We start from the raw sequence: 57,671 nt of genomic DNA on the forward strand, positions 1-57,671 counted from the left end.
TAACAAATAATGTATGTGGTTCTGTCATTTTGTTTATATCTGTTCAGACAAAGAAAGGGATGAGTGAGGACAGTACCCATAGAAAACCTTTGTTGTACCTCGGTGCTTAACGATACGCGAGCCGTAGGCGAAGCGTGAGTTTAGCATCCGCTAGGTACAACTAGGAGCGCGAGCGTGTTTTCTATGGGTAGCTGTCCCGCTCAGCCCATTTTTAATCTGAACAGAATCCACAAACCAACAAAACTCATCCGTTAATGTTCTAAAAGTCTCGTACCTTCACGACGATAAACTGAAATTTACCTGCGTTTGAGGTACCCCACACCGCACACGAATGCCGCCAGCACCGCAGACATAATATAAGACGCATGGCTGCCCAGCAAATCGGCCAGCACAACGCCCAGCCGCTGGTCATGGCACAGCATGCTGCCGGCAGTCCAGCCCAGGATGCCGGAGCCCAGATAAATCAGGATAGGCCACCTGTCCAGCAGCTTGCCAATCAGCTGGCTGCTGCCCACTACAATAGGAATACTGATAACCAGCCCGATCATCACCAGCAAAAAGCTCCCGGAAGCCGCACCGGCAACCGCCAGCACATTATCAATCCCCATGGCGGCATCCGCCACGATAATCGTCCTGACCGCCCCGCCGAAGGAGTCGGCAGCCTCCACATGCTCCTCATGCCCGGCAGGCTTCAACAGCTTGATGCCGATAGGAATCAACAGCAAGCCTCCCAGTGCCTGCAAATAAGGAATCGTCAGAATATACACCGCCAAAAGCGTCATGATAGTGCGCACCACCACGGCGCCCACCGTGCCAATCCAGATGGCTTTCTTCCGCATCTCATCCGGCAGCCTGTGGGATGCCATGGCAATCACCACCGCATTATCCCCTGCCAGCACAAGATCAAGAAGCACAATGGACATCAGCGCACCAAAAAACTCCACACTAAAAAGTTCCATGCAAAATCCTTTCCTTCAAACAAAAAACTCAATAACACCATGAAAAAATCACAGCATTTTTATTTTATAAAAGCTGGCTGAAATTTACATGTAACAGCCATAGCACAACAGCACAATAACATAATACCTCAATAATACAATGCCTCAATAGCACTACGAGGCCGCCAGCTTAGGACAGCAGCTTCCGTACCATGTCCACCGGAATGACCAGTGCCGCCAGAACGCCGCAGCACAGCCAGGTTTTCACTGTCAGGGGCTCCACGCTGAGCACCTCGCCCCCCAGCTCCACAAAGAGGAACTGCCCGGCAAAAATCAGCAGCGTCACCAGTAAAAATGTCTTATTTTTGCCGATATGCTGCAGCACATTCACGCTTTCCGTCCTGGCATTAAAGCCATTAAATGCTATTGCCATCATAAAAGTGGCAAAAACCGCCGACTTCATATAGGTAATGTCCACATCCCCGAAGAACTGATGCACAGAGGGCAGAAACAGTATCCCCAGGCAGATTGCCGTGATATACAGGGAGCAGGCCATTACCTGTCCCAGCATTTTCCGTGTCACGATGCTCTCCCTCCGTGGCACCGGTGCCTCCTGCATGTATTCCTTCAAGGCAGGCTCACCGCCAAAAGCAATAGCCGCCAGGGTGTCCATGGCCAGGTTTACCAGCAGCAGCTGAATTACCGTCAGCACAACATTTTCTCCCAGCAAAGGGCCGATAAAGCAGATCAGCACCGCCGCCACATTAACCGTCAGCTGGAAAATCAGGAATTTGCGGATGCTCTTGAACATGGAACGCCCGTAGAGGATTGCCTTCTCAATAGAGGAAAACCTGTCATCAAGGATGGTAATATCCCCTGCCTCCTTGGCAACCTCCGTACCGCTGCCCATGGCAAAGCCCACATCAGCCTTTTTCAATGCCGGTGAGTCATTGACGCCATCCCCGGTCATGCCCACCACATAATCCAGCTCCTGTGCCAGCCGCACCAGACGGCTTTTATCCGTAGGCAGTGCCCTTGCCACCACCCGGAGCCGTGGCAGCCTTTCCTTCAGCTCATCATCCGTCAGGCAATTCATGTCGGATGATGTAAGGACAAGCTCCCCTTCATCCTTCAGGAGACCTGCCTCCCTGGCTATAGCCATGGCAGTCTCCCGCTTGTCCCCGGTCACCATCACCACCTGGATACCGGCCTTCTGCACTTCCTCAATGGCAGCCACCGCTTCCTGCCTTAGATTGTCCCTGATACTGATGAGGCCCACCAGCACCAGCTCCTCCGGCATGACCAGCTCTCCGGCCTCATTGCGCCTTGTCCTGCCTGCCGCTACCGCCAGAAGGCGCATAGAACGCTTTGCCTGCTCATTGGCATACACCTGCAATTTATTCAAAGTTGGCAAAGGATGCAAATTGCCATTGGCATCATAATAGCTGTGGCAGCAGCTCATCAGCACCTCCGGCGCACCCTTGACATAGGTCAGCCCAGTGCCTTTTATCTCCACAGCGGCATACTTGTCGTGGGAATTAAAATACCGGCAATCCGCCGCCAGATGCTTATCGATTTGGCCTGCCAGTCCCTTCTCCGCCAGAAAACCCATGATGGCACGGTCAGTGCTGTTGCCGCCAATCACCTTGCCGCCACTGGCACTGGCACTGTTATTCAGCCCCAGCCCCAGCAGGAGATGGTGCAGATACTCCTTGCTTATGCCCTGGAAATCCCTCACGGCACATTCCTCATGCCCGTCCCCATCATCACAGGCACGGTACAGCACGCTGCCATCACCTGATGCCAGCTCCGCCACAGACAGCTTCCCTTCCGTAATCGTTCCCGTCTTGTCGCTGAACAGGATGCTCAGGCTGCCGGAGGTTTCCATGCCATTGATTTTCTTCACCAGCACGTTGTCCTTCTCCATCTTGAGGCTCTGGGCTGAAAGCAGCATGGAGGTCAGCATGGGCAGCCCCTCCGGCACGGCACAGACAATCACCGTTACCGCCACCGTCACCGCATCCATAATCAGGCGTATCCACTGAAAAAGCCCCTCCGGCAGCTGGCCTGTCACAAAAGTCTTCAGCAAAATCCCCAGCACGATAGCCACTGCCCCCACATAGCCGAAGGTGGAAATCTGATGGGCCAGCCTGCCCAGCTTCACCTGCAAAGGCGTCTTCCTGGTATTGGACTGAGCCTCCAAGGCCAGCTGCCCGAACAGGGTGTCATCCCCCACAACCTTGATTGCCAGATAGGTCTCACCGCTGCACACCACCGTGCCACGGTAAACATAGTGAGGGTTCAGCAAATCCAGCCTGTCATACGAAGCAGCCTCACCCTCCGGCACAGGCTTTTTCGTGATTTCCTCCGTCTCGCCATTCAGCACCGACTGGTCCAGCTTCGCCCGGCCCTTCACCAGCTCCCCGTCTGCCGGAATGCGGTCGCCTGCCTGCAGGAAAACAATATCGCCAGCCACCACATCATTGACAGGAATCTCCTGCAGGACGCCCTCACGCAGAACCTTGGTCACATCCTTGGCAGCCTCCTCCTCCCGCAGGGAAAGAGCCTTGCCCTCCTGCTGGCTTTCACTGATTGCCGCCACGCCATTGGCAAGCAAGATGGCAATCAGCACACCGGCTGCCTCGTACCACTCCGCCTGCCCCAAAAAGTACAGAACCGCCTGAATGACCAGTGCCGCCAGCAAAATCATGATCATCGGGTCACGGAAGCCATGCAGGACCTTTTTCCACAGAGGCTCCGGCATAATCTGCGTCAGGCTGTTATTGCCGTGCTGTGCCCTGCTCTCTATTACCTCTGCCTCTGTCAAGCCTCGTAATTCCATCTGTATCACTCCCTAGCTAACACACAAAAAAATACTTTTTCATTATACAACATTCCCCTCCACAAAAAAATAGCCATGCCGAAAATATTTACCAAGCACCCCGGAAGGTATTTTTGCGGACAACAAAAAAGCTCCGGCAAATGCCGAAGCCTCATGATATCAATATGGTGGAGACAAGGGGGTTCGAACCCCTGACCTCTTGACTGCCAGTCAAGCACTCTCCCAGCTGAGCTATGCCCCCACAGACAAGTAGTATTATAAACGAATCACACTACTATTGTCAAGCAATTTAAAATTAATCCCTGCTTTTTTTATCCGGCAATCAGCCTTCCTTCTCCCGGTTGACAGCCTGACGGGCCTCCATCTGCCTGATCAGCTGCACCGCCCCGATGCCCAGGCCCGTTGCCCTGGCAATGTCATCCACCTCAAAGCCCTGTGCCAGCATCTGACGTGCCTGCCTGGCAGCCGCCTCGGTATCCAGCCCCTTTTCCTCGTCGTAGGCATACCCCAGCTCATCTGCCGTCTCAGCTGCATAGCTGCTGCCGCTCACATAGCTGTCCAGATTGCCTGTCTGAATATCCACCGCCTGCTGCAGGGCATCAGACTGCTGGGCTGATTGCATAGCATTGGACTGGGCCTCATACTGAGCTTCCAGCTCCATGGAGGCCTCCCGTATCAGCTCCCAGGCACGCCTGTCCGACTCGCTCATAGACGGCATGCCGTAGCCGCCCGGCTCACGGACAGAGGCGGCTCCTGCCGAAGCATTCACATTTGCAGCAGATGCATCCGCTGCCGCCCTGACAGTCAGATAATCCACCCCCTGCCGCTCCGCACCGGACAGAGGCTGATAGGCCGCGCCGGCCTCCATGCCATGCATTCCCTGCGCACCCTGCAAGGCTTCCAGCTGACGGATTCTCTCCTGCAGAACCTCCGCCTTGTAGTCAGCCTCACGCAAAAGCCTTTCCAGCCGGTCAACATGCTCCGTCATGCGACTGATAATCTCATCTGCCGACTGCTCCAGCTCATAGCGGAGACGGCCTGTAGCCGCTTCCAGCACTTCCGGGTCATCCTCCGCCCTGCTCAGCTGATGCCTGGCAACCAGGACAATCACCGCCCCGGCAATAATAATAAATCCTAATATCTCTGTGGTCATCTATAACCCCACCTGCAAATCTACCGCCCATGGCAAGCCAACCCCCGGGGCTAGCAGCTGATGTCTATGCTGCGCCCCCGGAAGTGATCCACCGCCATAGGCGGCTCCTGAGTATCGGCTGTAACCCCCTGGGCCTCCATAATCTCCTTGGGGGACTTCTTCTTCCGGGCACCCCGTTCCCTGCCGCCCTGCTTCTTCTCAGGATTATCCTTAATCTTCTCGCCCTCGGCCTCATCCTTGGTACGCACCTGGCTCTGCTGCCTCTCAATCAGCTTTTTCTGCTGCAGTGCCTTGAAATCCTGCTGCATAGCTGCCTGCTGGTTCATATTGTGCTGTATTTCCCCCACATCATTGGCGTGAGGTACCATCATCCGCAAACTCATCGGTGCAAAATCCATAAGCCATCGCTCCTAAAAATACCACAAAATCAATAAGCACCAACCACGATAAAGTCATCCTTCACATACTGGGTACAATGAGTCTCCTTGACCTGTACATTCTTTATGATGGAATTAATGCTGAGCCTTACGCCCGGGTACATGGTATCCAGCACCCTTACCCTGCCGTTACGCATCTTCTGCAGCTCCGCATCAATCTCCCTCAGCCTGCGCTCGCACCGCTCCACCTGACCGGCAAGGGGGAACTGGGAGCGCACCAGGGCATTCAGCTGCTCCACCTTGGCAGGAGGCAGCTGGTTCATGTCAATCTTCTCCAGGGTGCTCAGGGTTTTATTCAGGGATTCCTGGCGCTTCTTGGCCTCGTTGTACTCCTTCAGCACGGCCTGATACTCCTTTTGGAGCATCGGGTTCACGCCCACGCTGACACGGGTAATGACATTGGCCTCATTACCGATGCACTTGGCACGGATTTCCTCACCGGCTGCCAAGTTGCCGCCGGTTATCTGCCCCTTGCCCTCATCCATCACCAGATGATGGCCTGCCCTGATGGTGGAATGCATGGCCACATCCTGAATATAGATATCGCCGCATGCCTCAATATCCGCATTTTCCGCAAAGGAGGCACGGAAATCCTCCAGAGCCTTGATGCGGCCCCGGTTCATGCCCTGCACGCCGCCCTTGACGAAAATATTGCGCCCTTCCACATCAGCACCGCTGACCATGCCCTTGATTTCAATATCACCTGCCGCCTTCACCACGAAACCGGCTTCCACATTGCCATTTACCACAATGGCACCATCAAAATCAATATTACCTGTGGCCATGCCCACATCGCCCTTGATTTCCAGGCGCGGATCCACATCGATCTTGCTGCCCTTGTCCACAATCTGGCCGTCCATATCGGCAACCACGAAATTCTCGTCCTTGACGATGGTGTTCTTGCCATTTGGCACCGGCTTCGGCTTGCCGTTCTTGGCATTTATCTTGTCACCATAGACATTGGTGCCCGGGATCCCCTTGGTATGGGGAATGCGTTCCGCCAGCACCTGCCCCTTCACAGCCCGCAGGAACATATTCAGGTTCTTGTAGTCCGCCCGGTCATGCTCATCCACCACCGGCACACCCTTTTCACCTATATTGAACTTCTTGTCAATGACGGCATCCTTGCCATTCTGAGGAGGCTCACCTTTGGCAATCACGGTAGGCCGCCTGGTTTCCATGGCTTCCTTTATGGCATCCGGCATAATGCCGAACTTCACATTGCGCAGGCGGATTGCATCCATAATCATCTCCAGGGTAGGCACAGATTCCCTGGAACCTATGTCAAAGCGCAGGGTAGCACTGAGCTTGTCCGGCGCCACCTCTACGATGGCTGCACCGTACACCACATGCTCCCTCACCGCCTCAGCAGCTTCCTCATCAAGCACAGCCCCTTCAAACTCCTTCGGCAAAATAAACTTCTTGCCCAAAAGCACAGGCTCGCCGCTATTCTCCTTCAGCGTGTCAGTCAGCAGCTTCAGGTCATAGTCATCCACACTGAAGTCCTTCAGCACCCGCCGCATATCTGACATTTCAAACATCAGGCCCTTTTCACTCTTGGGATATACGGTCAGAAAAACACCATCAGAGCAGAACTCAAACAGATACCCTTCTTCACTGCCGCCAACCTTTGCTATTATCTTATGATCATCCATGTACAGCCCTCCCTGATGCAGATACGGCGGCGTCCCTGCCACCCCTGCACCCGTTATCTTTACAATAACCGGACGCTTTTCATCTATCTCAAATATATCAGATGCCGTCTATATTTGCCAGAAAGCCCCTCAGCTTAAACATTGCCTTGGTATGCAGCTGGCAAATCCGCGCCTCTGATAAATGCATTATCAAGCTGATTTCCTTCATTGTCAACTCATCATAATAATAAAGGGAAACTACTAGCTTTTCCTTTTCCGTCAACTCATCCAGAGCCTTTGCCAAGGTTTCCCGTGTCTCAATATACTCCGCACTCCTGTGGGGATCCGTATCCACAGCTATGGCCGCCTCGGACTTCATGTATTCCCCCAGGGGAATAACCGTAGCCGCATTAATCTGCCGCTCGAGGTGGTGAACCTGCTCAATGCTCATTTCCAGCCGCTCAGCAAGCTCCTCATCGGTGGCAGACCTGCCCAGCCTGCCCTCCAGCTCCACCACTGCCGACTCATACCTGCGGATTTTCTGCCTCAGGGACACGGAAATCCAGTCCCTGGAGCGCAGCTCATCCTTCATGGCACCGCTTATCCTGATGCCTGCATAGGTCTCAAACTTATTCCCACGCTTGATGTCATATCTATCCACAGCATCCATCAAGCCGAAATAGCCGCTGATAATCAGATCATCCCTGTCAACATGAGATGGCAGACTCATAGCCAACCTGCCTGCGATAATATTCACCAGAGGCAGATAATGCTCCACCAGCCGGTTGCGAATTTCCATGCTGCGGTTTTCGCCATACAGGCTCCAAAGCTCATTTATCTCCTCAGCCGACTCCTTTTCCTGCTGCAAAACATCTCACCACCATTACATTGCTATCTGGTATCACCCTGCCCGCTGTCATCGCTGCCAACTACACGGCGCAGGGAATCCGCCTGCAAAGGCTCAAAGCCATTTCCAGGCTCCGCCGCCTCCTCTGCCGTACCTGCATGCTGCTGGCCACCGTCAGTCTCAGCCCTGCCATCAGCGGCATCTGCCGCCAGCTCCTCACCGGCAGCCTTCTCCTGCGCCGCAAGCTCAGCCATGGCCGCCTCTGTTTCATCAATCATATCCCGGTAGCCAAATCTTTCAAACAGAAAAACACCGATATATACCAGTACACCGGTGATTAAGAAACTGCACAGGGTGCGCCCTAAAACTACTGAGGCACGCGCCTCACTCATCAGCCCGGCAGCCATGGCCGTAAGTCCCGCCAAGGCTGCCAACCCCAATGACGCTGCCAATTTACACTTATCAATCATATTAAATTTCCTTATCGCCCTTATCTATAGTCTTAACCTTATAGACACCGGTGGACAAGTCTATCTGCACTGTGCGGCCGTAATTGCCGCCAGTATCCTCACCCACAATAGGAATTGACAGCTTCTTCAATATCTCCTTGGAAGCTGATGCATTGCGCAGGCCTACACGCATAATATCCGATGCGTTGGCAAAAGCAAACATCTGGGAACCCCCTGCCAGCTTTGCCACCAGCCTGGACTTCGCCGCTCCCATGCGGATGAGTTCCTCCAACATATCCGGAATCCCCGTATCTGCAAACTTCGCCCTGTTCTCATTAGCCCTGGACTGATTACTGTCCGGCAGCATGATATGCAGCAGCCCGCCTATCTTCGTCTGAGGGTCATACAGCGAGATGCCGATACAGGAACCCAGACCATAGCTTATTAAGGTATCTGGCGCACGGCCAACTTTGTAATCTGCCATGCCAACCTTGATTAATTCTGGCATATCACGACACTCCCACTGCTTGCAAAATTATGTCCAAAGAGCCAGGGTCCGGCACCAGGAAGAAATGTCCCTTGATACCGTCATCATCTGTCTTGAACTCAGTTTCAATAACTAAGGCATGGTCACCCATCTGACCAAGCTGAACCAACACAACACTGAGAATAGCACCAGCCATATCCATGGCCAGGGCCGGAATAGATGGCAGCAAGGAAATATTGGTAAAATTGAACAATGCATTCAGGTAAGCACCTGAAAGGATATTTCCTATCTCCATCAATGCGGATTCATCCATAAAATCCAGCTTCTGGGTATCACCGTGTGTTTTCCCCATCAGCATATCAACCAGATAAAAAGCACTTTCCTTCGGCAGCAGGAACAAAATATTGCTTGGTGCCTTGCCGTACACCCTCAGGAACACGCCCACAACCATCGTATCAGGGCCGCCCACCAGGTCCGGCACCTCATCCAACGGAACTATGGATACTCTCGGCACATCCATATCAATGCGGCGGCTTATGATCTGTGACAACGCGGTAGCAGAGTTTCCTGCACCTACATTGCCGATCTCCCGCAGCGCATCCATCTGCACCGGAGAAAGGTTTGCAACATCATCTGACATTTCCTTTATCCCACCAATCTATTTCATGAGGCGAGGATTACTCCTCGCCGCTCAAACCCATAATCTCGCTGATATTCAGCTGAATAATCAGTCGTCCATCCACCTTGCCGATGCCGGAGATAAACTTGGAGCTGGCATCGTTGCCAGCAGTAATAGCCCTCGTTGTATCAATGTCATCCGCGTTGATGGTACGCACCTCTGTCACAGCATCCACCAGCATGCCTACATACACCTCGTCATACTGCACGATGACGATACGGGTGTTGGCCGTATACGGAGTATCCTCCAGGCCAAGTCGCTTCTTCAGGTCAATCACCGGCAGCACACTGCCACGCAGGTTGACAACGCCCTTGATAAAATCAGGAGCAAATGGAACTCTGGTAATATCACTGAGGTTCTTTATCTCCTGAACATTCAAAATACTAAAGCCGTATTCCTCGTTTCTCAGCTTGAAGGCGACTACCTGTACCTCGCCGTCAGCCACTACCTGATCCTCTTTAGCCATCTTCCATACCTCCCTTGATTACATCAACGCGCTGACATCCAGAATCATGGCAACATGGCCATCACCCAGGATGGTAGCACCGGCCAGCATCTTCAGTCCGGACAGCAGCTTGCCCAGCGTCTTGATAACGATTTCCTGCTGACCAATCAGGTTGTCCACCACAATACCAATCTTATGATCCCCTACATGGACTACTACCACGAAGATATCATCCTCATCAGTAGCCTCCTTGCCCCTCGGCACGCTCAGTACCTCGTTCAGGCGGGTAATAGGGATAATCTGTCCCCTGATTACGATGACCTCCTTGTTCTGGACGGTCTTGATGTCATCAGGCGTAATATTGATGGTGCTGTCAATGGAGCCAAGAGGAATAGCGTACATCTCATCCTGCACCTTCACCAGCATAGCCTGGATGATAGCCAGGGTAAGAGGCAGCTTGATCTTGAATACGGAACCCTCGTCAATCTTGGTTTCAACATCCACATGGCCGCCCAGGGACTCAATCTTGCTGCGCACCACGTCCATGCCTACGCCACGGCCGGATACGTCCGTAATCTGCTCCGCAGTGGAGAAGCCCGGCAGGAAGATAAGCCTTACTGCATCAGCATCAGGCAGCGCATCCGCCTCATCACGGCTGATCATGCCCTTCTCCACAGCCTTGTTGCGGATCTTGTCAGCATTGATGCCGGATCCGTCATCAGTAACCATGATGACAACGTTGTTGCCCTCGTGGCGGGCAATCAGCCCTACCTCGCCGGTACGCGGCTTGCCCTTGGCCTCGCGCTCGTCAGGATGCTCCACGCCATGATCCAGGGAATTTCTCAACAGATGCATCAATGGATCGCCAATCTCGTCGATAACGGTACGGTCCAGCTCCGTGTCCTCGCCCTCGATAGTCAGGTTGATATCCTTGTTCAGCTCCTTGGCCAGGTCGCGGACCATGCGAGGGAAGCGGTTGAATACCTGGCTTACAGGCACCATGCGGACCTTCATTACTACGGACTGCAGGTCGGTAGTCACCCTGTCCATCTGCTCCAGCGTCTCTGTCAGCTCCGTCAGGCGATGAGTCATGCCGATCTGCTCCAGGCGGACCTTGTTGGTAACCAGCTCGCCCACCAGGTTCATCAGGGTATCCAGCTTCTCGATATCAACCCGGACGGACTGGCCTGCCACATGAGCCTTCTTATCATGCTTGGCGTTATTTGCCGGTGCCTTTGCTGCCGGCTTGGCGGCAGGAGCTGCTGCCTTAGGCGCTGCTGCAGGAGCCGCTGCCTGGGCTGCCGGCTTAGGTGCCGCAGCAGGTGCCGGTGCCTCCTTAGGAGCTTCCTCCAGGTTAATCTCCGTTACCTTCACGCCGCAGATCTCGGAGATAGCCGTCACGCCATCCTCCACCTTCTTGGCATCCGCATCCGTTACCAGGCACACATCAAAGCTGTGGTCAAACTTCTCCTGCTCCAGATCCTGTGCCGGCGGAATGGACTTAATGACATCCCCCAGCTCATCCAGCACGTTCATGACCATGTAGGAGCGGGCAGACTTCAAAAGGCAGGTATCAGCAATCTCCACATGCACCCAGTAAGGAATCAGGCCGCTGTTCTTTGCCTCCTTGATGACCAGCATATCGGTGTCATTCAGCTCGCAGCCCTCAGGCATGCCGGAAGCTGCCGCAGGTGCCGCTGCTGCCCCGCCGTCGGCTTCAGGCCCTTCCTGCTGGACGCTCTCCCCCTTGGCGATGGCATTCACCATGCGCACCAGGTCGGATACATCCACCAGGTCCTCGGACTCACCGTTGCCAATGTTCTCCACCATCTCCTGCAAGGAGTCAACGCACTTGAAGATAACATCTATAATCTCAGAGCTTACCTTCAGCTGTTCCTTCCTGAGCATATCCAGCAGGTTCTCCATGTCATGGGTAAGCTCGGCAGTCTTGGTGTAGCCCATGGTCGCTGACATGCCCTTCAAGGTATGAGCATTACGGAAAATCTCATTGAGCACAGATAAATCCTCAGGATCATTTTCCAGACTCAGCAGGCCATCATTCAGAGACTGCAAATGTTCCCGTGACTCATCCAAAAACATTTCCATGTACTGATTTGTTTCCATTTCTATTCCCCCTGATTGATTAATTCCTAACTCGCTTCATAATTGCATCCGCTACCTGTCCCACAGGCAGTATCTCGTCTGCAATGCCCGCCTCTACAACGGATTTCGGCATGCCGTACACAACGCAGGTCTCATCTGACTCAGCTATTACATAGCCGCCAGCCCTCTTGATCTTCTTCATACCTGCTGCACCATCACAGCCCATGCCTGTCAGAATAACCGAAACTATATCTCCCCCGTATTTTACCACGGAGTCAAACATTACATCCACTGCCGGCCTGTGGGACGCCAGCGGAGGATCTTGATTCAAGGAAATCTCCCTCTTGGAAGCATTTCCTGTCACCGTAAGGTGATAACCTCCCGGAGCAATATATACATGCCCCGGCAGGATAGGCTCCCCATCCTCTGCCTCCTTCACTGTTACCTGGGACATGCCATTCAGCCTCTCCGCCAGCGACTTGGTAAAGCCTGCCGGCATGTGCTGCACCACTACCATGCCGCAGGGCATATTGCCCGGCAGCTTCGGTATCACCTGCTGCAGCGCCCTTGGGCCACCTGTGGAGGTCCCCAGTGCCACCAGCTTCGTGCCGGAGCCTGAGCTGCTGTAGCTGCTGTAAACAGGCGCCGCCTTCTTCTTCAGCAGCGGATTATCCCGCTTTGCCATCATGCCGGTCAGCCCCTGCTTATGCTGCTGCACCGAGGCCGCCAGCTTCTCCTGAGCCGATTGCGGCTTTATAGAGGCAGCTGTCTGAGGCTGGGCTACATTGTAACCTTTCTTCTCAAATATATTAATTCGCCTTAAATTCCCAGCTTCCTGCTTTTTGGCAAAAATATTCTTATTTATTTTTGATTTATTTATTTTAGCCCCTGCCACGCTGCGGCATTTTTCGATAATCTCCGACTCTATGGCATCAATCTTGGAGATGGAACCACCGGTCTTGCACAGAAAATCCACCGCGCCCAGCTCCAGTGCCCTGATGGTCTCGTCAGCCCCCTTCTTGGTCAGGCTGCTGAACATCAGCACGGGCACAGGGCAGTCCTTCATGATAACCTCCAAGGCACTGAGCCCGTCCATCACCGGCATATTTATATCCAGCGTCAGAAGGTCAGGCCGTTCCTTCGCCACCAGCTTGACGGCTTCCCTGCCATCCCTGGCAGTCCCCACCACCTGGAAGCCAGGCGTCTTCTCAAACAGGTCTGACAACACCTTGCGCATAAATGCCGAATCATCTGCAACAACTACGCGAATCATGATACCGCCCCCTATTATTTCTTGCCAATCCCCTTTGCCAGGCTCTGCCTCTGTATATCAAAAATAAACTTCACCAGCCTATTCTGATGCTGCCTGCTCAAATCCAGGAACTGGAACCCCACATGAAAAACATTATCTCCTGCTGCAGCCACCTTGACACAGCGTACAACCTTGCCCGTGATGCGCAGCATGCCTACCCCTGGAATATTATCCAGCTCCAGCACCGCCTTGCTGCCCAGGGGCAGCATAGTCTCATTCATCACGGCCAGGCCGCCGCCGCTGATGTCAACAGCCTTGGTGAAAATCATGCCCCCCATGGCACCATTCTCATCCAGTGGCCGCAAAATCACAGGATAATCAACGGAAATCCTGACGAACTCCCGGTTCTGCACCTTTTCCACAAACTCAGGCTTCCTGACAAACCAGACAGGAATCGGCGCCTTGCCCTTGTCCAGGTACACTGTCCTGAACTGGTAATAGCAGCCCTCCCCTGCCATCCTGCACACCATTTCCTCTCCCGGCATGGGAATAACCGGCACGCCCTTCTCATCCACCGGCATGGCAACCATCAGCTTGTTGCCGGATATATCCTCGACTCTGCTGGCAACGCCATTTTCCGTGCTCAGCGGAAAAAATGTCAGCCGCGCCCCTATCTTCAGCACCATATCCGCCGGCTTTCTCTCGCCCTTTCTCATCTTGCAAACCTACCCCTTGACCACAAATCAAATCCAAAAATCAAAATACAATTATCACTATCTATTTTATCGAAAAATACTTACTATTGCAAAATATTAGTGCATATTATGGAAAAATTTTCTCAAAAATCCCTGCCAGCCCAGCTTTACCCGCTGCGGACGTCCTGACAAAAGGCTATTTGCCAAGGCTTCCACGCATTTTGCCGCCAGTGAATCAGGATACGCCGCCAAAAGGGGCACCTGACGCCTGACCGCCTTCATCATGCTGGCATCATCAAAGACAAAGCCCAGGGATTTCAGCTCCATGTGCAGGAACCTTTCCGCCGTGCAGATCAGCTTGCTGGCAGTCTCCGTGCTCTCCACCATATCGTAGACCCGGTTCACCACCAGCCTGATAGGCTGGGTAGCCTCCAGCTGGCGGTATGACTTCAGCACCGCATAGCCGTCCGTCAGCGCCGTAGGCTCCGGCGTGATCACCAGCAGCACCTCGTCAGAGGCCATGATAAAATCCAGCACGTTCCTGCCAACGCCTGCACCGGTGTCCACCAGGATAATATCAGCCCACTCGTCGCAGGCAGACAGCTTGCTGAAAATCATCTGACGCTGCATGACCGTCAGCTCCCCGGCATGCTCCATGCCGGAGCCGCCGGATATGTAGCTTACGCCATACGGCCCCCGGATGAGGACATCCTCCAGCTGCACATTCTCCCTGGCAAGGGACAACAGGGTATTCCGGGAGCTGGTGCCCAGCAGCACGTCCACGTTGGCCGTGCCCAGGTCCGCATCCACGATAATCACCCTTTTCCCCTTCTTGCCCAGGGCTATGGCAAGATTGACCGTCAGGTTGGTCTTGCCCACGCCACCCTTGCCGCTGGTGACGGCTATCACCCGTGCCCCGCCAGGCAGCGGCATGGAGGTTCCCCCCTGCGCAGTTTCCTTCTGCAGGCCCCCTGCGCCGCCAGAAATTTTTCGTTCCACAAGCTTTCTCAGCCTGGTCGCCTGATCCTCCATACCTCTTACCTCAGCAAAAGCTCTGCCAGCCTCTCCACACTGGCAGGCTCAATATCATCAGGTACGCTCTGCCCATTGGTGATATAGGACAACGCCACCTTACGCCTATGCAATATATTCAGGATAATCCCATGGGTTCCTGTCTCGTCAACCTTCGTAAATATCACCCTGTCCGGCTGGCATATGGAGAAATTCTCCAAAAGCTCCACACCGTCACTGGTCTTGGTGGTTGCGCTCATTACCAGATGCTTCTCAATATCGGCATCTATGCTCAAAAGCCCGCTGAGCTCCTTCATCTGATACTCATTATACTGGCTTCTGCCGGCAGTATCAATCAAAATCAGCTGCTTGTCCTTGTGCTTTTCAATGGCCTTCCTGAGAGCCTCAGGATTGTAGACAATCTCCAGGGGCAGTCCCAGGATATCCGAATAGGTCTTCAGCTGCTCCACCGCAGAAATCCTGTAGGTATCCGCCGTAATCAGCGCCACCCTGGCTCCCTGCTCCAGCACGAATTTCGCTGCAATCTTCGCCAGCGTTGTAGTCTTGCCCACACCGGTAGGGCCAATCAATGCCACCACCTTCGGCTTGTTAGAATATAACGTAATGCCGTTGGCGACACGGATTGCCTTGCGTATATACTTTTCCAGGGCATTGGCTGCCTTCACCGAGTTGCTTGGTGCCAGAATCTCCGTACCGTTCAGCTTGGCAATCATGTCCTGAATAATCTTCTCCGTCACTTCCTGGGACTGCATGGCATTCTGCAAGGTAGGAACGGCATCCCCTGCCCCCTTGTTCCTGCTCATCTCCATCAGCATGGCCTTCATTTCCTCCAGCTGATTCTGCAAATCCCTGATTTCCTCGTCCTTGCCGGATTCGTCAGGGGCTGCCTTCTCCGGCTGATCATCAGCCACAGAAGCCTCAGAAACCTCAGCAGGAGCTTCCGGCTGCACCTCTTCCTTTGCAGCTGCCTCCTCCGCCTTTGCCACCTCAATCTTGGCAGGCTCAGGCTCCGCAGCCGCCCGTACCTGTTCAGCAGCCACAGGCTCCACAGGCGCCGGTTCCACCGGCTGCATCGGCTGCATCATCTCAGACACCGGCTCGGCAGCCACCGCTGCCGCTATATCCACCTCAACCGGCTCATTGGCCGCCTCCTGGGCCTGATTGACGCTGGCAAGCACCTCCCCGAAGGTCTGGCTGGGAGTATTCTGCGCCATGGCATGGCTGATTGCCTCCATGGTTCCTGCCGTCTGATACTGGTTGACAGCCGACCTTGGCGTAAAATTCGCCAGCGTTGCCGAGATAGATGAAATATCCGCCTCCGGCACGCCATAGGACTGCTGCCCCGCAGCCTCCCTGGCAGCAGCCCTGCTGCTCCTGGCCTCTGCCGCTGCCTGCAGCACAGCCTCATTGACCGGCGCCACAGGTGCAGGCTTGGAGGCCTCATCCTCCACGGCGGCAATCACCTCTACCACTTCCTTGCTGTGAAAGCCCAGGATGCCGCCCTTTTTCGTCTTGCTCGTATGAAGTATTACAGCATCCACACCCAGTTCCGCCTTGACATTGGCCATGGCCTCCTTCAGTGTAGGCGCCTTAAAGCTCTTGATAAGCATTTACAGCTTCACCACCCCAATAATCTGAATCTCTACAGACTGGTCTATCTCTGCATGTGACAGGACAATAATGCCCGGCACAGAACGCTCAACTAACTTCCTGAAATACAATCTCACTGTCGGGCTGGTCAGGGCAATCGGCTGATAGCCCATGTCCGTCAGCTTCTGCAGCTCCTTGCCCAGGGAATTCAGCAGCTTCTGCATGGTATCAGGGTCCATGCTCACATAGGAGCCCCGCTCCGTGCGCTGGACAGCCCCGGCAATCTTGTTCTCAATGGCAGGGTCCAGCGTAATACAGGTCAGCTGGTTGTTCTGCACATACTGCTGGGTAATCTGCCTTGCCATGGCATGGCGCACATACTCCGTCAGAATCTCAGTATCCTTGGTGGCCTGTGCATAATCTGCCAGCACCTCCAGGATAGTAGCCATATCCCTGATGGAAATGCGCTCCCTGAGGAGATTTGCCAGCACCTTCTGAATATCGCCCACGCCCAGAAGGTCCGGAATAACCTCGTCCACCAGGGACTGGTTGGTCTTCTTGGCGTTGTCGATAAGGTTCTGGGTTTCCTGACGGCCCAGGATTTCATCCGCATGAGCCTTGATGACCTCCGTAAGATGGGTGGCAAGCACGGATACCGCATCCACCACCGTATAGCCATTCAGCTCCGCCTGCTCACGGGAGGCCTCAGGAATCCACAGGGCAGGCAGCCCGAAGGCCGGCTCTATAGTCTCAATGCCCTGAATTTCCTCAAAGACAGTACCTGAATTCATGGCCAGGAAGTGGTCCAGCAAAAGCTCCCCCTTGGCAATCTCAATGCCCTTCAGCTTGATGATATAAGCATTTGGCTTAATCTGAATGTTATCCCTGATACGGATGGTAGGCACCACCAAACCAAGCTCCAAGGCACACTGGCGGCGAATCATCACAATGCGGTCCAGCAGGTCTCCCCCCTGTCCCGTATCCACCAGGGGAATCAGGCTGTAGCCGATTTCCAGCTCCATAGGGTCCACCTGCAAAAGAGAAACGATATTCTCCGGCTTGGTTGCCTCGCTCTTGGTCTTCTCCTTCTTCTCCACCACGGCAGTCTCCTCTACCTTCTTGTCTCCTGCCGCAATCTGCCTGCCGATAATGCCGCAGGCAACAGCCAGCACCATAAACGGCAGCCCCGGCAGCCCCGGCACACATGCCATAGCCGCCAGCACGCCGCAGACGATATAGAACACCCTTGGCTTCGCCCCCAGCTGATGGATAAGGTCATACCCCAGGTTGCTCTCGGAAGCCGCACGGGTAACGATGATACCGGTAGCCGTGGAAATCAGCAGGGCAGGAATCTGATTTACCAGTCCCTCGCCCACGGTCAGCAGGGTATAGTTCTGCAGCGCCTGCTCCACAGTCATATTGCGCTGCACCATGCCGATGACGAAGCCGCCGATGATGTTAATAAAGATAATGATAATAGCCGCGATGGCATCACCCTTGACGAACTTGCTGGCACCATCCATGGCACCGTAGAAGTCAGCCTCCCGCTGAATCTTCTTTCTGCGCTCGCTGGCCTCCGCATCGGTAATGGCACCCTGATTCAAATCCGCATCAATGGCCATCTGCTTACCAGGCATAGCATCCAGGGTGAAGCGTGCCGATACCTCTGCCACGCGCTCCGCGCCCTTGGTAATAACCATGAACTGGATAATAATCAGAATGACGAAAATGATAAAGCCTACTACTGCATTACCGCCCACAACGAAGTTACCGAAGGAGCTGATGAGCTCCCCTGCATAACCCTCCAGCAAAATAAGCCTGGTAGAGGAAACATTCAATGCCAGCCGGAACAGGGTTGTAATCAGCAAAAGGGACGGGAACACGGACAAATCCAGTGCCTCCACATTGTAAATAGCACTCATCACAACCACCAGTGCCAGGGTAATGTTCATGCACAGCAGCAAATCCAGCAGCAGGGTAGGCAGCGGAATAATCATCATAACGACAATTGTTACGATGCCCACCGCAATCATTACGTCACTATATTTCTTTACAAAGCCAACCTTCTCGGCGGCCATAACCGATGCAGCCATAATCTATCTCCTGCTCTCTATCTTACGCAAACCGCCGTCTATGGCGATGCTTGAGTTTATATACATAAGCCAGAACCTCGGCAACCGCCTTGAACAGCTCCTGAGGGATACTGCCTCCCACATCCACAGCTGCGTACAGGGCCCTTGCCAGGGGCTTGTTTTCCACGATAGGCACGCTGTTTTCCCGCGCCAGCTCCTTTATTTTCTGAGCCACAGCATCCTGTCCCTTGGCCAGCACCACCGGAGCCGGCATGCCGGCCTCATACTTCAGTGCCACGGCAAAGTGGGTAGGGTTGGTGATGATGACATCCGCCTTGGGCACTTCCTTCATCATTCTGGACATGGCCATCTGACGCTGCTTCTGACGGATCTTTCCCTTGATCTGGGGATCACCTTCCTGCTGCTTGAATTCTTCCTTGACCTCCTGCTTGCTCATCTTCAAATCCTGGGTATTCTGCCATTTCTGGTAAATCAGGTCAAGGATGGCCATCACCATGAACAGCCCGATAATCTTGAAGACCAGTTTAAAAACCACCTCGGAAACCTGGGACACACCGGCAAACAAATCCGCAAACATCAGCTTTGGCATCTGCCACAGCTCCTCGGAAAGGTTCATGTACACCAGTGAGCCGATGATGGCAATCTTTATCAAAGACTTGGCCAGCTCCACCAGGGAACGCTTGGAAAAAATCCTGCCAAAGCCGCTGATAGGGTTCAGCCGCCCCGGATTGAAGCTCAGCTTCTCCGTGGAAAAATGAAAGCCCACCTGTGCCACATTCATGGCAAGGCCAATCACCATGATGAACAGCATCAGGGGAATGGATGTCTTTGCCAGCAAAATCACGATGCCGATAAAGAGCTGCATGATGGTCTCCTCATTCACATCGAAATTCAGGTTGCCAAAGATGTAGACGGAGTAGTTCATAACCTCCTCCACGGCATCGCTTCCCAGCATCTTCAGCACAAAGAAGCCTGCCAGCATGACAAAAGCCGCATTGATTTCCTGGCTCCTGCCCACCTGGCCCTTTTTCAGGGCATCCGCCCGGCGCTTGGCCGTCGGTTCCTCAGTCTTCTCACCGGCAAAAAGCTGCAGGTCAAAGGCAAAATCCACTTCGCCAGCCCCTGCCGCCTCCCGGCGCTCATCTTTTTTATTGTAATGCTCTAAGGGCAATGGAAATATTTCCATACATCTCATTGAACAACACATCCAAAAACATCACATAGAAGGGCATGATAATCCCCACAGTAAACAGGCCGATGATAATCTGCATGGGAATGCCCACCACGAAGATATTCATCTGAGGCATGGTCCTGGCCAGTACGCCCAGGGAAACATTCGTCAAAAGAATGGCAAAAGTCAATGGCATGGCTATCTTCATGCCTGTCAGGAATATCCCTGCCGTAAAATCCACTATCAGGTTGGCAAGGCTGCTGACATCAACATTCATCCCCAGCACCGGCACGGAATCAAAGCTCCCCACCAGAGCTCCCAGCAGCATGTGATGGCCGTTAGTCACCACAAATATGATCAATGTCAAATAGTACAAAAAACTGCCAATAAGAGGATTCTGCTGATTGGAGGTAGGGTCCATCTCATTCACCACGGCAAAGCCTGCCTGCATATCCATAATCTTGCCTGCCATGTTAATGGCCATCAGGGCGATATATGCCACAAAGCCGATCAGCCAGCCGATAAAGAGCTCCGAAAGCACCGCCAGCATGTAGCCAAAGATAGAGGCAGGCGCCTCTATGGCCATCTTCTGATCCAGCACCGGAAACAGCACCAGGCTGATGACAAAGGCAATCCCGGCACGAAAGTACACAGGTATATTCTGGCCGCCCCAGAAGGGAGCAATAATGAACAGGCCGCTCACCCTGGTCATTACCAGCAAGAACAGCGCTGCATGATTCTGCAGCAAATCATAAAAATCCACCCTGCCACCTCATAAGCTAAACACAAGCCAAACCATAGAAAAAATCAATAACCCCATACACCGGCTCAGCCGATATAATAAGGCAGATTGACCAGCACATTGGTCACATATTCCACCATCAGCCTCAGCATCCATGGCCCGAAAATCAAAATTGCCACGAATACTGCCACAATCTTCGGTATAAAAGCCAGCGTCTGCTCCTGAATGGAGGTAGTTGCCTGAAAAACGCTGACTGCCAGGCCAACCAAAAGCCCCAGCCCCAGCATGGGAGCTGAAATCAGCAGCACCATCCTCAGAGCCTCCTGAGCCATCTGTATAACCAAATCACCCGACATAATCCTTCACCTCTGTCACTTGAAGCTGACAATCAACGACTTAATCAAAAGATGCCATCCGTCTACCATGACAAAAAGCAATATCTTGAAGGGCAACGAAATCATTACCGGCGGCAGCATCATCATGCCCATGGACATAAGGGTGCTTGCCACAATCATATCGATAACGATAAAAGGCACATAAATCATAAAGCCTATCTGAAAGGCTGTCTTCAGCTCGCTGATCATGTAGGCAGGAATCAGGGTAAAGGTGGAAACCTCCTCTGGTCCATTGGGCCTGGGACCGTCTGCCAGATTGACAAACAGTGCCAGGTCCGCTTCCCTGGTCTGCCTGAACATGAATTCCCGGATGGGCTCTATCGTATTCTCGATGGCCTGCTCCTGGGTAATCTGCCCTGCCAGGTACGGCTGCAGCCCGTTCTCATTTGCCTGGCTCCAGTAGGGAGCCATGATATAAAAGGTCAGGAACAGGGACAAGCCGATAATCACCATATTTGGCGGTGCTGTCTGGGTAGATAATGCATTGCGTAAAAAACCAAGCACCACAACAATTCTGATAAAAGCAGTAGTCATTATCAGAATAGAGGGTGCTATGGACAAAATCGTCAGGACAGCCATCAGCTGCAGCGTCACCGCCACATCCTGCGGATTGTCCGCCGTCCCGACATCAATATTCACATTTGGAATCAGCGGTGCAGCCGAAGCGGCATGAGCCACCGCAAAAACGCCTAAAAGACCTATTATGCAAGGGCACAAAAGCCTCTGTACTCTGGTCACAATCTCCACAACTCCTTATCCCCTGCGATTCAGGCCTTCCCGAAACAAGGACGGCACCCTCCTGGTCAGCTCCTCCAGGGAGGACAGCTGGCTGGCAAACGCCCCCATATCCACCGGCTGTGCCACAGCCTGACGGCGCAGCCTGTCTATCTCATCAGCATCCTCTATCTCAGCCAGCAGATTTACCTGATGTTCCGTCACGCCCAGCAGCACTACCTTGCCGCCAATCTCCACTACGCAGACGGACTTGTTAGGCCCCAGGGCAAGATGCTCCAGTATCCTGCCGCCATTGGCAGCTGCCTGATGCTGGAAGCGCCCGCTTAAAAATCTGGACGCAAAATATGCCATGACAACCACAAAGGCAAAAACAGCCAGCAAGCTGATTAAATATGCCAATGTTGACCACCATGACATTTGAGAAGGTTTTGGATCAGTATTTTCATAACCGGCAAGATAACCGCCACCTGAGCCGGCTGCATCAGCAGCAGCTGCCAGAGCATCCGGCATAGCCACTGCTGAAAACACCAACATTAAAATACATAGGACAGATGCCATGGAGCAAAAACGACTCCAGTTCTTCATCAGCCGACTGCTTTTCTAACAGCTTCCAGTACGCGGTCTGGCTGGAAAGGCTTTACGATGAAGTCCCTGGCACCCGCCTGGATAGCCTCAATAACCATTGCCTGCTGGCCCATAGCGGAGCACATTACGATCTTCGCATTAGGATCAACCTTCTTGATTTCCTTTACGGCACTGATGCCGTCCATCTCAGGCATGGTAATATCCATGGTGGTCAGGTCAGGCTTCAGCTCCTGATACTTCTCAAGGGCCTTCATGCCATTCTCAGCCTCACCAACAACCTCATATCCGTTCTTGGTCAGGATGTCCTTAACCATCATTCTCATGAATGCTGCATCATCAACGACCAATACTCTTACTGCCATTTGTCATCTCTCCTCGTCAGTAGTATTAAGTGTATCACAAGTAAAATTCAGATTATAATCATTTCCATTATACTTGAAACTCAATAAATTCTCAAGTATAAGTTTTTAGACAAAAATCCAAAAAGCGATTACAATGCCTGCACACGCTCCAGAGGGCTTACAATCTCCGTAATCCTCACGCCGAAATTCTCATCAATTACTACAACCTCGCCCTTGGCGGTCAGCTGCCCGTTGACGTGAATATCCACCGGCTCGCCAGCCAGCTTGTCCAGCTCGATGATGGAGCCCGTGGAGAATTCCAGAATCTCCCGGATGGACTTCTTGGTGCGTCCCAGCTCTACGGTTACCTGCAGCGGCACATCCTTGATCAGGCTGATATTGGCTGCATTTACCTCCATCGGCTCGTTGGTCAGCGGCGCAAACTGCGCTGCCTGCACAGGCATGGACGGAGCCACCACATTGGTCTGGGCATAGCCAGGTGCCGCATATACAGGCTGCGCCATCGGCGGTGCTGCATACATCGGCTGCTGCGGCGGAGCCGCGTACTGTGGCGTTGGCGGCGGTGCCTGCGGTGCAGGTGCCGGTGCCGGGGTGGCCGGAGCAGGTGCCGGTGCGGCCGCTGCTGGTGCCGGTGCAGGAGCAGGTGCTGCCACAGGTTCCGGCTCAGGCTCAGGCTGTGCGCCGCCTCCCATCAGGAAGGAAACCATTTCCTTGGCTACATCCAGAGGCAAAATCTGCATGATCTCACTGTCAATGAGACCTTCCACCTCCATGCGGAAGCTGATCTTCGCCACCGGGTCATCGCCCTGTACCAGCTCAGTAACCTTTTCCTCCGCGCCCAAATCTATGAGATTTACCTTTGGCGGGGAAATATCAATCTTCTTGTTGAACATGGTAGACAGGGATGTTGCCACCGTGCCCATCATCTGGTTCATTGCCTCGCCTACGGCGCTCATGTGAATCTCATTGAGCTCCTCCTGCGGGTTCAGGCCATCGCCGCCCATCATCAAATCTGCGATGATAGAGGCATCAGATGCCTGAATAGCCAGAATGTTATTACCATTGATGCCGATTACATAGCCAACCTCCACAATCAGGTACGGCATCGGATACTGATTCTGAATAGTAGACATCGTATCCAGGCTAACATCAGGGGTAGTAATATTTACCTTATGTCCTAAAAGCACTGACAGAGTTGTAGCAGCACTGCCCATTGAGATATTGCCTATCTCACCCAGAGCATCTTTTTCCATGTCAGACAGCAAATCGCCTGGCAGTGCGGAAGAAGCAGCTGGTTCTTCAGCTGGTGCCGGATCATCGGCAGCAGGCGTAGACGCACCGCCATTTAACAGTGCATCAATCTCCTCTTGCGTCAATTCAGCCATTAGTACCTTCATCTCCTTCCGAAATTACTCTGGTAATCTGTACTGCCTTTTTCTTGCCAGCGGTACCAGGACGGCAATAGAACTTCTCGATATTGCCGATTATACATTTTAACTCATCATCAACTTTGGTATCCATTTGCAGGACGTCCCCATAGCTGAGGGACAGGAATTCCTGCACTGTTATATCAAAGGAACCCATCTGGACTATGACAGGCACCGAGGTCCTGTTTATCTTCCTGCGGATAAACTCCTCGTGCTCAGGATGCTCCTCCTTGGTCACGGATGCTGCTACCCAGAAGGTAGTTGTCAGCTTGGACATTATCGGCTCCAGTACCAGATACGGGATACATATATTCATCAGCCCCTCTACAGGGCCAATACGCATTTGCAATGTGATAATGACTACCATATCACTTGGTGGCACAATCTGTGCGAACTGCGGGTTGGACTCCATGGCCTCTATCTTCGGCGTAAACTGGGCTACGTTTGCCCAGGCTTCCCTCAGATGGCTCATGGCCTTGTCGAAAACCCTGCGGATTACCGCTTCCTCTATCTCGGTCAGCACCCTGGACTTGACGGTGTTCTCACCCTGGCCGCCGAATACCCTGTCAATGATGGCAAAGCAGATGCCGGTGTCAAATTCCATGATGATGTTGCCCTTGAGGGGCGGTACTGCCAATATGCCAATCACGCTTGGATTGGAAATGGACTGAACAAATTCCTGATAAGTGAGCTGCTCTACTGAGGCTACCTCCACGCTTACCAGTGCACGCAGATAGGTGGACAGGTAGGTGTTGAATAGCCGCGCAAAGTTGTCATGCAGCATGTTAAGGGTTCTGATCTGGTCCTTTGAAAATTTATCCGGTCTTTTGAAGTCGTAGGTCTTGACCTTTTTCTGCTCTTCTTCTGCCTTTATCTCATCGGCGTTGACATCGCCTGTGGCAAAGGCCGCCAGCAGCTTATCTATCTCAGACTGGGATAATACATCATCTGCCAAGCTTCATCCCCCTTTCATTATTTTTGTTTCTCATAACAATTTCCCGTAATAAATCCAAATTTTATTTTTTATTATTTATTATTTACTACTTACTGCTTTTTACTGCAGCATGAAGCTTGTTATGTAAATATCATATACAGAGCCTTCGCCCAGGGCTTTGTTCAGCTCTGCCTTCAGCTTTGCCTTCAAGTCATCCTGACGGGCTGCATCCAGCTCCTCAATCTTGACGGTGCGGATAATCTGCAGCGTAGTGTCCATGATTTTCGTCTCAGCAACCGGTGTCAGCTTGCCTTCTGCTACGTTGTCCTCACGGTCAGGGTTCAGCTCTACTGTCAGTCCTACCTTGAGGAAACGGCTGGACTTGATACCGCCTACATTGACGATGATGCCCTCCTTAGGATCTCCCAGCTTTACGAATACGCCAGGCTCATGATTCCTGGTCTCCACAGCCGTAGAAGGACCTGTTGACATAACCTGGGTGGTGATAAAGTAGGATATACCACCTGCTAATATGAGACCTACCAGTATCAGCACTACAACGATTACTATTGGAAACTTCTTCCCTTTTTCCGCTGGAGCTGCTTCTTCAGTCTTTTCTTCATCAGCCATTGCGTTCCACTCCTTTTTTTATACTCTATAACATTAATCCTCGTAAGTGCTTACAGGATTAAATTATATTCTCAGTAAATATCATCTATCCTACAGATATTACCTATCCTACAGATATTATCTATCCTACAGATATTATTTTACCAATATTCTGCTAAATTACAACCTTTATACGAAAATCTTACCATAAAAAGGGTATTTTGCACTAGTAGTTTTTCAGTTATTTTACATTTTTGCAAGTTTTCAGACAATAAAAGGCAATGAATCACTACTTTGTGCAAACTATCCTTTACATACTTGCAAGCTCTAAAGGTAATATTGATATTAACATTGATATTGACATTGATATCAACAGTAATATCACAATATCACTTATACAAGGCACGCTTGTACACCATTACCTTGCGTACAATATCCTCCATACGCTCCTGAACAATCAGCTTCTTGCCGTTAGTCAGGGTGATGACAGTATCAGGGGTTTCTTCCATTGTTTCTATAATTTCGGCATTGAGGATGAATTCTCCTTTTTTTCCGTCGGAATTAAATTTGGTGAGCTTAATCATGATGTGTTCCTCCTCTTTGCAATGATTTTTATAATAATTTTTTGCTAGCAATAATACGGTTGGTGGCGGCAGTGCCATCGCAGGCACGCTCGCGCTACTATCCACGCCTAGCGGTGCTAAGCTCTCGCTGCGCCTGCGGCTTGCGAATTGCTAAGCACCGAGGCGCGTCTCAGTGCCATGCGAATGGCACATGCCCCACCAACTGCTTACTGCTAATCCGATAACTCTATACCCTGTCACCAAAAGCAACAGCATACAGAAAATCCTATCATTAACGCTTCATGTTAATCAGGGTTTCCAAAAGTTCATCAGAAACTGTAATAATCTTGGAGTTGGACTGATAACCACGCTGGGTTACAATCATATCAGTCAGCTCACTTGCCATGTCAACATTAGACATTTCAAGGGCGGATGGAGTAATTGTACAGCCCAAATCATTAGCAGTCTTAACATTAGGCTTACCAGAGTTATTTGACTCCTGATACAAAGAATTACCAAGCTTGGTCAAACCTGATGAATTACCAAACTGTGCAATGGCTACCTGCGCCTCAATCTGATTGATACCATTTGTGTAAGTACCTGTAATAACGCCGGAACTGTCAACTGCAATACTTTTCAGCGTACCAGGAGCATTACCATCATTAGTGCCAAATGCAGTATTGCTACCAGAATATTGAGTCAACCCGGACAAGCCAACCGCTACTATCTGAGTACCTGTGGCACCATTATTCAGTGTCAAAGTAAAGGAACCATTACCGCTGACAAACTTACCATCTGTAGAAAATTGTATATCTACCGGATCCATGGTAACTGTCGTACCATCAATAACTATATTGTTAGTACCATCCTGATTTATCATAACCTTCCAGCTGTTACCATTGGTGCTATCCACACCAGTTTTTGCAAAATAGATAGGTATAGAATGGGTATTCCCTAAGCTATCGTAAACAGTTACTGTAGTGGTGATAGGCATGCTCCAACCAACCTGATAGCTGCCACTGGTCAATGTCTGTGTAGTTCCATCCTCCATCTGTACAGTCAGTACATTTGATGTTGAAGCATCAGCCTTTTGATAGCTTTCCTGTACTTTAGTGATAGTAGTAGTACCAGCAGTAGGATAAGTATCTCCAACATTAAACGTTCCAGCAGTACCTGCAGCTATAGGTACCGTACTACCATCAGATAAAGTCAAAGTCAATCCCATATTAGGAGTAGTGGCAGTACCTGTACCAGTCACACTATATGTTTTGCCAATAATAGCAGAAATCCTTGGCTCTGAAGCATCCAGATTATTAGTGTATATGACAGACTCAGTCGCCCGTGGCTCCATTGACTTGCCCGGCTGGATGCAAATAGATTTAGTAGCTGACGTAGTATTGATAGAACCATTATTGGCTACCCAGCCCTGGACATGATAACCATCACTATTTACATAATTTCCATCAGCATCAAATTTAAAGTTGCCATTACGAGTATAGTAAGTACTCATAGGCAATCCTGTGTTTTCATCGGCAGTTGCTACAATAAACAAACCATTGCCGGAAAGACACAAATCTGTGTTTACACCAGTAGACTGTACAGAGCCATCTGTAAACTGGGTATCAATAGCAGATACAGCGGATCCCAAACCTATCTGCTTAGGATTAGTACCACCTTTACCACCCTGTGCTGAGGATGCACCAGTGAGAGTCTGGCTCAAAGTATCAGCGAAAGTAACTCGGCCTGATTTAAAGCCGGTTGTATTTACGTTGGAAATGTTATTACCAACAACGTCCATGCGTGTCTGGTGATTTTTTAATCCGGAAACACCGGAATAAAGTGAACGCATCATAGTGAATCATTCTCCTTTTCATGGGGCAATGTTCCCGGGCTGCTTCTGTCATTCAGCAGCCCAAAAGCTTCCTGAAAGGTCCAGCTTTTTAGAGAATTGCCGCGCTGTCAATGTTTGTAAAAATATTTTCCTTCGCGCTTTTGCCGTCCATGGCAGTAATCACGGTTCTGTTTGCCACGCTGACTACCAGTGCCATATCATTCATATAAATGAGCGACTCCTTGGCTCCTTTTTTCGCCATCATGTCAACAGTGTCATCAAGCTTCTGCAAGTCCTGGGCACTGAGATTGAGGTTCCTGCTTTCCATTCTCTGCATGGCATGGTTGGAAAAGCTGACCTTCTTGGTAGCTGATTGCAGTATGTCTGCAAAGGAAGCTCCCGTAGTGACAGTGCCTGTCTGCACATTCTGCTTGATGCCGGATTTTTCTACTGGCAAAATAGGCTGTGACTGGAAAAAAATTCTTGTATCCGCCATCCTTCTTGCCTCCAAATTATTACTCAGGCAAATCGCCTTCGCCAATGCGTGTAAGGGTAGAAATATCTACCTTGGTTACTGCCTTGCTGATATTGCCATCAGCATCTTTTACCTCAGTTTCTACCATCAGGGATGGTGCACCATCGGAAATGCTTACACTCTTGGCCGTACCTTCATGCAAGGTGGTTTTGCCTTCGCTATCAATGGTTGCCCACTGTACAGTCTGACCTATCATGCTGGTAAGCTGTCCAACTAGTACAGATGTATCAAGATTTTCTACTAGTGTATGGACATTTTCCATCTTGTCAGCTACCTCGGTCATCTGCTCCAAAGCGGAGAACTGTGCCAGCTGGGAAAGATACTCGCCATTATCCATCGGGTCCAATGGATCCTGATACTGCATCTGGGTTACCAAAAGCTTGAGGAAAGTGTCCTTGCTGATGTAGTCAGCATTTACATCCTTCTTTGTTGCATTCTGGCTTGCCATGTACTCATCATAGTTATAGGTTACACCATTGACTGTAATTGTATTCAATGAATCTGCCATATCTATATCTCCTTTCCTCAAAGTTATACGGAATAATCCACACCGCTGGAAATCACATTTCCTTCGCTGTCATGGATATCCGTGGTTGCATTGTTTACCGGCTCGGCTGCTAATGCCTCGCTGGTGTCCTCAAAATCCTTCAGGTCAATCTGCTGACTGCGGACATGCTGTCCCTGGCTCTGATGGTTAAAGCCCTGCTGTGCCTGACCGTCAGGCAGCTGTCCATCCGGCAGGCTGGTCTGTACCTCTACACTATCAACCTTGATGCCCTGCTCGTTCAGCTGCTGCTTGAGCTGAATCATGCTGGTTTCCAGGATTGCCCTTACCTGGGCATTATCAGTATGGAAGGTAGCTGTTACACCACCGTTGCCATTGACGGAAACCTTCAGGCTGAGCTCGCCCAGGTGTTCAGGGTTCAGCTTTATTATCATCTCGCTGTTCTGACCATTCTGCAAAAGCTTCGCCTGCTCCACAATCTGCTGCGGCACATTGTAGGTTCTATTGGTCTGCTGAGCCTGCTGTGGTTCATTTATTGCCCCGGCATTGTCAGTATTCTGTGCATTGCCCAGTATCTGCTGGAAGCTTGCCACGTTGTCCTGCTGGCTCTTGCCAAGGCTGTTTTCCTGAGTGATTTCCTCACCCGGAACCACCACATCAAAGGCTGCTTCGCCCGGCATCTGCATGCCCTGCTGCTGGCCATGGCTGTTAGTCATGCCGCCCTGCTGGTTCTGATTCTGCTGCTGTGCAAAACCACGGCTATTTCCTTCGCCCTGCACAATCTCCACCTGACCTATCAGGTCATTTAGCTGATTGATGCCTACAGTGTTCTCCTGCTGGGGAGCTGCACTGTTTTCCTGAACAGTAGTAAAGGTTCGCTGGCCCGGCAGCATATTCAGAAGCTGCTGGCCGTTGTCATTCCTGCCCTGTGCAGCGTTGGCATTGACAGTCTGCTGAGACTGCTGCTTGCTCCCAAGCAACGCTTCAATAGAATTTGGCACATTGCTTACAGGCTGCTTCTGCTCACCTGACTGCTGCGCAACCTGATTGGACTGCGATGCAGATGGTGTGCCTGCATCTACAGGAGCCATTTCTTCCATGGCATTTACTGCCTGCAAGCTATCCAGAGGCTGCTTCTGTTGCTCGCCGCCTGGCTGCTGGATATATCCCATCTTTGCACCAATCTGCTGCTCGGCAAGCTCCTTGTTAGTTACATCCTGGGCATAATTGGTACTCTTGAAATAAGTATTCAGCTCTGCCAGTGGCTGCTGCCCCTGAGTGGCGATTACGCCCTCTGCCATTGCTGCCACAGGATTAGCATCTGTAGCGGTGCTGTCATTGCCCTCAGCTGGCGGCTGACCGTCAGCCTCACCCTTTTCCTGCACATCGGATGCGCCCCCGGCGTTTTCCGGCTGGGTATCTGCATTTGCTGCATCAGCCTTTTCCTTGCCATCAGCTGCCTCCGGCTTTTCCGGCTGAACATCCTTGGTGCTTTCATCCTTGGCTGCGGACTTGTAGTCGCTTTCCGGCTTCGCTGTGTCCTTGCTCCTTGCCTGCTGGGCCTGGTCCAGTGTCTTGGAAAAATCACTGCCCTGGCTGCTGGCTGTCTTGACAGAAGCCTTGACGGAAACCTTGGCTGTGCTGCCTGCGCCTACAGATAAAAGATTTACATTACTGCTCATAAATTCACCTCCTATACATATTATCGTATATATACAAACGATTGCTAAAGGCAATCGTCAATATATCATCACTGCATCTGCTGCTGTGCCTGATTATCCACTGTGACCTGCTGCACACGCTTCGGCACGCCCACATACATCAGCTTGGAAATGCTGGCTGCCTTGCCTGTGTCAAAGTTGGCCATAATCTGTGACACCTGGGATTCATCCATGCGCTGGAAAATGGCAATGACAATGTCGCTCTCCATGTTTTCCATGATTTTTGCCGCATCCTCCGGCTTCATCTCATTGTACAGCCTTGCCAGCTTGGATACCCGCTTCTTTTCCTCTGCCTGTCTCTGCTGGGTAAGCTTCTCAATTTCCTCCTTGGTCAGCTTAACCGGCTTTGACTTTTTATCATCGGCAGCCTTCTTGGCCTGTGCCTGTTCCTGCTTTGCCTTTTCAGCGGCACTATCAGGAACGGTGGAGCCATCCTCCGGTGTCGGGCGGACAAAATACTGCCCTATTATCGGCATGTCATAAAGCCCCAGCTTCTTGTTCATCTCATCACCATCAAGGATTTGGAGATAAATGCCCAGGAAAAAGCCACCGATAACCAGCACCACCAGCAAAAGCCCCATGCCTGCCCTTTTCAGTAGCACCTTTCTCCTGCTTGGTGCTGCTCCTTTTTCTTCTGCATTTGCCATCATATCACCCTAAATCAACGGTATATATCCAATACCTTGTTCACATAATTCTGTGTCTCGCGATACGGCGGAACACCGTTATAATCCTTTACGGCCTGTGGCCCTGCATTGTAGGCAGCAACAGCCTTCTGTACATCACCGCCGAAGGTATCCATCATCTGACGGAGATACTTGACACCGCCCTCGATATTCTGCTGCTTGTCATAAGGATTTACCCCCAGGCCTGCCGCCGTCTCCGGCATCAGCTGCATCACGCCTACAGCCCCGGCAGGAGAGACAGCCTCCTGATTGCCCCCGGACTCGGTCTGGGCTATTGCCGCTGCCAGCCTCGGATCTACATTGTACTTCCTGGCAGCTGCCGCAATCATGCTGTTGGTATCTCCCGGCATGATCACACCGGCAGCCTTCATGGCACCTGACAGCTCACTGGCAAAACTGCTGCCCTGTACTGTTTCCTGAGCCCCCTGCATCTTCTGCACCGCCTCAGGCTTCTCCATGTGCCTGTTATATGGGCTGGTAGCCAGCCCGAACCGCTGGTTCAGCTCATCAATGCGATGAATTACATTTTCCAGTCCTTCAATCTGCATCATATCAATTCACTACCTTTTTCCAAACTCAGCCCTGATTGCGGAAGTACAGCTGACCGCCGATTTCATCCAGCTGTTTCTGTTCCTCCTGCAAGGCCTCCGCCATGTATTGCTGCAGCCGCTTTTCCTTCAGCTGCTCTATGCTTTTCAGCTTGTTCATCACGGCAACCAGCTCCTGCATCTTCTTCTGACGCACCGCCTGCTTCTCCATGATAACACGCTGCTGACTTTCAATCTGCTCACGCTTCCAGTTAAAGAAGCTATTAAAAGTCATCAGCCTGCCCAAGCTGATGGTCTTGCCCGCCCCCGTCAGCTCAGCATAATCCTTGTGCCCCTGCGCCATCTCCTGCAGGTACAGGTTCAGCTGCTCCCTGGCTTCCTCCACCTCACGGGTTGCCAGTGCCAGAGCCACCTGCGCCTGCTCCTTATTCATCCTCGTCACCTTCAGGAGCGTCTCCAGCTTAAACCTGAATTTCTTCATACCATTCACACTCCATTAATGAACCCTTTTTCTATGTCAGTTACGCAGCAGCTAACAAGCAGCTTCACGCAGTAACCGGGAATAACCACAGTAGAACAGGATATGCTAGCGTTGCGAGCTAGGAATGTTTCGTATGCCTCGAAGATCGGCAGGGGCAGGGCAGTACCCCAACGAAAACCTTGAGTGCAGCCTCGCTTCTTAGCGAGTGCGAGCGTAAGCGACGCAGGAGCTTAGAAGCGTGAGGCTGTGCTAAGAGCGAGAGCGAGTTTTCGTGGGTACTGCCCTGCCCCTGCCAGCGTACATCATGCATACATCATATTCCTTCCAGCCGCTGTATAGTCTCCTCAAATCCCTGCACCTCAAACACACCCTGGCACAGGAAATCATTAATAGCATCAATCTTCTGGATAGCCTCATCAATCTTCTGGCTGGAGCCCTTCACATAAGCACCGATGTGAATCAAGTCCTCCGCTTCCTTGTACACCGCCATCAGGGCACGCAGCTTGCGGTTGGCCTCCATGTGCTCCTTGGGCACCACAGCCGACATAACACGGCTGACACTGGCCAGCACATCAATAGCCGGAAAATGGTTCTGGGCCGCAATATTCCTGGAAAGCACAATATGCCCGTCCAGAATGCTGCGCACCGCATCGGCAATGGGCTCATTCATATCATCGCCATCCACCAGCACGGTGTAGATGCCGGTAATAGAGCCCTTGGCACTGGTGCCTGCCCTCTCCAGCAGCCTCGGCAGCAGGGCAAACACCGACGGGGTATAGCCACGGGTTGCCGGCGGCTCACCTACAGTCAGCCCCACCTCACGCTGGGCCATGGCAAAGCGTGTCACCGAATCCATCATCAGGATGACCTTGCGCCCCTGGTCGCGGAAATACTCCGCAATAGCCGTAGCCGTCAGAGCCCCCTTGATGCGCACCAGGGCAGGCTTGTCCGAGGTGGCAACCACCACCACGGAACGCTTCAGTCCTTCTTCCCCCAGGTCACGCTCAATGAACTCCTTGACCTCACGGCCACGCTCCCCCACCAGGGCAATCACGCTGATATCCGCCTCGGTATTCCTGGCAATCATACTGAGCAGGGTGGACTTGCCCACGCCGCTGCCTGCCATGATGCCGATACGCTGTCCCTGCCCCATGGTAATCAGCCCGTCAATGGCACGGACACCCACATACAGGGAATCCTTAATCACCGGACGATCCAGAGGTGCAGGCGGGTCTGCCTGGATAGGGTACTCCGCCTTGCAGAGAATCGGCCCCTTGCCGTCAATAGGGTTGCCCAGGCCGTCAATAACCCTGCCCAGGAGCTCCGGCCCTACCTTCACCTGCAAAACCTTCTGAGCCGACACCACCTGGCAGCCTGGCCCGATGCCCTTGGTCTCGCCCAGGGGCATCAGGAGCACATAGCCCTCCCGGAAACCCACCACCTCGGCAGGCAGCGGCTCCACATCATCAAAATGGGATTGGACATAGCAAAGCTCACCCATGCTCACGTTAGGGCCGCTGCACTCTATTACCAGTCCGACAATCTGTACAACCTTGCCTATCATGTTCATGGATTTGCAGCTGTCAATGGCCTCATTGAATTTTTCCAGATTAATGCCTAGCTCCACTCTACCAAATCCCAACCAAGTATAAAAAATCAAATCACTTCATCACATTGCGCACAGCCTGCTCCACCAGCTGCAGCTGGGTGGCAAGCCCCGCATCCACCACGCCGTTAGGAGACTCCAGCAGGCAGTCCCCCGTCTTCAGGGACTCATCTGACTTTACGGACAGCGTAGCACTGCCCTCCAGCTGTGCTTGGAACTCCGACTGGGCCATCATCACCAGCTCATAGGCATCAGGCGCCACACGCACCTCCACATGGGGCTGGTCCTTGACCTTCTGCAGTGCCTCACGCACCAGGGGCAGGATCAGCTGGGGCACATCGATGAAATGCTGGGGCAGCACCTTGTTGGCTATCCGCATCACCATTTCGGCAATGGTATTTTCCGCCCCGATGACATAATCCTTGCAGGATTCCCTGGCCTCGGAGATGGTGCGCTCCGCAGCGGCATTGGCATCCACCAGTATCTGATGCTGCTCCTGCCGTATCTGCTCCGCACCTGCCTTGCGGCCTTCCTCCACGCCCTGGTCATAGCCCTGCTGCCTGGCTTCCTCATGGATCTGCTCAGCACGGTTCTTGGCCACATCCATGACCTTGTCAGCAGCGGCCTTGGCCTCCTGCTTGACTATCTCCGCCTCAATCTTCGCCTGCCGTAGCATCTGGGAGGCGTGTTCCTCCTTCTGGCGGATAGTTGCCAGCATATTTTCCAGTGCTTCCTGGCTCAGCCCCGGCTCCTCCGGCTCGCCCTCGGGCTCCTCAGCCCCGGCAGCCTTAAAGACAGGCACCTTGACAATTTTTGGCTCATCCTCATAGATGGCACCCTTGATTAACCTAGACAATCATTTCGTCACCCTTTCCGCGGGAAATGACAATGTCGCCCTTGTCCTCCAGCTTGCGGATGACATTTACAATCTTCTGCTGGGCTTCCTCTACATCACGGATCTTCACAGGACCCATGTACTCGATTTCCTCACGCAGCATGTCGCCGGCACGCTTGGACATGTTCTTGTAGATCTTCTCGGCAACCTCCTGATTGGTGGCCTTGAGTGCCAGGGACAAATCCTTGTTGTCCACCTCCCGGAGCACCATCTGCAGACCACGATCGTCCAGCATGACGATATCCTCGAATACGAACATGAGCTTTTTGATTTCCTCGGTAAGCTCCGGATTGTCCACCTCCAAATTTTCGATAATGGACTTCTCCGTGGTACGATCCACCCGGTTCAATACCTCTACGATAGCCTTTACGCCGCCTGCATCGGTAAAGTCCTGGGTAACCAGTGCCGACAGCTTCCGCTCCAGCACCCTTTCCACCTCACGGAGCACCTCCGGGGAGGTTCTGTCCATGACGGCAATGCGCTTGGCAACCTCCGCCTGCCTTTCCTGAGGCAGGGAGGTCAGGATGGTTGCCGCCTGATCCGGATCCAGATAAGCCATAATCAGCGCAATGGTCTGAGGATGCTCATTCTGGATGAAGTTCAGGAGCTGTGCCGGATCCGTCTTGTGCAGGAAGTCAAAAGGACGCACCTGCAGGCTGGTGGTCAGGCGGCTGATAATGGTAGACGCCCGCTCTGCCCCCAGCGCCTTCTCCAGAATATTCTGGGCATATTCCAGGCCGCCCTGGGACAGGTAGTTCTTCGCCATGGCCATCTGATAGAACTCGGACACCACAGCCTTCTTTTCCTCCGGGGTAACCTGCTTGTGATTGGCAATCTCCAGCGTCAGCTTTTCGATTTCCTCATCATTCATGTGCTTGAACAGCATGGATGAATACTCAGGCCCCAAAACTATAAACAATATCGCTGCCTTCTGCTGATTGGTCAGCTCCGGCTCGCTGTTACCATACATATTCATGGTGATTAATCCTCCGACAGCCAGGTCTTAACAAGCATAGCCATTTCGGCAGGCTTGTTGCGAATAAGCTCCTCGATAGTCTGACGCTCGGACAGGTGCTCCTGCTCCTCCTCGGTCATTTCCTCCGGCTCTATCTCGCCGCTCTCAAGCATAGCGGCACGCTCTGCCTCTGCACGCAATCTTTCCTCCTCGGCCAGCCTCTCTGCCTCCTCGATAGCGGCCTGCTCTGCCTCCAGGCGCTTCTTGCGCTTCCAGTAGAAGTAGCCTGCCACGCTGCCGATAATCAGGAGAACCAATGCCACAGCCAGCATAATCTTCATATTCTCCGCATCCTTTGCAGCCTGTTCCTCGGCAGCCTGCCTGTCAGCAGCCTCGGTACTGAACGGCAGCGGCTCTACGGACACGGTGTCCCCCCGGTCAGGGTTGATGCCCACGGCAGAAGCCACGGAACGCTGGATGCTCTCCTGCTGGACAGGGGTAATATCCTCATTGACCAGCACCGCGATGTTGACGCGCTTGATGGAGCCAGGGGAGGCCACCGTCTTCTCCTTGGCCTCATTTATCTCATAATTCTTGGTGGTTTCCTTCTTGGCATAGTTGGCATTGCTGTTGTTATCCTGTGCCACATAGCCAGGTACGTTGGACTGGGTACCTGCAGGTCCCCCCGGCGATGTGGACGTGCCGCTGTAGGACTCGTTGATAGTCTGCTCGCTGCGGATAATACCGGAATCATCCACCACCGGCGTATAGGTCTGCTTGTCAGTCTGCCGCTGATCAAAGTCCAGCTCCACGTTGACGCGGACATAGGAATGTCCCTCGCCCAGCGCCTGATCCAGCATGGACTGCACGTCGCGCTGCATGCGCTCCTGCACCTTCCTGGTCATATCCAGCTGGGTCATGGTCTGCTGGCTGACATTGTTTTCTTCATCGTCATCAGGATCGTTCAAAATCCTGCCGGTCTCATCCACCACGGTAATATTTTCAGGCAAAAGCCCCTGGATGCTCCTGGATGCCAGGTTGACAATGCCCTTGATTTCCTTCTTGTTCAGCTCCATATTCGGGCGCAGCTTCAGCATGATGGATGCCGTAGCCGGCTTTTCATTCTTCTTGTAAAGGCTGTCCTCAGGCAGCACGATATGCACCCTGGCCTTTTCCACGGCTGCAATCTGCTCGATGGTGCGGGTAAGCTCCCCCTGCAATGCCTGCAGGTAGTTTACCTTGTTCTGGAACTCCGTCACGCCCAGCTTGCTGTCATCAAAAATCTCAAAGCCCTTGTTGCCCCTAGGCAGGCCTTCCGTCGCCAGGCTCAGCCGTGCCTCATGCACATCGGCAGCCGGTACCAGTATCGTGGTGCCCTGCTTCGTCTCCTGAACCTCATAATTAACCTTGGTCTCCTTCAGCTTGGCTGCCACCTCGCCGGCATCCTTGGTCTCCATGTTAGTAAACAGCGGTACCATATCCGGCTTGCCGCCAAAGGCAAAGCTGGCTGCCACAATGGCAATTACCAGCACCACTACACCGCCGATAGCCATATAATGCTGCCGTTTCGTCAGCCTGCCCCAGAGCTGCAGGTATTTTTCTTTCAAATCACCCATTACCAAATCCCCTTGCTACGCAGTAATAATATAATTGCCATGCCGCTAAAAATTATACCTGCATACGCATGATTTCCTGATATGCCTCCACGGCCTTATTGCGCACGGCCAGTGTCAGCTGAACGGCAATATCCGCCTTTTCGGCAGCGATTACTACCTGTGATATATCCTCAACCTGCCCGGCAGCCAGTGCCGCGCCCAGCCTCTCGGACTCCTTCTGCAAGGCGTTCACCTCACCAAGAGCATCCTTTAAATATTCGCCAAAGGTGGGCAGCGCCTGCTGGGGCTGCTCCTCCCCCAGATGACTCTCAGCCTGCATCTTTACAGGCGTCATCTGCAATGCTTCTATCTCCATCATGTCACCTCATTTTACTTGCTTATATTCAGTGCCTGCTGCGCCATGCTCTTGGCAGCATTAATCGTTGTCACATTGGCCTCATAAGCCCTGGAAGCCGTAATCATGTCCACCATCTCGGTGACAATATCCACATTCGGCAGCTCCACATACCCCTCGGCGTTGGCATCCGGGTGTCCCGGCTCGTATACCAGCTTGCCCTGGGTATCATCCACGCCGATGCCAAGGGCACGCACGCCCTCACCGGCACGGTTCTTCCTGCCCTTGCCCTTCTGCAGTTCCCCTGCCAGAAGGCCTGCAAAGCCGCTTTCCTGGGCCTCGCGAGGCTGGAAAATAACATACCTGCGCTTGAAAGGTCCCCCCTCCACAGTGCGGGTGGAATTCACATTTGCTATATTGTTGGATATAACATCCATTCTCAGACGCTCCGCCGTAAGGCCGGAGGCTGCAGCGTCAATGCCGCCAAACATACTCATTGCACTCTACTCCATTCTATCCTGAAGCACTTTTTCATGCTCAAACTCACTTGCTTGTTATCACTGTCTTGACGCCCTGGATATAGCCGCCGATCTTCTTCGCCATGGCATTATAATAAATCTGGTTCTTTGCCAGGCTGGCCATCTCCGCATCAATATCCACGTTGTTGTCATCCACACGCATGGTGGTGCTGTCATCCAGCTGTATCCTGGCAGCCGCCCTGCTGTCAGGCGGCGCCATAGGCAGATGCCTGTCATGGGTACGCACCATCTTCAGCTTTTTCTTGTCATCATCCAGCCCCAGCTCCTTGGCCAGCAGGGATTCAAATATCACATCGCTGCGCTTGAACTTCGGCGTATTCACGTTGGCAATATTGTTGCTGATAACCTCCTGCCGGAGATTTGCCGCCGCCAGCCCCCTCTGCATATAATCCATAGTTGGTGAATTCATTATCTGCTGCAGCACAAAATCCACTTCCTCATTTCCGCAAAATACATGTCAAACCAATCAATTCATCCCATGCCGTATACGCTATATTAATAAATACGACACAAAATGCAAAAATCCTCTATAACAGATAAATAAATTTATTCCGACTATATTCTAGCATTTTTTTCATGATTTAAGAAGTAATTTTTCATTTTAATCTCACAAAGTCAGAAAAATAGGGCAAAAGTTGCAAGTGTAAAAATATAACACTACAAACTTTTAACAGCAAAAAACGCAGGAGAAAAACTTCCTCCTGCGCTATTTTTCTGCCGGAACAGCCACGCCTGCCCAATGCCCCGAAGCACCGGCAGCGGTGCACATCACTTCCGTACAAACTTCTTCAGATACCATGCCAGCATGTCATCCGGATTCACATCGGCAACCTCCATGCAGTTATCATCAGCATACATCTTGTAGCCCTTGTCCAAGTCGATATCCGTCATGTCCACGATATCCAGGTCCAGAGCCAGCTGGCTCTCCCATATCCTGTTGGCAAGAGCCCGTATCTCGCTGCTGCCGGACACGTTGTGCTCCTTGGCATGAGCCTCCACATACTGCCTGGTCAGCTTCTTGCCGTACTCAGCGAACATCTCGTCAATGTTCATCTCAGTCTCCTCTGCCAGTTCCTCAACCCCGTGCCACAGGTACTCGTTGAGCACCTTGATATGGGTTCCCTTCATACCCTGGGACTTTGGCTCTACCACACCGGCTGACTCCAGCTTGCGGAGGGCGTTGACAATAACGGAACGGGTAATGGTCAGCATATCGGCAATCTTGGAGGCATTGACCGGGCCGTCCTTCCGCTTCAGCTTGCGGAAGATGGCGATAGTGGCCTGTCCCTCGGAAATGGAAAGGGTGCCCAGGGCCATGCGGACAGTCTCCCGCTTCTGGCTCTCCTCCTGGCTGCGCCTTGCCCTGTCGTGAAGCATCTCCATGCCCACCACGGCTGCCCCGTACTCCGCCAGCAGCAAGTCATCATCCGAAAAGTCCACATCGTACTTGGCCACCATCAGGGTGCCGATGCGCTCCCCTACCCCATAAATCGGCACAATAGTAGTATTCTTGCCGTTGAACTTGCACTGGGTATTTTCCTCCCCGAAGGCGCAGGTGCCGCTCTTGGAGCGGATATTAGCAGCAGTCTCATCTATCTTCTTCAGCCAGTTCACATAGTGCTTCGGGAACTTGCCCGGCACTACCACGTTGTCCATCATCACATCGCACTCAAAATCATCCAGAAAGGCACAGCCGTAAATCACGCCGCTGGTGTCCACTATATAAACATTGGCATCTATCACATTGCTTAGCACAGTTGCCATTTCCTTGTAGTCCACGTTGTGAAACCGCTGCAGCACGCGGTTTATCTTCCTGGTACGCTCCAAAAGTGTTGACATTGACACTTCCTCCTTTTACATCTCACTCAAAAATATATAAAGTTTTGTTCAATATGCAGAATAAACATTAGCTATTGACTGTTTCCATCACTAGAGTATATTGTACCATAAAAAAAAGAAATAATCACAATATTTTGTGATTATTTCTAAAAATTTTATAATTTTATTTAAAGTTAGATTATTTAAGTTATTTTGAACACGTTTCCTGCCTTTAAGATGCCGCCCTTACAAAATAAACTGGCTCAGGTCGTGGTTCACCACGATATCCTGCAATGCCTTGTTCACATACTCCGTGTCAATCAGCACATCCTTCTCCTCCATGTCAGGTGCCTCGAAGGACAGCTCCTCCAGCAGCTTCTCCAGGATGGTATGCAGGCGGCGGGCGCCGATGTTCTCGTTCTGGGCATTTACGTCACATGCCAGCTGGGCCAGGCGGTCGATGGCATCCTCGGCAAACTCCAGCTTGATGCCCTCTGTGCCCAAAAGTGCCTTGTACTGCTTCAGCAGGGCGTTCTGCGGCTCCGTGAGGATGCGCTTGAAATCCTCCTTCTTGAGGGACTTCAGCTCCACGCGGATCGGGAAGCGTCCCTGCAGCTCCGGAATAAGATCCGAAGGCTTGGATGTATGGAAAGCGCCTGCCGCAATAAAGAGGATGTGGTCTGTCTTCACGGCACCGTACTTGGTCATGACCGTAGAGCCCTCCACGATTGGCAGGATATCACGCTGCACGCCCTCCCGGGAAACATCGTGGCCGCCGGTGTTGCCGCTGACTGCCACCTTGTCAATCTCATCCAGGAACACGATGCCGCTGTTTTCAGCCAGCTTCACGGCAGTCTCCTGCACTTCCTCCATGTCCACCAGCTTCATGGCTTCTTCCTGCTGGAACAGCTTCCTGGCCTGCTCCACGGTGACTTTGCGCTTCTTGCGGCGCTTCGGCATCATGCTGCCGATCATGTCCTGCAGGTTGTCCCCCATGCCTTCCAGGCTGGAGCCTGCAAACATGCCTACCATGGGCTTGCTGCTGTCCTCGATGTCAATCTCGATAATCTTGTCCTCGTACTCGCCGGCCTCCAGCTTCTTGCGGCACCACTCACGGCCCGCCTGGTACTGCTTCGGCTCGTTCTCCTGAGGGGTTTCCTCCTCAGCCTCCTCGTTGTTGGCCAGGCTGCCAAAGAGCTGGCCGAAAGGATTGCTGGACTTCTTCGGCTCCGGCACCAGCACGTCCAGGATGCGCTCCTGGGCCATCTCCTTGGCCTTTTCCTGCACGTCCTTTACCCGCTGCTGGCGAATCATGCGGACGGAGGTCTCTGCCAGATCCCTGATGATGGACTCCACGTCCCTGCCCACATAGCCCACCTCGGTAAACTTGGTGGCCTCAACCTTGATGAAAGGCGCGTCCACCAGCTTTGCCAGGCGGCGGGCAATCTCGGTCTTGCCCACGCCGGTGGAGCCGATCATGAGGATGTTCTTCGGCACGATGTCATCCTGCATGCTGGCATTGTCCAGCTGCCTGCTGCGCCAGCGGTTCCTGAGGGCAATAGCCACTGCCCTCTTTGCCTCCTTCTGGCCTACGATATATTTATCCAATGCTTCTACAATTTGTCTTGGTGTCTGCTCGTTCAATGAATTTATCCTCCTGCCTTAATCTTCTTCCAGTTCCTCTACCCGGATGTTGTGGTTGGTAAATACGCAGATATCGGCGGCAATCTTCATGGCCTCGGTGCAGATATCCTTCGCCTCCATCTCCGTGTGCTCCGCCAGGGCACGGGCAGCGGACAGGGCATAAAAGCCGCCGGAGCCGATGGCGCACACGCCCCCGTCCGGCTCGATAACCTCGCCGTTGCCGGACAGCATGAGGATGTTGTCCCTGTCTGCTACCAGCAGCAGCGCCTCCAGCTTTCTCAGCACACGGTCAGTGCGCCAGTCCTTGGCCATCTCCACGGAAGCCCTCTGCAAATTGCCATTGTATTCCTCCAGCTTTGCCTCGAATTTCTCAAAGAGGGAAAAGGCATCCGCCACGGAACCGGCAAAGCCTGCCAGCACCTTGCCATGGTGCAGCTTGCGGATTTTCCGTGCCGTGGCCTTCATGATGGTGCTCTGGCCGAAGGTCACCTGGCCGTCACCGGCAATGGCTACCTTGCCATTTTTCTTGACTGCAACAATTGTCGTTGCATGAAACTGATTTTCCATATATAAACTCCTAATCAAAAACTTCTCTACCAGCTAATGCCCACGCATCCTCTGCCAGCTTATGCAGCCTGTAGCATACCCACGCTGCAAGCCGCAGCACCTTATCAGCCCAGGCTATGCTGTGCCTTGAATTCCTCCAGCATGGCCAGAGCCCTTTCGGCAATCCGCTGCTTTTTCAGCTTCTTGTCGCGGATTTTCTCCTTGATGGGGGACATGATGCCGAAATTCACATTCATGGGCTGGAAATGCTTTGCCGGTGCTGTAGTAATATAGTGGCACAGGGAGCCGTGAGCCGTTTCCTGAGGAAAGACCACCGGCTTTTTCCCCTTGACGCTACGGGCGGCATTGATGCCTGCCACCAGCCCCGAGGCAGCCGACTCCACATAGCCCTCCACCCCTGTCATCTGACCGGCAAAAAACAGGTTCTCCCCGTGCCGGAACTCCAGGGTAGGCTTCATGGTTTCCGGGGAATTGATAAAGGTATTCCTGTGCATGACGCCATAACGGACGAACTCGGCATTTTCCAATCCCGGTATCAGCCCGAAGACACGTCTCTGCTCCGGCCACTTCAGGTGTGTCTGAAAGCCCACGATGTTGTAAAGGGTGCCCTCCGCATTATCCTGCCGCAGCTGCACCACTGCATGGGCAAGCCGCCCGGTATGGGGATTTTCCAGCCCCACCGGCTTCAAAGGGCCAAACAGCAGGGTATCCTCTCCCCGGGAAGCCATTTCCTCCACCGGCATACAGCCCTCAAAGAAAATCTCCTTCTCAAAGCTGTGGGTTTCCGCCTTTTCCGCATTCACCAGCTCCTGCCAGAAATGCCGGTACTGCTCCCTGTCCATGGGGCAGTTGATATATGCCGCCTCCCCCTTGTTGTAACGGGAGGCCTTCCAGGCCTTGGTCATATCCACTGACTCCAGGGTGACGATAGGCGCCGCCGCATCGTAGAAGTACAGATACTGCTGCCCCATCAGCTCCCCGATGTCCTCCGCCAGCTTCCCCCCTGTCAAGGGGCCGCTGGCAACGATAGTCACTGCATCCGGCTCCCGGGGAACCTTCTCCACTTCCTCATGAATAACCTTTATCAGAGGATGATTTTTTACCCTGTCAGTAATATAACGGCTAAACCCCAGCCTGTCAACTGCCAGGGCGCCACCGGCAGGCACCTTTGTAGCATCTGCCGCTTCCATGATGATGGAGCCCAGGCGGCGCATTTCCTCCTTCAGGACGCCTACGGCATTTTCCAGCCCGGCTCCCCGCAGGGAATTGCTGCACACCAGCTCCGCAAACAAATCCGTCTTGTGGGCAGGGGTGCTTTTCACCGGGCGCATCTCGTAGAGCTCCACGGGAATCCCCCGCTGTGCCACCTGCCATGCCGCCTCGCTGCCTGCCATGCCTGCGCCTACGACGATAACCTTATTCACTTGCACTCTCAGCACTCTCTTTCGCTTTAGCAGCCTTTTCCCGCTGCTTTGCCAACTCTTTATTTATCGGATGATTAATCCTGGTTTCACAGGCATCATTGCTGCAATAAGGCAGCACCCTGCCATTTCTATAAACATGCTTCAGCTGCAGGCTGCCGCATTTCGGGCATTTTTCCTCCAATGGAACATCCCAGGTGACAAAATCACACTCAGGATAATTCTTGCAGCCATAAAAATTCTTGCCCCGGCGGGATTTCCGCTCCACGATAGTACCATCGCACTTAGGGCACTTGATCCCCGTATCCTTCAGAAGCGGCTTTGTATTGCGGCACTCAGGGAAGCCCGGGCAGGCCAGGAACTTGCCGAACCTGCCCTGCTTCACCACCATCATGCGGCCGCACAAATCACAAGGCACGTCGGAGACCTCCACCGGCAGCTCCACATGGCCGATGGCCTCATCAGCCTTGGCCAGCTCCTCTGCAAAAGGCGTATAAAAATCCCCCAGAAGCTTCTGATAGCCCAGCTCGCCTCCGGCAATGCCATCCAGGCGGCTTTCCATGGTGGCGGTGAACTTCTCATCCACAATGTCCTTGAAGTATTCTTCCAAAAGATCCACCACCACAAAGCCCAGCTCCGTAGGCTGGAATGCCTTGCTGATGCGGGACACATAGCCCCTGGCAAGAATGGTCTCAATAATCGGGGCATAGGTACTAGGACGCCCAATGCCCTTTTCTTCCAGCAGCTTGACCAGTGAGGCGTCATTGTACCTTGGCGGCGGCTCCGTAAAATGCTGCTTCGGCACTGCCTTCATCAGCCTCAGCTCATCACCCTCCGCCAGCTCCGGCAGGCTCATATCCTTGTCGCCCTCATTGTCTGCCATGATGTAGACAGCCTGAAAGCCCGGGAATTTCAGCTGGGAGCCGCTGGCGGCAGCCTGCAGGCCGCCGTTCTGCAGTTTGACGGACAGGGTATCAAATACCGCCGGCACCATCTGGCTTGCCACGAAACGCTGCCAGATAAGCTGATACAGCCGGAACTGGTCCTTGTTCAGATACTTTTCGATTTCCTCCGGCACGAACCCAACGCTGGTAGGGCGGATGGCCTCATGGGCATCCTGGGACTTCTTGCTGGCGGAGTAGACATTTGCCTTTTCCGGGTAATACTCCTGCCCGAAGTGGTCAATGATATATTCCTTCGCCTCCGCCTGGGCCACCTCCGAAATACGGGTAGAATCAGTACGCATGTAGGTGATGAGGCCGGATGGCCCCTTGCGCCCCAAATCGATGCCCTCATAGAGCTGCTGCGCCACCATCATGGTCTTCCTGGAGGTAAAGCCCAGCTTCCTGGCAGCATCCTGCTGCAGGCTGGAGGTGGTGAAAGGCGCTGCCGCCTTGCGGCTCCTCTGCCGCTTCTTCACCTCCGCCACGGACCAGGTACCCTCTGCTGCCAGGGCAGCGGCACGTTCCGCATCCTGCTGGTTGTGAATGTCCAGCTTGTAGCCCTTGATAGGCGGCATGTCATCTGCCATCTCACCTGTACGGGAAAAATCTTCCCCCATGGCTACCAGGTCCGCGCCAAACTGGTTGCTCTTGCCCTTTTTCAGCTTCAAATCAATGGTCCAGTATTCCTGGGATACAAAGGCCTGAATCGCCTTCTCCCGGTCACAGATGAGCTTAACAGTCACGGACTGCACCCTGCCGGCACTGAGCCCCTTCCTGACCTTGCGCCAGAGCAGGGGACTCAGCTTGTAGCCCACAATGCGGTCCAGCATGCGCCGGGCCTGCTGGGCATCCACCCGGTCAATATTGATGGGATGAGGCTCCTTGATAGCCGCCTGAATGGCCGGCTTGGTAATCTCATTGAAGACTATGCGGCAGGGGCTGGCGGCATCAATATCAAAAAGATGTGCCAGATGCCAGGCGATAGCCTCCCCCTCCCGGTCGGGATCGCTTGCCAGATACACCTTGTCAGCCTTGGCGGCCTCCTTCTTCAGTGCCTTGATCAAATCTCCCTTGCCCCGGATATTTATGTATTTGGGCTCAAAATTGTTCTCCACGTCAATGCCAAACTGGCTCTTGGGCAAATCCCTGAGATGCCCCATGGAAGCGCGCACCGTGTACCCCTTGCCCAGATAGCGCTCAATGGTCTTTGCCTTGGTAGGGGATTCCACCAGTACCAGAGTGCCACCCTTTTCCTCTTTCTTTGCCCTTGTTTTTTTCGCAGCCGTCTTTTTGGCCGCTGTCTTCGCCGCCGTGGTCTTCTTAGCGGCTGTTTTCGTCGCTGCCGTCTTTTTTGCCGCTGCCTTCTTCGCAGCTGCCTTCACCGGCTTCTTCTCCCCGGCAGCCTCCACCGGGCTGCCTGCTTCTTTTATCTCAGCTTCTGCCTGCACCTTGCTCACAAAACTCCTTCCTTCACTGTACGGACGTAACGGTGAAGGTCATCCGACCGTACTAACCCCTTAAACTCCAGCTGTAACAACACAAATGCCGCATTGGCAACATCACCGCCATGCAGCCGATAGATTACCTCGTCAATGGACAGGGGCTCATCAAATTGCAAAACCTGCAAAATGCGTTCCTCCGTCTCCGTTATTATAGCATGAGTTTTATTTTTTTCATCAATATTTTTCTTTTTATTGCGTTTTTTTGCAAATTCCGGATACTCCTCAATAATATCATGACTGTCAATAACCAGCTTGGCCCCCTGCTGAATCAGCCGGTGGCAGCCTGTGCTGACAGGGGAAAAGATGCTGCCGGGCACCGCGAAGACATCCCTGCCCTCGCTGACCGCCATCTCTGCCGTAATCAGGGAGCCGCTTCTCTTGGCCGCCTCCACCACGATAGTCCCCAGGCACATGCCGCTGATAATGCGGTTCCTGGCTGGAAAATTGCCTGCCAGGGGACGGGTGCCCGGCAGGTACTCGGAAATCACCGCCCCCTTTTCCGCAATCTCCGCCAGCAGCCTGCCATTGCCTGCCGGATAAACCACATCCACGCCGCAGCCCAGCACAGCCTCAGTAATGCCCTTTTTCAGGGCACCCTGATGGCTGCAGGTATCCACACCCATGGCTCCGCCGCTGACCACCGCAAAGCCGGCTGCCGCCAGGGAGCTGCCCAGGGACTCCGCCACATTCCTGCCGTAGGCGCTGACACGCCTTGAGCCCACCATGGCAAGCCGTGGCCTCTCCGCCAGCCTGCCCCGGTAAAACAGCGCCAGGGGCGGATTGTTTATCTCCTTCAAAAGCCCGGGATACTCCCCATCCTCAATGGTGCACAGGCTGATGCCCTTCCTGCCGCATTCCTCCTGAAGCCTCTCAGGCAGATCAGGCTGCCCACGCCTGGCCAGCAGCAGGCTTTCCAGCACGCCCTCATCCAGTATTTTCGCCTGCCGGAGCTCCCCTTCCCCTGCCTGCCACACTTCCATGGCGGAACCAAAATAATTTGCCAGCCGCCTGATTCTCTTGCCGCCCAGCCCATTAACCCCCTGCAGGGCAGCCAGAAAAAATTTTTCCATACTTCTTCACCTCGCCTGCCGCTATAATATCCCTTTTCTTTAAAAAAATCAATATTTTATCAAAAAAAATAAGCTGTTAATTACATCGTCATTAACAGCTTTAATATGTATATTAATATTAATATATATATTAATATATAATATTATTTTGCCCTGCGGGTGACCTCTACCTCCACATAATCCATCGGCCCCGTAATAGTGGCATTGTTCCTGCGGGCAGTAACCGTCACCTCTGCCAGGCTTGGATACTGGGAGAGCAGCTTGTCCGCAATATGCCCTGCCAGTGCCCTCATGTGGCTGAAACGCTTATTTTCCACAGTTTCCTTCACCGTAGCGTAGATGGCAGTGGAATGCACATTGTCATTGGATTCGTCATTCTCGATTACGCCATCGTCCTTGGTGACAGCCTCCACATCAAAATAAAACTTCTGCCCCAGCTCACGCTCATACTCATAAGTTCCGTGGAAGCCATATAACATCATGTTTACCAATCTGATTTTTGCCACAGCAACACATCTCCAATCTGTAAATAAATTCAAAACAATTACGCTTTTATAATATTTCGCCACAGGAAGCATATTTCCTGCCAAAAAACAAAATTTTCTAAAAATAGGACTTGTGACCCAAGCAAATATCATCCTCATGCCATTATCCCATTAATATATTCTTCCAGTTCTTTGGCAACCGCCTTCAGCCCCCAGGGCTGCTCCTGCAGCCGCGGAATCGCCCGGCGCAGCTGTGCCACCGTTGCCAGCACCAGCACATCCGTATAAGGAGCTGCCAGGTTTATGGTGGCAGCGGACACCGCCGCCTCCGCTCCCTGGCTGAGCATGGTCTGCTTCAGGATGTTGGCAGCCCTGGTATCCACCCTTTCCAGCCTGATGGCCTGAAACAGGGCCTTTTCTACCATAATCTCCACACCGCGGCTGGTGACACCGATTTCCTGCATGGCTTTTGCTGCCGCATTTGCATTATTTATCTGGACAATTTGCATAAACAACCTCTTTCCATTATAATGTACCTATAAACTATTTTTCAGGAGGCAAAAAATGGGAGACTTGGCAATACTGGTGCTGCTGCTGACGATGATTTCCTACACATTCTGGGATGACATTTTCGCTGACTAGCCGGAATTGGCTTTAGCCAATTCTATTTTTTTGCAAAAAAACAAGGGGCGGACAACGCCCCTTAAAATAACTTTACAAAACCCTGCGGGCACCAATATAGCAGGAGCCCCAGTAACCACTGTTCAAGGAATCAATGGCTACGCCACGGCTGGAAGATGCATTGATAAAGCTGCTGTCCCCCAGATAAATGCCTACATGAGACGGTCCGTACTCATAGGTTGAGAAAAAGACCAGATCACCAGGCACCAGCTCGCCCCTGGAAACCGGCATACCAACCTCATACTGCGCATCTGCTGTACGAGGCAGATAAATACCGGCATTGGCGAATACATAGCGCACATAGCCGGAGCAATCAAACCCGCTTGGCGAGGTACCGCCAAAAACATACGGCACACCAAGATAATTCATGGAGTTGGCCACTACCCTGCGTGAGATGTAGTTCGAGCTGCGGCTTACCTGAGGCATGCTGCGTCCCATAAGAGCCGAATAGGTACTAGGACCGACCAGACCGTCAGCCTCCAGCCCCCGAGAACTCTGAAAAGACTTGATTGCCTCCGCCGTTGCAGGACCGAAATCCCCATCTGCCGCTACATCATAACCAAGACTAGCCAGCTGCCCCTGAATCTCCGCTACCTCGCTGCCCTGATCTCCCATGCGGAAAGCTGATGCAAAAGCCACCGCTGAAAACAGGCACATCATCATAGATAGCACCAAAATACGTTTTACGCTACCCAAAAAGACACTCCTCTCTCTTTTCGCCTACGAGGTTAGCTGTCGGGTTAGGGTGGAGATACACCCTTTCTTCGCGGTCTTGCCGAAGCCGCCGCTTATAATTCACCCCAATAACCTTTATGCTTCCGCCACATGTTTCTTCACCATGCCGCTTTCACACTAGAATTAATAATTTGGTTCCCCCGCTCCTGGGCTGGATTAGGCTTTTTATATAAAAATAAAACCCATTTCTGTTGTAGTATTCGACATAGGCGGACCAAAGTCCTGCCTGATGCCAAAAATTTTTTATAAAATTATAAGTGCTCAATAAGCCGAGTTCTGTTCCGCTTGCGCGGTGACAATCATTTATCTGGACTGCCAGTTGCCTGACAGCTCTAGCGACACACCCGGAAGGTCAGCGGGCCGCCTCGTATCCTTCCCTATTCGGTCTTGCTCCATGTGAGGTTTATCAAGCCAGCCAGTCACCTGGCTGCTGGTGCGCTCTTACCGCACCTTTCCATCCTTGCCGGCAGGCGGACCTGCTTAGGCGGTTTCCGTTTCTATGACACTATCTCTGGGGTCACCCCCGCTGGACGTTATCCAGCACACTGCCCTGTGGAGCCCGGACTTTCCTCAAGCACATGCGCACAAGTGCACAGCACCAGCGATTGTCTTTCACACTTACAACAGCAACATTATAGCATAAACAAAATTAGGTGTCAATTTCCTACATTATAGATAAGATTTATTGTACAAATCTGCCTCATCCTTCATAAGGATAACTAATCTCATAAACCTTTTCCGGGCTGACATCTATTGCCCCATTCAGCCAGGTTATCGTACCGCCATTCAGCCTGGCTGTATCAAAGACTTCCTGCTTTTCCAGCTCCCTGTACGCAGGATACTGCAACAAAGGCTCAACATCAAAAATGCGCTTCTCCCCACCTGAAAATGTCACCAGCATATACAGCCGGTCAAGAATCTTGAAATCTTCTATTTCTGCATCAGCTTTCAAATCATCGGCATAGGCAACACCATTTACTACATACATATGCTTGTCCTCCTTTATCTCAGTGGGCTGATTTTAGCAGGATTTTCACCCTTAACAGCCTTATTCCACTCTTTGTACAAATCTGCCTCATGAATGAGCAGCCATGCTGTCAGGATTTTCAGCTGCTTCTCAGGTATCTTGCCAGCCAGCAACGAGCCATCAATAGATACAGAGCATTTATACTCACCATATCTCACATGAACATGCGGCTTATGATGCCGCTCATCATCAAAACAATACATGGTTATAATCATTCCCATGAAACGGCTTATTTCCGGCATAATATCACCTTCTCCCCTTTTATATTATATCACATCGCCAATACCCCCCCAAAACTGGAAATTTCAGTTTATACAGCGGTCGGCAGTAGCAAGTTTCGTCAGCCTCCCGGCTCCCCCTTTTCAGCTTTTTCGTAAAGTCAGATTGATTACCTTGGTAGCGTACAGCAGAGTATAGTTGATAACTATGTGCATATCTGTTCAGACACAAAGAGGGACAGGTGCGGCATGTACCCAAAGAAAACCTTGAGTGCAGCCTCGCTTCTTAGCGAGTGCAAGCGTAAGCGACGCAGGAGCTTAGAAGCGCGAGGCTGTGCTAAGAGCGAGAGCGAGTTTTCTATGGGTACTGCCGCTACCTGTCCCTTTATAATGTCTGAACAGAATCCACGAAATATCAAACTACATCATTAGTATATGCACGAAGTAACGATCAAGCACTACGAAAAACTGAAATCCTCAAATTACATGAGGTAGCGCAAATACACATAGCCGGTGGACATGATGATAGACAAAATCATGCACGGAAAGGCAATCTTCATAAACCCGATAAAGGAAATCTGCTGCCCGTGCTGTGCTGCCAGAGAGGCAACCACCACATTGGCGCTGGCACCGATCAAAGTGCCGTTGCCCCCCAGGCAGGCCCCCAGTGCCAAAGACCACCACAGCGGGTCCAGGTTGGTAATGCCCATAGCCCCCATGTCCTTAATCAGCGGAATCATGGTAGCCACAAACGGAATATTATCCACAAAGGCAGAAGCAACGGCACTCATCCAGATAATAAGGATTGAGGTAGCCTCCACGGAGCCCTCGGTAATCTTCATAGCCTCCGCAGCCAGCATCTTGATAACGCCAGTCTCCACCAAAGCGCCAACCAGTATAAACAAACCGGCAAAGAAGAAGATGGCCAGCCACTCAATCTTGCCCAGTACCTTGGCAATCTTTTCCTCGTCCCGGGTAAAGGTAATCAGCAGCAAAAGACCTGCACCGAACATGGCAGCCGTGGCAGACTCCAGCCCCAATGCCCCATGGGCCACAAACAGCCCCATAGTCAGGAACAGCACAAAGAGGCAACGCTTCAAAAGCGAAGTATCCGTAATCTGCTTCCTTGGGTTCAGCTTCATGACCTGGGCCTGCAGCTCAGGAGTGGTATGCAGGGACTTGCCGTACAATGCCTCAAGGATGAACACCGTCACAATGAAAATCACGATGGACACAGGTGCCAGATTAACAATAAAGTCCATAAAGCTCAGCCCCACCGCAGAGCCAATCATGATATTTGGCGGGTCACCTACCAAAGTTGCCGTGCCGCCGATATTGGATGCCATAATCTGCGCCATCAGGAATGGCTTTACATCCACCTTCAGCTGGGCAGTGATGCTGAAGGTAACCGGCACTGTCAAAAGCACGGTAGTAACATTATCCAGGAAAGCGGAGCAGACAGCCGTCAGGGTAGCCAGGGCCAGCAGCAGCTTCATAGGCTGCGCCTTGACCTTCTGAGCCGCCCAAATGGCCAGAAAGTTAAACAATCCCGTCTCCGCCGTAATATTGACGATAATCATCATGCCCATCAGGAGCCCCAGAGTATTGAAGTCAATATGATGGATAGCAGTTTCCTGGGAAAGAATGCCAAACATAATCATGAGCATGGCACCAAAGATACCTACAATGGTGCGATGCACCTTTTCCGAAATAATCAGCGCATAAGCGACAATAAAGATTGTCACCGCGATAGATGTCGAGTCAAACAATGTAATTGCCTCCTTTAAATAGCTTAAGCAGCTTAAATTCTTTAAATAAAGCATTATATCGTTTGTCTAAAGCATATCTCGTAAAAGAACAATTGCGGGAATGGATTAGGCTTACGGTATAGAATTGTAAAAACGAGAAGCTCCGCTTCGCACAACGGCGCAAAGCGGAGCTTGTGTGGATTACATCAGATATCTCAGATATACATAGGCAGTAGACATGATGATGGACAAAATCATGCACGGGAATGCCACCTTCATAAACCCGATAAAGGAAATCTGCTGGCCGTGCTGGGCTGCCAAAGAGGCAACCACCACGTTGGCACTGGCACCAATCAGGGTACCGTTGCCGCCCAGGCAGGCGCCCAGTGCCAGGGACCACCACAGAGGATCCAGGTTGGCAATACCCATAGCACCCATATCCTTAATCAGCGGAATCATGGTGGCAACAAACGGGATATTGTCCACGAAAGCAGAAGCGATGGCGCTCATCCAGAGGATGAGGATAGCGGTAGCCTCCACAGAGCCCTCAGTAATCGTCATGGCCTCAGCAGCCAGCATCTTGATAACGCCGGTCTCTACCAAAGCACCAACCAGTATGAACAGGCCGGCAAAGAAGAAGATAGCCAGCCACTCAATCTTGCTGAGCACCTTGGCAATCTTTTCCTCATCACGGGTAAAGGTCAGGAGAAGCAGCAAACCTGCACCGAACATGGCGGCAGTGGCAGACTCCAGCCCCAATGCACCGTGAGCTACGAACAGCCCCATAGTCAGTGCCAGCACGAACAGGCAGCGCTTCAAGAGGGCAGGATCAGAAATCTGCTTGGCAGGCTTCAGCTTCATTACCTGTGCCTGCAGCTCAGGGGTGGTGTGCAGCCCCTTGCCGTAGAGGAATTCCAGGATAAAGGTAGTCACGATGAAAATCACAACAGCCGGTGCAGCCAGGTTCAGGATGAAATCCAAAAAGCTCAGGCCAACGGCGGAACCGATCATGATGTTTGGCGGATCGCCTACCAGGGTGGCAGTACCGCCAATGTTGGAAGCCAAAATCTGCGCCATCAGGAACGGCTTAACATCTACCTTCAACTGAGATGTAATACTAAAGGTTACAGGTACGGTCAAAAGCACTGTAGTAACATTGTCCAGCAAAGCGGAGCAGACAGCCGTCAGGGTGGCCAGGGCCAGCAGCAGCTTCATCGGCTGCGCCTTTACCCTCTGGGCAGCCCAGATTGCCAAAAAGTTGAACAATCCCGTCTCTGCCGTAATGTTGACAATAATCATCATACCCATCAAAAGACCGAGGGTATTGAAATCAATGTGATGAATGGCAGTTTCCTGTGAAAGGATGCCAAACATGATCATGAGCATCGCACCGAAAATACCAACAATAGTACGATGCACCTTCTCGGAGATAATCAGTGCATAAGCGATGATGAAAATTGTCACCGCAATAGTAGTAGAGTCAAACAAATTTATGCCTCCTTCTTATAAATACGCTTTTACCTTCGACCCAACGCATTTTCTTGGTTTTGTGCCACAGCACATGATTGGTACAATAACGCTGCCTTGAAAATCACTTGCGGACAGATTTTCCGCCGGTCTTCTGCCTGGTTTCCACCGGCTTGATGATAATGCTCTGCCCGTCCTTTTTGACCTTCATGGTGTAGTTCTTGATGCCGTCCCGGAAAAGCTCCATCTTCAGCTCCAGCAGCTTCCTGCCCAGCTCCTCTGTCAGGTCATCCGTAAAGCCTGTGAGGGCGATATTCTTCTCCGGCTTGGACAGGCCTGCCCGGGCACGGCGGCGCTTGTCCTCCGCTTCCTCTGCGGCCAGGAACTGGGATTCCAGCGTTACCTGCTCCACATAGCCCTGCAGCATATCCTTGTCAGACAGCCCCTTGGGAATTTTTGCCATGTCTTACCCCTTCTTTGCCTTCGCCCAGGAATCCTTCAGCCCTACCACCCGGTTGAACACCAGATGCTCAGGGGTAGAATCCTTATCAACCACATAATAACCCTGACGCAGGAACTGATAATGAGTCCCCTCTGCTGTCAGGCGGACGCTTGGCTCAACGAGGGCGTCATGCAGCACCTCCAGGGAGTTCTTGTTCACAGCAGCCAGAAAATCTGCCGGAACCTCTCCCTTTTCATCCGTCTCAATGAGATAATCATAGAGACGGACCTCTGCCCTGACTGCATCCTCGGCAGAAACCCAATGGATAGTCCCCTTCACCTTGCGGTTTGCCGTAGCACCGCCGGTCTTGGACTCAGGGTCGTAGCTGCAGCGCAGCTCCCTGATGCTGCCATCCTCATTCTTCACTACCTCATCGCACTTGATGATGTAGCCGTGCTTCAGGCGCACCTCCCCATCAGGCTTCAAGCGGAAGAATTTCTTCGGAGCCTCCTCCATGAAATCCTCCTGCTCTATATACAGCTCCCGCGTAAATGGCACATAGCGGTGACCGCCCTTGAAAGGATGGTTCTCCGCCAGCATATACTCCTTCTGCCCCTCAGGGTAGTTGGTAATAACCACCTTCAGCGGGCGAAGCACTGCCATAATACGGTCAGCATTATTGTTCAGGTCATCCCGGACGCAATGCTCCAGCATAGCCACATCCACCAGGCTGTTGGCCTTGGCCACGCCCACCTCCCGGCAGAAAGCCCGGATGGCGGCAGGGGTATAGCCCCGGCGGCGCAGGCCGGAAATAGTCGGCATCCTCGGGTCATCCCAGCCGGACACATAGCCTTCCTCCACCAGCTGGCGGAGCTTCCGCTTGCTGGTAACGGTATTGGTGAGATTCAGACGGGCAAACTCAATCTGCCGCGGACGGGTAGCCGCATCAAAGCCAACAGCCTCCAGCAGCCAGTCATACAGAGGCCTGTGGTCCTCAAACTCCAATGTACAGATGGAGTGGGAAATCCCCTCGATGGCATCCGACAGCGGATGGGCAAAATCGTACATCGGATAGATGCACCACTCATCCCCGGTGCGATGATGGGTGGTATGGGCAATGCGGTAGATGACAGGGTCCCGCATGTTGATATTCGGAGAAGCCATGTCAATTTTGGCACGGAGCACCTTCTCCCCGTCACCGAACTCGCCCTTCTTCATGCGGGTGAACAAATCCATGTTTTCCTCAACGCTGCGGTTCCTGTAAGGGCTTTCCTTGCCAGCCTCCGTAAGAGTGCCGCGCATGGCACGGATTTCCTCCGCCGTGCTGTCATCCACATAGGCCTTGCCAGCCTGGATAAGCTGAACCGCAAAATCATACAGCTGCCCAAAATAATCAGATGCGTAAAACATCCTGTCATCCCAGCTGAAGCCCAGCCACTTTACATCCGCCTGAATGGAGTCAACGTACTCCACATCCTCCTTCACCGGGTTAGTGTCATCAAAGCGCAGGTTGCACTTGCCCCCATACTGCTGGGCCAGCCCGAAGTTCAGGCAGATGGACTTGGCATGTCCCACATGCAGGTAGCCGTTAGGCTCCGGCGGAAAACGGGTATGGACCCCCTCCCCATAGCGGCCGTTCTGCAAATCATTATTTATTTCATTCTGGATAAAATTAGAAGTAGTATTCAAAATTTCAGGCATGAAATTTGCCTCCTTAATTAATCATCTTTAGTCCTGCTTATTATACCATAATTTGTATGATAAATCTAGATAAAATGCTGTACACTTTAATATTGTTTTCTCGTAATGTATATTAGCTGCATACAACATCTTCAACTGCACATTTTTCAGCTACATATTTTTTCAGCCGATGCACGCCCAGCTCCACCTGTGGCAGCTGAGGCAGGTTAGCTATGATGGCATCAATGTAGCCCTTGTCCCTGATCCGCTGCAATGTCCAGGCAAAATTTACGTCGTACACCCACATGAGGCGCACCAGCTTCCTGTCCTCATTGGTACGGATCATAGTGTAATCCACCTGCTGGCCGTTGACGAACCGCTCCAGGAACCCCGGTGCAAAGATGCCCTTCTCCCCGGTAGCCTCCCCATTTGGCCCCTTCATAAACCGCTGAATAGCGGCAGACTGCTGCCCGGCATCCTTATCCACCGTCAGATAGGGAGCCAGCACCCGAAAAATATCCAGCTTGTCCGCATCCCGGATGAGCCTGGCAAATAAAAGCTTACGCTTAGAATTTGTCTGCTGAATTTCCTTCTTGTTGTGGTTGCCGATGGCAAATAGCAGCACCTCCCTATCAGCCTCTGTCAATTTGCCAAAAAAGGGCAGCTCCCTGATGACCTTGACGCCCAGATCCGCATGGTCCTCCGACTGGGCATCTACAAAGGTCTTGTACAGCTGCCACTGGCGAAACCGCCCCACATCATGCAAAAGCCCCGTCAGCTCCGCCAGCCCGGCATCCTGCTCATCCAGCTTCAAATACAGTGCCAGCTCCCTGGCATGGGCAGTCACATAGCCCGTGTGCTGCTCCTTCATGCGGATGCCAAACATTATATCCTTGTCATCACAGTAAAAGGATTTCATATATTCGTCCATCCATCGATGGGCTTCCTTCAATATTTCCTGCAAATACAACACCTCCTGCAAACAAAAAAATTGTACCAAAAATTTCCTCATTGTACAATAAGCATATCAGATTACTTTAGTGTATAATATATACATAAGCTAAAAACAAGGAGGTACACACATATGAAACTAGGTATCGCAGGCTCCGGCGGCATCGTCAAGGAAGTTCTCCTGGCCTTGCAGGAGGTAGAGGAAGTACAGGTAACGGCTATCTTCGTCCGTCCCCACAGCCTGGAAAAGGGGGAAGCCCTGGCAGAACAGTACCATATCCCATCCATCTATACCGACTACAACGAATTTCTCCAGAACCCGAACATAGATTTCGTCTATATCGGGCTCATCAACAGCGCCCATTTCTCCTATACCCGGGAGGCGCTGCTGGCTGGCAAAAACGTCATCGTGGAAAAGCCATTTGCTTCCAATCTGCGGGAAGTGAAACTCCTGGCAGAGCTGGCACAGAGCAAAAAGCTCTTTCTCTTTGAGGCGGTCTCCCTGCTGCACATGCCAAACTACGCCAAGCTCAGGGAGCTGCTGCCACAGCTGGGCAGGATTACCATGGTGCAGGCAAATTACTCCCAGTATTCCAGCCGCTATGACAAATACCTGCAAAGGGAGGTACTGCCGGCCTTTGACATTAACCTCTCCGGCGGTTCCCTCTACGATATCAACATCTACAACCTGAACCTGATCATCGGGCTGTTCGGTGCCCCGAAATCCGTTTCCTACATTGCCAACATCGGCTTCAACGGCATCGATACCTCCGGGGCCGCCCTGCTGCAATACGATGGTTTCCCGGCCATTGCCACAGGT

Annotated in this window: 56 protein-coding genes, 1 tRNA gene, 1 other RNA gene, 1 pseudogene and 1 riboswitch (1 of these 60 running past the window's edge); of the genes and pseudogenes, 1 reads left to right on the forward strand and 58 read right to left on the reverse strand. The window is 52.4% G+C overall.

What is annotated here, in order from left to right:
- Positions 1-296: 296 nt before the first annotated feature.
- From FYJ84_RS07205 to FYJ84_RS07490, 58 genes and pseudogenes are all read right to left on the reverse strand, one after another.
- A complete protein-coding gene (locus FYJ84_RS07205; protein ID WP_154406925.1) occupies positions 297-959 on the reverse strand; it encodes a TerC family protein in 663 nt (220 codons plus the stop codon).
- A gap of 169 nt (positions 960-1,128) precedes the next feature.
- A complete protein-coding gene (locus tag FYJ84_RS07210; protein WP_154406926.1) occupies positions 1,129-3,780 on the reverse strand; it encodes a cation-translocating P-type ATPase in 2,652 nt (883 codons plus the stop codon).
- 165 nt (positions 3,781-3,945) lie between these two features.
- Positions 3,946-4,021: transfer RNA gene (locus tag FYJ84_RS07215), tRNA-Ala, on the reverse strand.
- 81 nt (positions 4,022-4,102) lie between these two features.
- A complete protein-coding gene (locus FYJ84_RS07220) occupies positions 4,103-4,933 on the reverse strand; it encodes a hypothetical protein (RefSeq protein ID WP_154406927.1) in 831 nt (276 codons plus the stop codon).
- A gap of 50 nt (positions 4,934-4,983) precedes the next feature.
- A complete protein-coding gene (locus FYJ84_RS07225; RefSeq protein ID WP_154406928.1) occupies positions 4,984-5,331 on the reverse strand; it encodes a hypothetical protein in 348 nt (115 codons plus the stop codon).
- 29 nt (positions 5,332-5,360) lie between these two features.
- On the reverse strand, positions 5,361-7,025 hold the full coding sequence (locus FYJ84_RS07230; protein WP_154406929.1) for a DUF342 domain-containing protein: 1,665 nt from the start codon (positions 7,023-7,025) through the stop codon (positions 5,361-5,363).
- A 97-nt stretch (positions 7,026-7,122) separates the two neighbouring features.
- A complete protein-coding gene (locus FYJ84_RS07235) occupies positions 7,123-7,872 on the reverse strand; it encodes a sigma-70 family RNA polymerase sigma factor (RefSeq protein WP_154406930.1) in 750 nt (249 codons plus the stop codon).
- 23 nt (positions 7,873-7,895) lie between these two features.
- Positions 7,896-8,321, reverse strand: a complete 426-nt coding sequence (locus FYJ84_RS07240; RefSeq protein ID WP_154406931.1) for a hypothetical protein — start codon at positions 8,319-8,321, stop codon at positions 7,896-7,898.
- Position 8,322: 1 nt separating this feature from the next.
- A complete protein-coding gene (locus FYJ84_RS07245; protein ID WP_154406932.1) occupies positions 8,323-8,808 on the reverse strand; it encodes a chemotaxis protein CheD in 486 nt (161 codons plus the stop codon).
- 1 nt (position 8,809) lies between these two features.
- Entirely contained in the window at positions 8,810-9,427 is a 618-nt protein-coding gene (locus FYJ84_RS07250; RefSeq protein ID WP_154406933.1) for a chemotaxis protein CheC, read from the reverse strand.
- A 37-nt stretch (positions 9,428-9,464) separates the two neighbouring features.
- Positions 9,465-9,932, reverse strand: coding sequence for a chemotaxis protein CheW (locus tag FYJ84_RS07255; RefSeq protein ID WP_154406934.1), 468 nt, complete (start codon positions 9,930-9,932; stop codon positions 9,465-9,467).
- 18 nt (positions 9,933-9,950) lie between these two features.
- The gene (locus tag FYJ84_RS07260; RefSeq protein ID WP_154406935.1) at positions 9,951-12,035 is read right to left on the reverse strand and encodes a chemotaxis protein CheA; all 2,085 of its coding nucleotides are present in this window, start codon (positions 12,033-12,035) and stop codon (positions 9,951-9,953) included.
- Between the two features lie 19 nt (positions 12,036-12,054).
- Positions 12,055-13,287, reverse strand: a complete 1,233-nt coding sequence (locus tag FYJ84_RS07265) for a protein-glutamate methylesterase/protein-glutamine glutaminase (RefSeq protein WP_154406936.1) — start codon at positions 13,285-13,287, stop codon at positions 12,055-12,057.
- Positions 13,288-13,301: 14 nt separating this feature from the next.
- On the reverse strand, positions 13,302-13,982 hold the full coding sequence (locus tag FYJ84_RS07270) for a flagellar brake protein (protein ID WP_154406937.1): 681 nt from the start codon (positions 13,980-13,982) through the stop codon (positions 13,302-13,304).
- A gap of 96 nt (positions 13,983-14,078) precedes the next feature.
- Positions 14,079-14,993, reverse strand: coding sequence for a MinD/ParA family protein (locus FYJ84_RS07275; RefSeq protein ID WP_154406938.1), 915 nt, complete (start codon positions 14,991-14,993; stop codon positions 14,079-14,081).
- 5 nt (positions 14,994-14,998) lie between these two features.
- On the reverse strand, positions 14,999-16,603 hold the full coding sequence (gene flhF / locus FYJ84_RS07280) for a flagellar biosynthesis protein FlhF (RefSeq protein ID WP_154406939.1): 1,605 nt from the start codon (positions 16,601-16,603) through the stop codon (positions 14,999-15,001).
- Positions 16,604-18,676: a flagellar biosynthesis protein FlhA gene (gene flhA / locus FYJ84_RS07285; RefSeq protein WP_154406940.1), complete on the reverse strand. Its 2,073-nt coding sequence runs from the start codon at positions 18,674-18,676 to the stop codon at positions 16,604-16,606.
- Positions 18,677-18,698: 22 nt separating this feature from the next.
- A complete protein-coding gene (flhB, locus tag FYJ84_RS07290) occupies positions 18,699-19,871 on the reverse strand; it encodes a flagellar biosynthesis protein FlhB (RefSeq protein WP_235901390.1) in 1,173 nt (390 codons plus the stop codon).
- Positions 19,825-20,610, reverse strand: a complete 786-nt coding sequence (fliR, locus tag FYJ84_RS07295; RefSeq protein WP_277006442.1) for a flagellar biosynthetic protein FliR — start codon at positions 20,608-20,610, stop codon at positions 19,825-19,827. Before fliR ends, flhB begins: the two co-directional genes overlap by 47 nt.
- Before the next feature lie 65 nt (positions 20,611-20,675).
- Positions 20,676-20,945, reverse strand: coding sequence for a flagellar biosynthesis protein FliQ (gene fliQ / locus FYJ84_RS07300; protein WP_154406941.1), 270 nt, complete (start codon positions 20,943-20,945; stop codon positions 20,676-20,678).
- A 15-nt stretch (positions 20,946-20,960) separates the two neighbouring features.
- A complete protein-coding gene (gene fliP / locus FYJ84_RS07305; protein ID WP_154406994.1) occupies positions 20,961-21,701 on the reverse strand; it encodes a flagellar type III secretion system pore protein FliP in 741 nt (246 codons plus the stop codon).
- Positions 21,702-21,737: 36 nt separating this feature from the next.
- A complete protein-coding gene (fliO, locus tag FYJ84_RS07310; protein ID WP_235901393.1) occupies positions 21,738-22,229 on the reverse strand; it encodes a flagellar biosynthetic protein FliO in 492 nt (163 codons plus the stop codon).
- A 74-nt stretch (positions 22,230-22,303) separates the two neighbouring features.
- On the reverse strand, positions 22,304-22,666 hold the full coding sequence (locus FYJ84_RS07315; protein ID WP_154406942.1) for a response regulator: 363 nt from the start codon (positions 22,664-22,666) through the stop codon (positions 22,304-22,306).
- Between the two features lie 128 nt (positions 22,667-22,794).
- Complete coding sequence (gene fliY / locus FYJ84_RS07320; RefSeq protein WP_154406943.1) at positions 22,795-24,051, reverse strand: flagellar motor switch phosphatase FliY; 1,257 nt, start codon at positions 24,049-24,051, stop codon at positions 22,795-22,797.
- Entirely contained in the window at positions 24,044-25,048 is a 1,005-nt protein-coding gene (gene fliM / locus FYJ84_RS07325) for a flagellar motor switch protein FliM (protein WP_154406944.1), read from the reverse strand. The genes fliY and fliM overlap by 8 nt, the downstream gene beginning before the upstream one ends.
- A 99-nt stretch (positions 25,049-25,147) precedes the next feature.
- Positions 25,148-25,657: a flagellar basal body-associated FliL family protein gene (locus FYJ84_RS07330; RefSeq protein ID WP_154406945.1), complete on the reverse strand. Its 510-nt coding sequence runs from the start codon at positions 25,655-25,657 to the stop codon at positions 25,148-25,150.
- A 368-nt stretch (positions 25,658-26,025) separates the two neighbouring features.
- Positions 26,026-26,220: a flagellar FlbD family protein gene (locus FYJ84_RS07335; protein WP_154406946.1), complete on the reverse strand. Its 195-nt coding sequence runs from the start codon at positions 26,218-26,220 to the stop codon at positions 26,026-26,028.
- 271 nt (positions 26,221-26,491) lie between these two features.
- On the reverse strand, positions 26,492-28,051 hold the full coding sequence (locus FYJ84_RS07340) for a flagellar hook protein FlgE (protein WP_154406947.1): 1,560 nt from the start codon (positions 28,049-28,051) through the stop codon (positions 26,492-26,494).
- 88 nt (positions 28,052-28,139) lie between these two features.
- Entirely contained in the window at positions 28,140-28,526 is a 387-nt protein-coding gene (locus FYJ84_RS07345; RefSeq protein WP_154406948.1) for a TIGR02530 family flagellar biosynthesis protein, read from the reverse strand.
- Positions 28,527-28,545: 19 nt separating this feature from the next.
- Positions 28,546-29,073, reverse strand: coding sequence for a flagellar hook assembly protein FlgD (locus FYJ84_RS07350; protein ID WP_154406949.1), 528 nt, complete (start codon positions 29,071-29,073; stop codon positions 28,546-28,548).
- A gap of 23 nt (positions 29,074-29,096) precedes the next feature.
- Positions 29,097-30,752: a flagellar hook-length control protein FliK gene (locus FYJ84_RS07355; protein ID WP_154406950.1), complete on the reverse strand. Its 1,656-nt coding sequence runs from the start codon at positions 30,750-30,752 to the stop codon at positions 29,097-29,099.
- 68 nt (positions 30,753-30,820) lie between these two features.
- On the reverse strand, positions 30,821-31,438 hold the full coding sequence (locus FYJ84_RS07360) for a MotE family protein (RefSeq protein WP_205764145.1): 618 nt from the start codon (positions 31,436-31,438) through the stop codon (positions 30,821-30,823).
- Positions 31,439-31,452: 14 nt separating this feature from the next.
- The gene (locus FYJ84_RS07365; RefSeq protein ID WP_154406952.1) at positions 31,453-32,028 is read right to left on the reverse strand and encodes a lytic transglycosylase domain-containing protein; all 576 of its coding nucleotides are present in this window, start codon (positions 32,026-32,028) and stop codon (positions 31,453-31,455) included.
- Between the two features lie 25 nt (positions 32,029-32,053).
- Positions 32,054-32,506, reverse strand: coding sequence for a flagellar export protein FliJ (gene fliJ / locus FYJ84_RS07370; protein ID WP_154406953.1), 453 nt, complete (start codon positions 32,504-32,506; stop codon positions 32,054-32,056).
- Positions 32,507-32,819: 313 nt separating this feature from the next.
- On the reverse strand, positions 32,820-34,121 hold the full coding sequence (fliI, locus tag FYJ84_RS07375) for a flagellar protein export ATPase FliI (RefSeq protein WP_407060742.1): 1,302 nt from the start codon (positions 34,119-34,121) through the stop codon (positions 32,820-32,822).
- Positions 34,122-34,167: 46 nt separating this feature from the next.
- On the reverse strand, positions 34,168-34,968 hold the full coding sequence (locus tag FYJ84_RS07380; RefSeq protein WP_154406955.1) for a FliH/SctL family protein: 801 nt from the start codon (positions 34,966-34,968) through the stop codon (positions 34,168-34,170).
- Entirely contained in the window at positions 34,961-35,977 is a 1,017-nt protein-coding gene (gene fliG, locus FYJ84_RS07385; RefSeq protein WP_154406996.1) for a flagellar motor switch protein FliG, read from the reverse strand. Before fliG ends, FYJ84_RS07380 begins: the two co-directional genes overlap by 8 nt.
- An 11-nt stretch (positions 35,978-35,988) precedes the next feature.
- Positions 35,989-37,578 carry a flagellar basal-body MS-ring/collar protein FliF gene (gene fliF / locus FYJ84_RS07390; RefSeq protein ID WP_154406956.1) on the reverse strand — a complete coding sequence of 530 codons (1,590 nt, stop codon included), beginning with the start codon at positions 37,576-37,578 and terminating at the stop codon, positions 35,989-35,991.
- A gap of 52 nt (positions 37,579-37,630) precedes the next feature.
- Positions 37,631-37,933: a flagellar hook-basal body complex protein FliE gene (gene fliE, locus FYJ84_RS07395; RefSeq protein WP_154406997.1), complete on the reverse strand. Its 303-nt coding sequence runs from the start codon at positions 37,931-37,933 to the stop codon at positions 37,631-37,633.
- A 14-nt stretch (positions 37,934-37,947) separates the two neighbouring features.
- Entirely contained in the window at positions 37,948-38,409 is a 462-nt protein-coding gene (flgC, locus tag FYJ84_RS07400; RefSeq protein WP_154406957.1) for a flagellar basal body rod protein FlgC, read from the reverse strand.
- A 46-nt stretch (positions 38,410-38,455) separates the two neighbouring features.
- Positions 38,456-38,875, reverse strand: coding sequence for a flagellar basal body rod protein FlgB (gene flgB / locus FYJ84_RS07405; RefSeq protein WP_328596351.1), 420 nt, complete (start codon positions 38,873-38,875; stop codon positions 38,456-38,458).
- 644 nt (positions 38,876-39,519) lie between these two features.
- Positions 39,520-40,290 (reverse strand): annotated as a pseudogene (codY, locus tag FYJ84_RS07410) (GTP-sensing pleiotropic transcriptional regulator CodY); the annotation flags it as partial.
- A 225-nt stretch (positions 40,291-40,515) separates the two neighbouring features.
- Entirely contained in the window at positions 40,516-41,913 is a 1,398-nt protein-coding gene (gene hslU, locus FYJ84_RS07415) for an ATP-dependent protease ATPase subunit HslU (RefSeq protein WP_154406959.1), read from the reverse strand.
- An 18-nt stretch (positions 41,914-41,931) separates the two neighbouring features.
- Positions 41,932-42,480 carry an ATP-dependent protease subunit HslV gene (hslV, locus tag FYJ84_RS07420; RefSeq protein WP_154406960.1) on the reverse strand — a complete coding sequence of 183 codons (549 nt, stop codon included), beginning with the start codon at positions 42,478-42,480 and terminating at the stop codon, positions 41,932-41,934.
- A gap of 104 nt (positions 42,481-42,584) precedes the next feature.
- Positions 42,585-43,904, reverse strand: coding sequence for a methylenetetrahydrofolate--tRNA-(uracil(54)-C(5))-methyltransferase (FADH(2)-oxidizing) TrmFO (gene trmFO, locus FYJ84_RS07425; RefSeq protein ID WP_277007550.1), 1,320 nt, complete (start codon positions 43,902-43,904; stop codon positions 42,585-42,587).
- On the reverse strand, positions 43,897-46,227 hold the full coding sequence (topA, locus tag FYJ84_RS07430; RefSeq protein ID WP_328596352.1) for a type I DNA topoisomerase: 2,331 nt from the start codon (positions 46,225-46,227) through the stop codon (positions 43,897-43,899). The genes trmFO and topA overlap by 8 nt, the downstream gene beginning before the upstream one ends.
- 71 nt (positions 46,228-46,298) lie before the next feature.
- Complete coding sequence (gene dprA, locus FYJ84_RS07435; RefSeq protein ID WP_154406961.1) at positions 46,299-47,417, reverse strand: DNA-processing protein DprA; 1,119 nt, start codon at positions 47,415-47,417, stop codon at positions 46,299-46,301.
- Between the two features lie 143 nt (positions 47,418-47,560).
- Positions 47,561-47,923 carry a dihydroneopterin aldolase gene (locus FYJ84_RS07440; protein WP_277008082.1) on the reverse strand — a complete coding sequence of 121 codons (363 nt, stop codon included), beginning with the start codon at positions 47,921-47,923 and terminating at the stop codon, positions 47,561-47,563.
- A gap of 134 nt (positions 47,924-48,057) precedes the next feature.
- Positions 48,058-48,411 carry a dihydropteroate synthase gene (locus tag FYJ84_RS07445; RefSeq protein WP_154406962.1) on the reverse strand — a complete coding sequence of 118 codons (354 nt, stop codon included), beginning with the start codon at positions 48,409-48,411 and terminating at the stop codon, positions 48,058-48,060.
- A gap of 205 nt (positions 48,412-48,616) precedes the next feature.
- Positions 48,617-49,246 carry a C40 family peptidase gene (locus FYJ84_RS07450; protein WP_154407002.1) on the reverse strand — a complete coding sequence of 210 codons (630 nt, stop codon included), beginning with the start codon at positions 49,244-49,246 and terminating at the stop codon, positions 48,617-48,619.
- A 38-nt stretch (positions 49,247-49,284) separates the two neighbouring features.
- Positions 49,285-49,491, reverse strand: a riboswitch (cyclic di-AMP (ydaO/yuaA leader).
- A 77-nt stretch (positions 49,492-49,568) separates the two neighbouring features.
- Positions 49,569-49,939, reverse strand: an RNA gene (rnpB, locus tag FYJ84_RS07455) — RNase P RNA component class A.
- A gap of 79 nt (positions 49,940-50,018) precedes the next feature.
- Positions 50,019-50,306, reverse strand: coding sequence for a DUF2442 domain-containing protein (locus FYJ84_RS07460; protein WP_154406963.1), 288 nt, complete (start codon positions 50,304-50,306; stop codon positions 50,019-50,021).
- Positions 50,307-50,320: 14 nt separating this feature from the next.
- Positions 50,321-50,587 (reverse strand): type II toxin-antitoxin system toxin DhiT, encoded by a 267-nt coding sequence (gene dhiT, locus FYJ84_RS07465; protein WP_154406964.1) that lies wholly within the window; start codon positions 50,585-50,587, stop codon positions 50,321-50,323.
- A gap of 458 nt (positions 50,588-51,045) precedes the next feature.
- Entirely contained in the window at positions 51,046-52,332 is a 1,287-nt protein-coding gene (locus FYJ84_RS07470) for an ArsB/NhaD family transporter (RefSeq protein WP_235901391.1), read from the reverse strand.
- A 180-nt stretch (positions 52,333-52,512) separates the two neighbouring features.
- A complete protein-coding gene (locus FYJ84_RS07475; RefSeq protein WP_154406966.1) occupies positions 52,513-53,799 on the reverse strand; it encodes an ArsB/NhaD family transporter in 1,287 nt (428 codons plus the stop codon).
- 103 nt (positions 53,800-53,902) lie between these two features.
- On the reverse strand, positions 53,903-54,241 hold the full coding sequence (locus FYJ84_RS07480) for a hypothetical protein (protein WP_154406967.1): 339 nt from the start codon (positions 54,239-54,241) through the stop codon (positions 53,903-53,905).
- A gap of 3 nt (positions 54,242-54,244) precedes the next feature.
- A complete protein-coding gene (locus tag FYJ84_RS07485; RefSeq protein ID WP_154406968.1) occupies positions 54,245-55,921 on the reverse strand; it encodes a glutamine--tRNA ligase/YqeY domain fusion protein in 1,677 nt (558 codons plus the stop codon).
- 112 nt (positions 55,922-56,033) lie between these two features.
- On the reverse strand, positions 56,034-56,864 hold the full coding sequence (locus FYJ84_RS07490; RefSeq protein ID WP_154406969.1) for an HD domain-containing protein: 831 nt from the start codon (positions 56,862-56,864) through the stop codon (positions 56,034-56,036).
- A gap of 120 nt (positions 56,865-56,984) precedes the next feature.
- On the opposite strand from FYJ84_RS07490, the gene FYJ84_RS07495 reads away from it, so the two are divergent.
- Positions 56,985-57,671, forward strand: the 5' portion of a protein-coding gene (locus FYJ84_RS07495) for a Gfo/Idh/MocA family protein (protein WP_154406970.1). It continues 315 nt past the right edge of the window; 687 of the gene's 1,002 nt are visible here — the first part of the coding sequence; it begins with the start codon at positions 56,985-56,987; its stop codon lies beyond the right edge, outside the window.

Origin of the sequence: Anaerovibrio slackiae (assembly GCF_009695585.1) — a bacterium.
Classification (GTDB): Bacteria; Bacillota; Negativicutes; order Selenomonadales; family Selenomonadaceae; genus Anaerovibrio; species Anaerovibrio slackiae.

What these genes read in the sequence shown, in the direction of transcription:
- fliQ (WP_154406941.1), bottom strand. Translation starts at nt 20,945, where the DNA reads ATGTCGGGTGATTTGGTTATACAGATGGCTCAGGAGGCTCTGAGGATG.
- flhF (WP_154406939.1), bottom strand. Translation starts at nt 16,603, where the DNA reads ATGCTTATCAAGAGCTTTAAGGCGCCTACACTGAAGGAGGCCATGGCC.
- FYJ84_RS07445 (WP_154406962.1), bottom strand. Translation starts at nt 48,411, where the DNA reads ATGCAAATTGTCCAGATAAATAATGCAAATGCGGCAGCAAAAGCCATG.
- dprA (WP_154406961.1), bottom strand. Translation starts at nt 47,417, where the DNA reads ATGGAAAAATTTTTTCTGGCTGCCCTGCAGGGGGTTAATGGGCTGGGC.
- FYJ84_RS07210 (WP_154406926.1), bottom strand. Translation starts at nt 3,780, where the DNA reads ATGGAATTACGAGGCTTGACAGAGGCAGAGGTAATAGAGAGCAGGGCA.
- flhA (WP_154406940.1), bottom strand. Translation starts at nt 18,676, where the DNA reads ATGGCTGCATCGGTTATGGCCGCCGAGAAGGTTGGCTTTGTAAAGAAA.
- FYJ84_RS07255 (WP_154406934.1), bottom strand. Translation starts at nt 9,932, where the DNA reads ATGGCTAAAGAGGATCAGGTAGTGGCTGACGGCGAGGTACAGGTAGTC.
- hslV (WP_154406960.1), bottom strand. Translation starts at nt 42,480, where the DNA reads ATGGAAAATCAGTTTCATGCAACGACAATTGTTGCAGTCAAGAAAAAT.
- fliE (WP_154406997.1), bottom strand. Translation starts at nt 37,933, where the DNA reads ATGGAGATAGAAGCATTGCAGATGACGCCTGTAAAGATGCAGGCTGAG.
- FYJ84_RS07230 (WP_154406929.1), bottom strand. Translation starts at nt 7,025, where the DNA reads ATGGATGATCATAAGATAATAGCAAAGGTTGGCGGCAGTGAAGAAGGG.
- fliG (WP_154406996.1), bottom strand. Translation starts at nt 35,977, where the DNA reads ATGTATGGTAACAGCGAGCCGGAGCTGACCAATCAGCAGAAGGCAGCG.
- FYJ84_RS07275 (WP_154406938.1), bottom strand. Translation starts at nt 14,993, where the DNA reads ATGGAGGATCAGGCGACCAGGCTGAGAAAGCTTGTGGAACGAAAAATT.
- FYJ84_RS07345 (WP_154406948.1), bottom strand. Translation starts at nt 28,526, where the DNA reads ATGGCGGATACAAGAATTTTTTTCCAGTCACAGCCTATTTTGCCAGTA.
- FYJ84_RS07355 (WP_154406950.1), bottom strand. Translation starts at nt 30,752, where the DNA reads ATGAGCAGTAATGTAAATCTTTTATCTGTAGGCGCAGGCAGCACAGCC.
- FYJ84_RS07315 (WP_154406942.1), bottom strand. Translation starts at nt 22,666, where the DNA reads ATGGCAGTAAGAGTATTGGTCGTTGATGATGCAGCATTCATGAGAATG.
- FYJ84_RS07335 (WP_154406946.1), bottom strand. Translation starts at nt 26,220, where the DNA reads ATGATTAAGCTCACCAAATTTAATTCCGACGGAAAAAAAGGAGAATTC.
- fliY (WP_154406943.1), bottom strand. Translation starts at nt 24,051, where the DNA reads ATGGCTGAATTGACGCAAGAGGAGATTGATGCACTGTTAAATGGCGGT.
- FYJ84_RS07265 (WP_154406936.1), bottom strand. Translation starts at nt 13,287, where the DNA reads ATGATTCGCGTAGTTGTTGCAGATGATTCGGCATTTATGCGCAAGGTG.
- FYJ84_RS07250 (WP_154406933.1), bottom strand. Translation starts at nt 9,427, where the DNA reads ATGTCAGATGATGTTGCAAACCTTTCTCCGGTGCAGATGGATGCGCTG.
- FYJ84_RS07225 (WP_154406928.1), bottom strand. Translation starts at nt 5,331, where the DNA reads ATGGATTTTGCACCGATGAGTTTGCGGATGATGGTACCTCACGCCAAT.
- FYJ84_RS07340 (WP_154406947.1), bottom strand. Translation starts at nt 28,051, where the DNA reads ATGATGCGTTCACTTTATTCCGGTGTTTCCGGATTAAAAAATCACCAG.
- FYJ84_RS07245 (WP_154406932.1), bottom strand. Translation starts at nt 8,808, where the DNA reads ATGCCAGAATTAATCAAGGTTGGCATGGCAGATTACAAAGTTGGCCGT.
- FYJ84_RS07365 (WP_154406952.1), bottom strand. Translation starts at nt 32,028, where the DNA reads ATGATGCAGATTGAAGGACTGGAAAATGTAATTCATCGCATTGATGAG.
- FYJ84_RS07360 (WP_205764145.1), bottom strand. Translation starts at nt 31,438, where the DNA reads ATGGCAAATGCAGAAGAAAAAGGAGCAGCACCAAGCAGGAGAAAGGTG.
- dhiT (WP_154406964.1), bottom strand. Translation starts at nt 50,587, where the DNA reads ATGCCGGAAATAAGCCGTTTCATGGGAATGATTATAACCATGTATTGT.
- FYJ84_RS07240 (WP_154406931.1), bottom strand. Translation starts at nt 8,321, where the DNA reads ATGATTGATAAGTGTAAATTGGCAGCGTCATTGGGGTTGGCAGCCTTG.
- FYJ84_RS07260 (WP_154406935.1), bottom strand. Translation starts at nt 12,035, where the DNA reads ATGGAAACAAATCAGTACATGGAAATGTTTTTGGATGAGTCACGGGAA.
- FYJ84_RS07480 (WP_154406967.1), bottom strand. Translation starts at nt 54,241, where the DNA reads ATGGCAAAAATTCCCAAGGGGCTGTCTGACAAGGATATGCTGCAGGGC.
- fliF (WP_154406956.1), bottom strand. Translation starts at nt 37,578, where the DNA reads ATGGGTGATTTGAAAGAAAAATACCTGCAGCTCTGGGGCAGGCTGACG.
- FYJ84_RS07350 (WP_154406949.1), bottom strand. Translation starts at nt 29,073, where the DNA reads ATGGCAGATTCATTGAATACAATTACAGTCAATGGTGTAACCTATAAC.
- FYJ84_RS07220 (WP_154406927.1), bottom strand. Translation starts at nt 4,933, where the DNA reads ATGACCACAGAGATATTAGGATTTATTATTATTGCCGGGGCGGTGATT.
- FYJ84_RS07450 (WP_154407002.1), bottom strand. Translation starts at nt 49,246, where the DNA reads ATGATGATGTGCCTGTTTTCAGCGGTGGCTTTTGCATCAGCTTTCCGC.
- FYJ84_RS07205 (WP_154406925.1), bottom strand. Translation starts at nt 959, where the DNA reads ATGGAACTTTTTAGTGTGGAGTTTTTTGGTGCGCTGATGTCCATTGTG.
- FYJ84_RS07330 (WP_154406945.1), bottom strand. Translation starts at nt 25,657, where the DNA reads ATGGCTGATGAAGAAAAGACTGAAGAAGCAGCTCCAGCGGAAAAAGGG.
- flhB (WP_235901390.1), bottom strand. Translation starts at nt 19,871, where the DNA reads ATGAGATGTATGGAAATATTTCCATTGCCCTTAGAGCATTACAATAAA.
- FYJ84_RS07485 (WP_154406968.1), bottom strand. Translation starts at nt 55,921, where the DNA reads ATGCCTGAAATTTTGAATACTACTTCTAATTTTATCCAGAATGAAATA.
- flgC (WP_154406957.1), bottom strand. Translation starts at nt 38,409, where the DNA reads ATGAGTATGTTTGGCGGCATTGACGCTGCAGCCTCCGGCCTTACGGCG.
- fliJ (WP_154406953.1), bottom strand. Translation starts at nt 32,506, where the DNA reads ATGAAGAAATTCAGGTTTAAGCTGGAGACGCTCCTGAAGGTGACGAGG.
- FYJ84_RS07270 (WP_154406937.1), bottom strand. Translation starts at nt 13,982, where the DNA reads ATGAGAAAGGGCGAGAGAAAGCCGGCGGATATGGTGCTGAAGATAGGG.
- FYJ84_RS07460 (WP_154406963.1), bottom strand. Translation starts at nt 50,306, where the DNA reads ATGTATGTAGTAAATGGTGTTGCCTATGCCGATGATTTGAAAGCTGAT.
- fliO (WP_235901393.1), bottom strand. Translation starts at nt 22,229, where the DNA reads ATGCCGGATGCTCTGGCAGCTGCTGCTGATGCAGCCGGCTCAGGTGGC.